This is a genomic window from Lysinibacillus fusiformis (genome assembly GCF_003049525.1).
Classification (GTDB): domain Bacteria; phylum Bacillota; class Bacilli; order Bacillales_A; family Planococcaceae; genus Lysinibacillus; species Lysinibacillus fusiformis.
Map to the genome: position 1 here is coordinate 57672 of NZ_PYWL01000003.1, position 57671 is coordinate 115342.

The following is a 57671-nucleotide window of genomic DNA, read 5'->3' on the forward strand; positions in this document are numbered from 1 at the left end:
GTGTTCAAAGTGTAGAATCTGTAGTAGAAACGGGTTCGCCAAAGGGGATCTTGACACAGCTTACGAATGTTGATTTGATCGTATGTGGGGCAACCGGGTTAAATCGAATGGAAAAAATGATGCTAGGGTCTGTAGCAGAAAAAGTAGTACGTCATGCTCATTGTGATGTATTAATCGTTCGATAATTTTACGGAAATCTTCGTCATATTTATATGGATAAAGACAAAACAAACCTGCTTGTAGATAGATGACAAGCAGGTTTGTTTATTATTCGATTGTTTGTGCGTTATCTACAATGCTTTGAGGAATATCAATTGTTTTAAGATGATTGAAATCAGTATAAGTAACGACTGATTTTGTATTCATTAACAATTCATCGCCTTCTACTGCCATTTTTAAATCAAAATTCATATCCATTTTTTTCGTATCGAAAGTCTCTTTATCAATGTGTAGCACATAGTTGATTTTTTCGATTGTTAATTGATCCATAGGGTTTTCTTCTAATCCCATGTCCTCTATTGATTTATTAATCTCAGAATCAATTAGCTCTTTAAATTTATCACCTTTTGCTTCTAATGTAAGGACATATTCTTTATCGGTTTGTTCAAATGTAAAATCATTAATAAACTTTTTAAGTTGTTCTAACTGTTCTTTAGCGTCAGCAGAAGCAGCCGTTTGATCTAAAATAGCATCAAAGTTCTCATCAGGAAGCTTTAACCAGCTGTCTGTAGTCACATCTTTCATGAAAAGGCCAGCGTCTTTTTTCATATACATTTCAATAGGCATGTCCGTTGTTTCTTGGCCTTCACTCATCATATCTGGCATCGACATAGAGCCTGATAAATGCATTGCTAGTGGGTCGACGATAATGTCCATTTCCATTTTAGAGTTAATAGAGAACTCCATCGCCTCTTCACCAGATCCAACCTTCGTTACCTGTGTCATATCCATATTGGCACTAGCACTTTTAATGTCAGACTGACGATCCACTGCCTTGTCATACACTTGTTCTAAAGTGAGGTTGCTAGTTTTAGTTGTGTCTTTCGTAGGTGTGGCACTTGAATTACAAGCAGCAAGCGTCAATGCTAGTGTTCCAACTGCTAGTACTTTAAAAATCTTCTTCATTACTTTCATCTCCTATTCTTGGTAAAAAACACTATCTACTAATATACGCCCAAGAAAAGGAAAAGTTTCGTTATTCTATAAAATGTATCTAAATACTTAGTAAAAAAACAATAATCTTGCAATAATGACCAGAAAGAAGCATGAAAATTAATAAAAAAGCTGTCACCAACCAATCGTTTAATACGAAAGTAGGTGACAGCTTTTTGAGGAGCTTTTCAATAAGCTCGAAAATATCTACATGTAATTGCTTAGTAACCCCAGATCATGGCGAACAATGTACCAATGATTGTTACAACACCTACGAATACTGAATATAAAATCGTTGTATATAACGTTTTCTTATCTTCAGATTCACCGATGTGCATGAATAACACTAACTGTACGGTTGCTTGTGCAAGGGCAGTGACAAGTAAAATAGCAAATGCCACTTTATAACTCATATCAAAGGTTACAACGGCTAAAGCGACAAGTGTCAGTAATAGTGAGAAGCCGAAGCCCATGACATGTTGTTTTGGGAATAATTCCTTCATCAGCTAATCAGTCCTTTCAAATAGACGAAGCTGAAGATGAAAATCCAAACAACGTCTAGGAAATGCCAGTACAATGAGAAGATAAACGCTTTGTTCGCTGTTTGTGGATTTAAACCACGTTTAGCTACTTGGATAATGATAGCTAGGCCCCAGAAGAAACCAAATGTTACGTGGGCACCGTGTGTTCCAAGTAATGTCATTAATGATGACAGGAATGCGCTTGTTTGAATTGTCGCACCTTCATGTACATAAGTGATGAACTCATCAATCTCAATAGCTAAGAAACCTAAGCCGAGTAAAAGGGTAATGATGAAGAAAGTCATCATTGCCTTTTTACGACCAATACGCATTGCATGAACACCCAGACCAATTGTGAAACTACTTGATAATAATAAGAATGTTTCCCATAAAACTGGTGTTAACTCAAAGATTTCAGCACCATTCGGGCCACTACCTGTCCGTGTGTGAAGTGTGAAATACACAGTAAACAATGTGGCAAATAACACGATCTCGGCGCCAAGGAAAATCCAGAAACCAAAGATTTTTAGGCGATTTTCCTCTGTACTATATTCTAATGGAAGTGAAGAATCGATTTTCATATTATTTATCACCTCTCAAGCTTTTCTCAGTTGCCATGACTTCCTCAACTGAAATATAACGACCATGGTCTTTTTCGAAAGAACGATGGATCATGAAGCCAAATACACCAAGCATACTAATGATGGCTGGCACCCATAGATTGAATACAGCGAAGAATGCTGCAAGGAAGAAGAATCCACTCATCCAGAAAGGTGTGCCTGTATTATTTGGCATGTGAATTTTTTCAATTTTACCTGCTGTAATATCGCGACCTTCTTTTTTCGCGAACCAGAACTCATCTAAGCGAGTAACAGTTGGAACAACTGCAAAGTTGTATTCTGGTACTGGAGAATGAGTAGCCCATTCAAGTGTACGACCTTCCCATACATCTGCCTTTTCATCACGAGGCATATGTTTCCAGCTGTAGTAGATATTGTAAACGATCAGCGCAAAGCCGACTGCAAGTCCTAAAGCACCAACGAATGATAACATGTTCAATGGTCCATAGCCTGTTGATTCTGAGTAAGTGTACATACGACGAGCATAACCATCTAAACCTAAAATGAATAGTGGGAAGAATGTTACGTTGAAGCTGATTGCAATGAACCAGAACGCAGTTTTCCCTAATTTTTCATTTAAACGGAAACCGAACATTTTTGGCCACCAGTAGTGGTAACCTGCAAGTACACCGAATACTGTACCTGGAATTAAAACGTAGTGGAAGTGGGCAACTAAGAACATCGTATTATGATATTGATAGTCAGCACTTGCCATCGCTAGCATTACCCCTGTAACCCCACCAATTGTGAAGATTGGAATAAAGCCAAGAGCATAAAGCATCGGTGTTGTAAATTGAATTTTCCCGTTCCTCATCGTCAGTAGCCAGTTAAATATTTTAACACCGGTTGGAACGGCGATTGCCATTGTTGTAATAGAGAATACGCTGTTTACCATTACCCCGTGACCCATTGTATAGAAGTGGTGGGCCCAAACTACGAATGATAGTAAAGAAATGACAACCATACTCATAACCATTGATTTATAGCCGTACAAGTTTTTACGCGCAAATGTTGCAATGATTTCTGAGAAAATACCGAAAGCAGGTAGAATAACGATATAAACTTCAGGATGTCCCCAAACCCAGAATAGGTTGGCCCAAAGCATATCCATACCGCCGTCTTGCATTGCAAAGAATTTAGTACCGAATTGACGGTCTAACATCATAAGAGCAAGCGCTACAGTTAATACTGGGAATGCGAATACAATAATTACGTTTGTAATTAAAATCGACCAAGTAAACATTGGCATTTTCATTAATTTCATACCAGGTGCACGCATTTTAATAATAGTCGTGATGAAGTTAACACCTGTCATTAATGTACCAATACCTGATAATTGAAGTGCTAAAGAATAATAGTTATTCCCTACAGTCGGACTGAAATCCGTACTGGCAAGAGGGAAGTAGGCTGTCCAACCAGCGTCTGGTGAACCACCGATAATGAATGATAAGTTTAATAAACCAGCACCTGCTGCGAATAGCCAAAAACTGACAGCATTTAAACGTGGGAAAGCAACGTCACGTGCACCAATTTGAAGTGGGATGACAATGTTCATTAAACCAATAACAAATGGCATCGCCATAAATAAAATCATTAATAAACCGTGTGTTGTGAAAATTTCATTATAATGTTGTGCATCAAGAAGCCCGTTATCCGGAACAGCTGTTTGTGCACGCATTAATAGTGCATCGATACCACCGCGGAATAGCATTAATAATGCTACAGCGATATACATAATCCCGATTTTTTTATGGTCAACAGTTGATAGCCAGTTTTTGTAGAAATAGCCCCATTTTTTGAAATAAGTAAGGCCAGCTACGATAACGACTGCTCCAACTACGATACTAATAGCTGCCGCTAAAATCATCGGTTCTTGCATTGGATGGAATAATTCTTCCATACTCATTGGATGCGCTCCTTTCAAAATTAAAAATTAATATTCTACTCGTTCAAAGTTAAATGTAAATTAATGACCTGAATGTTCATTATTCATATCTTCTTCAGACATGTCACCATGGTCCATGTCACCCATTTTCATGTTTTTACCATGTTCCATTGGGGCAGGGCTGAATTCTAAGTGTGTAGATGAGAAGCTTTGGCGACCAACATGCTCAGCCTTTAATAGCTCATCAAATTTTTCTTCTGTTAATGGTTTTTCTTTTGCTTTAACATCAGCAACCCATTTATCGAAGTCTTCTTGTGTCATAGATTGTGCTTCAAATTCCATTTCTGCAAATCCACGTCCATTGAAGTTAGAGTTACGTCCCATGAATGAACCCACTTCATCTGCTGCAAGGTGGATAGTTGTTAACATATCACTCATGGCATATTTTTGACCTGCTAATTGAGGAATCCAGAAACTTGTAATCGGACCGAATGAGTATAATTTAAACTCAATTGGACGATCCACTGGAAGATTGACATAGTTAACTGTTTCAACACCTTCTTCAGGGTAACTAAAATGCCATTTCCAGTTTGATGATGATGCATAAATTACTAAAGGTTCTTTATCGTCATATCCTGCTGGCTGAGCCTCTACAGTAGATGTTGTTCTTACAGTTACAACAGCCAAGAATGCAACAATAATAATAGGAATTACTGTCCATGTGATTTCTAGAAGATGGCTACCCTCTTCATGAGGTGGCTCATAATCTGCAGATGCTTTTGACGCACGATATTTAGTTAGCATAAAGGCTAAAAGCACATACACGACTAGTAATATAAAGGCCATTGTAATAATGGATAAAATAATTGTGTTTGATAATGTTTCTGCATTTGGTCCTTTAGGATTGAACACTGTTAATGGCTCACATCCAGCAAGTAGTGCAAGGGCACCCAATGCTACAAACATTAAACTTAATTTTTTCTTCATGTTTGACTCCTTTCTATAGAACGGCTATTCATAAAATTCATGTGTTTTTTGTCAGTTCACATTTATAAATAGTGGATACTGAGGTCACCTCTTTTATCTTGGCGTACCAATCAACAACTTAAGAATTTACAATGGCATGGTTCAATATGAAACATAAATCTTGAAGTTGATTGGTCTAATGCAAGCGTTAGCAAAATCAATGATTTGTGCAATCGTTTCACATACGTACATGTCTATAACGATTGTCACAGCTTGTCGTTGTTTGCACATTGGATTATACGCCCTGTTTTTAAGAAAAAACATAATTTTGTTATGAAAATGATAGTAAAGATACATTGAATTTGAACATTTTTTGAACAAAAAACGTTATTTTAGTATTGGTATTTTAAGGTTTTGTTTATTAAACACTGTGGAAACGTTGAAAATACTGCATTCTTCATGTTTACCTAAGTAAATAGTTTTTTTTATGAAAAATTGCATTTCACATTTTGGACGCTGTTTTGTAATAAAATCCGTATCCCATCGGACATAATAATATATTTCATTTGCCTTTTTTCTATAAAAGGAGTAGAAGAAGACTCATTGTGTGGAAACATTAGGATGAACTATCAATGAAAGGAATGATTGAAAAGGGAATAAATGGGGAGTGTTATTAATTATGTTAATATAACAAATAGTTTTCTTGATTATACATAAATTTACATATTTATATTCTATTTGAAAAACAAAAAGCAAACTAAGTAAATTCTTAGTTTGCTAAAATGGTAGAAATTTTTTATGTTTGTGAGAAAGATACGTAACGAATCAGCATTTTTTAGTCAGTCACCAAGCTTGAGCCATTTGGCTACTTGCCCATAGATTGTATTTTGTAGTTTGGGGGCTTTATTATTCATTTTTAAAGAAAAATATAATGTCTTCATGAAGTTTAATGTACAAGTGCGCCCACTAAAAAAGCTATCATTATAACCGTGCGTCATTAAATGCATTTCAAACTTATCAAAGGCTTGTTCAACAAATTCGATCAAAGCTTCCTCCGAGTAGTTTTGTTGTAATAAAGCATCTACTATGTTGATTAATCGCTCTTCTTCATCATTGACATAGACAGTGCCTTTCCACGTGACAAGCTTAAGTGCATGTAAAATGGATGGAGCATATTGCAAATCGAATTTTGGGTGTTTAATAGTCATGGAGGCTAAATCAGCCCCATGTGAAATGCTATGAGCCCATCCTTTATCCTTTACGTAACCTCTTGTATCTTGTTCTAATAATAGATAACGTCCAATTTTTTTAAAGAACGGCTGCAACTCCTCATCTTTTAAAACAAGCATCTCGGCATCCTTTGCAAGTATACCTGCAATAAGCAGTGCAGAGAATGATCTAGTAAAGACACTGTCTGTTGGTGCTTCTCCGATATGTACATATAAAAATTCCTCACTTGTTGCTGTCTCAAATAATAATTGTAATTGTTGTGTGCTTAATAAATTATCACTCAGTAAATCAACAAACGTACGATAAATTAAATGATCACGCAATTCAGCATCAGTTGAGCCAATGTGCGTTAACATCTCCTGTAAGAGCCATTCTCCGTTGTCCTTCATCACTGACTGACGTTCATGCATTGTCATAGTAGAAAAAGATTGTAGTGTTTCTTTTACATTCATATTTATGTGCCTCCATCATAAGGTTTGTTCTATTATTATAGCTCCTTTTTCAAGCAAATCGACCAATTTGCAATCCTGATGCAGGACGGAAAGACACTTACTATTTGAATCGACAATACAAACACTTTAATGTTTGTGGCTGTTATAATATTATTTCCAGAAACTATAGAAAGTTGTTATGATAGAAACGCAATAAAATGGAAAGGCTTAAATAAGAGTAACAAAAAAAGACATACGATGAAGTATGTCTATCTCTACCTATATTATGGCTGCAGATTTTATACCGATTGGCCATTCAATCAGTGAATGCTGGTTTGTCTTCAGCTCAACGAGAATATTGGTATTTTTTATAGCATCAATAAGCCATTCGCTGTAATGACGATTCGGCTCAGGATGTTGTAAAATTTGATGCATATCTTTTTTGTCCACATGTAACAGCTTGTCATTACATTCGATGTTTACTTTTTGAGGAATAATGGAAAGAGATTCATTTTGATGCCCAAGTGCAATAGAACCAGGAATTGTTCCAAGAATACGTAAAAGATAAGTGCTAGCTTCTTGCGTATACACATCAATTTTTGTACGTGTTAAAAATTCAAATTCGATCGGATTATCTTGAATAGGTCCGTCCGCTGTAGAAAATGAAATGACTTTAATCGATAATGCCTCGAATGCAGGTGAGATACAATGGTCAAATTCAGTGATTGTATCTAGTAATTGCATGTATTCCACTCCTTATTAAGAACTTGATTTTCTGTATGCAGATAACTAGGAAGAAAGTCTGCAAGTTGTAATAAATTTTAGACTATTCTAATTATAATACAATTTATTACAAAATATGAATGTAAAAGCAATTATTTTTTTGTAAAAAATAAGAAAATTGTGGATTTTTTAGTAAATAATCGAAATGAAAAATAGAACAGAGGAGGTGAGGGAATTGACAAAACGTAAGCGTCATGTTATTAAACATGACAATATTATTGTTTTTCCAGGCGCTGTCCAAACATTAATACGTGAAGGGCATATGTTTGCTGAAAATTATCAATACGAGAAAGCTGTTGCAAGTTTTGAAAAGGCCTTTATATATGAAACGGGTGATGAATTTGCGCTTAGCGCCTATGCCTTTGCTTTATACGAATTAAAGGATTATGACAAGGCAAAAGGAGTTTGTGAACAGCTTTTTACAATGGGGACAACAATGTATGTGGAAGTCATGGAATTGTATATTACAATTTGCATGCAGTTGAAGGAATATCATCAAGTAGAGACGTTGATCACGACCCTCCTAGAGGAAAGTGTACTGCCAAGTGATCAAGTGGAGAAATTTGAACGATTAAAAAGTCTTAATAGAGAAGTATCCAAAAATCTTGAAAAAAAAGAAAATGCGCAACGGTTTATAGAAGAGCAGGAGTATGAGCTTGAAAAATTTAGTGCACTAGTTGCGAATGAGCAATCTATCAAATTACATCGTCTGATGGATACCAATGTAAGACAGTTAAAAACGGCATTGCAAGCAATTATTGAAAGTACAACCGTCCATCCTTTTGTCCAAAGCTTGGCTTTAATCCTATTAGTTGAACAGGAAGTTTCAATTGATATTACGGTTTCAAAATTGGGGCATTCAAAAACGATAAACCCCGCACAACTATCTTTACCTAATCAATTACCACAATATGGTGAAATAAAAAATATAGTTGAAAGTAAGTTGACACAAGACCCAACGACGTTGGAAATGGTACAATACTTAATGGCGAAACATGCCATTGTCACATTTCCCTTTGAATGGCATCCATTTGAGGCGGAAGATGTTGCCTATAGTTATATAGATTTTGTATCATCAATGCTAGGGAATGTGAAAGAAATGGACTATGAAATCGTAGACTTTTTACAAATGTTAGAAAAGCTAACAGAACTACATTAGGTATGAAAAAAGTTGAAACTATACACATCTATGTTATACTAAAATGGTTGTCAAAATCGTAGTTACGAATGAATTGTCTAACATCCTAAACTTGATTATTTATTTGGAGGTATTTATACATGTCAGCAAAATGGGAAAAACAAGAAGGTAATATCGGTACTCTTACAATTGAAGTACCAGCTGCAGAAGTAGATGCAGCAATGGACCAAGCGTTCAAAAAAGTTGTAAAACAAATTAACGTACCAGGTTTCCGTAAAGGTAAAATGCCTCGTAAAATGTTCGAACAACGTTTCGGTATCGAATCTTTATACCAAGATGCATTAGAAATTATCGTTCCTGATTCTTATGCAAAGGCAATCGATGAAGCTAGAATTATGCCAGTTGATTACCCAGAAATCTCTGGTACAGAAAACTTTGTACATGGTCAAGATTTCTCATTCACTGCACAAGTAACAGTTAAACCAGAACCAAAACTTGGTGACTACAAAGGTCTAGAAGTAGCTAAACTTCCAGTTGAAGTAACTGATGAAGAAGTAGACGCTCAAATTCAAGACCAATTAGCTCGTAAAGCTGAACTTGAAATTAAAGAAGACGAAGCAATCGTTGAAGGCGATACAGCAGTAATCGATTTCGAAGGTTTCGTTGGTGAAGAAGCTTTTGAAGGTGGTAAAGGTGAAGACTATCCACTAGAAATCGGTTCTGGTTCTTTCATTCCTGGTTTTGAAGAGCAATTAACAGGTGTGAAAGCTGGCGAATCTAAAGATGTAGTTGTTACATTCCCAGAAGAATACCATGCTGCTGAATTAGCAGGCAAAGAAGCTACTTTCAAAGTAACAGTGAAAGAAGTTAAAACAAAAGTTCTTCCTGAATTAAATGATGAATTCGCAAAAGAATTAGATTCAGAAGTAGAAAGCGTAGAAGCTTTACGCGCTAAAATTAAAGAACAAACAGAAGCACAAAAAGTAGCAGAATCTGATGCATCTCTTCGTGATGAGCTAGTAGAAAAAGCTTCTGAAAATGCTGAGTTTGAAGTACCAGCAGGAATGATTAACTCTGAAACTGATCGTATGTTGCAAGAGTTTGGTCAACGTCTACAAACACAAGGTATGAACTTAGATCTATACTACCAATTCTCTGGCCAATCTGAAGAAGATTTACGTGGTCAAATGAAAGAAGAAGCAGAAAGCCGTGTACGTGTATCTTTAACACTAGAAGCGATTGCTGAAGCTGAAAAAATTGAAGCAACTGAAGCAGATATTGAAGCAGAATTAGAAAAAATGGCTGCTCAATTCAACATGACAAAAGAGCAAATTACAGGTGCTTTAGGTGGTACAGCAGTACTTGAAAACGACATCAAAATCCAAAAAACAGTTGAATTTTTAGTAGAAAACGCTAAAATTACTGAATAAGATTTTGTGTAATTAGATAGCTAAAAAAAACAAGGTACGGCATTAAACCGTGCCTTGTTTTATCACATCAACTAAAAATCAGTCCCCTTAAAGTTTAGTACGACTCACTTTACACTTCACTTATACATAGTATTGTTTTTATTTTTACACGATGCTCATTTTACTTCATTCTGTAAGATCATAATAAAGACATTAACAATCAACATTTCTTCGAATGAAAAAAGCCTTGGTAGATGAATGTAGTAGATTTATAAATAAAAAGCTATGTAGCTGATCAAGATATCAGTAGTTGATGACAGCTTGAATCTTATATGTCAGTAGTGAAGAACCGAGACCTCAGAAACGAAAGGTCGCGCAAATGGGTTCCTGAAAAATATGCTGCAGACGGCGAATGAAGTAAACAACATGATGTTATAATCTACTTGCATGAATGCGAAGGCATAAATGATGCAGACAATTTATTTGATAAAGGTTCAATAATCTTGTAAGATTGTTGCTTGAATAGGGGTGAAACATATTGTTCAAATTTAATGATGAAAAAGGCAATTTAAAATGCTCATTCTGTGGAAAACCACAAGAACAAGTGCGTAAATTAGTAGCAGGTCCTGGTGTGTATATTTGTGATGAGTGTATTGAGCTTTGTTCAGAAATCGTTGTAGAGGAACTAGGTGTAGAAGAGGAAATCGAATTCCAAGATATCCCGAAACCAAAAGAGATTCTAACGATTTTAGATGAGTATGTAATTGGACAAGAGCGTGCTAAAAAAGCATTAGCAGTTGCGGTTTATAATCACTATAAACGCATCAATACAAACAGTAAAATTGATGATGTTGAACTGGCAAAATCGAACATTGTGTTAATCGGCCCGACTGGTAGCGGTAAAACATTATTAGCTCAAACGTTAGCACGTATATTAAATGTTCCATTCGCGATTGCGGATGCTACTTCATTAACTGAAGCAGGATATGTGGGTGAGGACGTTGAAAATATTTTATTAAAGCTAATCCAATCAGCAGATTATGATATCGAACGCGCTGAAAAAGGTATTATCTATATTGATGAAATCGATAAAGTTGCACGTAAGTCAGAAAACCCATCCATTACACGCGATGTTTCTGGCGAAGGTGTTCAGCAGGCACTTCTAAAGATTTTAGAAGGAACTGTTGCAAGTGTTCCACCACAAGGTGGCCGAAAACATCCTCATCAAGAGTTTTTACAAATCGATACAACCAATATTTTATTCATTGTTGGTGGAGCATTTGATGGCATTGAATCCATCATTAAACGTCGCCAAGGTGAAAAAATAATTGGATTTGGTTCAGATCCGAATATAGTGGACGTAGATGAAGGTTCTATCATGTCTAAGCTGATTCCTGAGGATTTACTGAAATTTGGTCTAATTCCAGAGTTCATTGGTCGATTACCAGTACTTGCTAGCCTAGAGCAATTAAATGAAGCTGCACTAGTACAAATTTTGACAGAGCCTAAAAATGCGTTAGCTAAGCAATATCAGAAAATGCTTGAACTAGACGGTGTTGAGCTTGAGTTTGATGAAGGTGCACTTGCGGAAATTGCGAAGGAAGCAATTGAGCGTAAAACAGGTGCACGTGGTCTTCGTTCAATAATTGAGTCAACGATGCTTGATGTAATGTACGAACTGCCTTCACGTGAAGACGTAAAAAAATGTATCATTACTGCAAAAACAATTACGGATAAAGAAAAACCGAAATTGCTTCTTGAAGATGGCACTGAACTCGATGAAGGTAGCGACACAAAAACTTCAGCATAGCGTATAGATTTGGCTGTCTACCGTTATGAGATAAAGAGTAATTAGCTGACTTCGATTGTGCAATGTTCGCACATATCGACAGTCAGCTTTTTATTCATTCTTACATATTGGCCAACTGACTTGTAGAAATTTTTGGCTCGTTTCAATAACTAGTGTGAATCAGTTTTTTAAACACATACTAGTAGCGCGGGAATTGAACATGAAAATTTTGACGGAGGTGAATACCCGCATGGTAACTATACAAAAAACAACAAATGTACCATTATTACCTTTACGTGGACTTTTAGTATTCCCATCGATGGTGTTACATATTGATGTGGGTAGAAATCGTTCTGTAGCAGCGCTAGAACAGGCAATGTTAGAGGACCAGATGATTTTATTGGTAACACAAAAGGAAATGCACGATGAACAGCCAGAAGAACAAGATTTATACGCGATTGGTACAATGGCTTATGTCAAACAAATGTTAAAATTACCAAATGGCACATTGCGAATTTTAGTTGAGGGAGTCGCGCGTGCATCTTGGAAAAACTATCGTGCCTTAGAAAATTTTACATTTGTTGATATCGACGTAAAAGAGGATTTGTTAGGTAAGGATGTAGAAACGCAAGCTTTAATGCGTACACTATTAACGTATTTTGAAAAATATGCTAAATCCTCTAATAAAATAACAGCCGAGACCATCAACACTGTAGCAGATATTGAGGAACCAGGACGATTAGCAGACATTATTGCATCACATTTACCATTTAAAATTGCAGATAAGCAAGAAGTGTTGGAAATGCTGAATGTGAAGAAACGACTAGATCACTTAATTATTCGTTTGCACGATGAACAAGAAGTACTCGATCTGGAAAAGAAGATCAATTCAAAAGTGAAGCAATCGATGGAGCGTACGCAAAAAGAATATTATTTACGTGAACAGATGAAGGCTATCCAAACCGAGCTTGGGGACCGTGAAGGAAAAACGGGTGAAGTAGCAGAGTTACGTAAATCAATTGATGCGTCAGGGATGCCTGAGTCAACAAAAGAAGTGGCACTGAAGGAATTAGATAGGTATGAAAAAATTCCAGGTGCTAGTGCTGAAAGTGGCGTTATCCGAAATTACATCGATTGGCTCATTTCATTACCTTGGACAAAAGCAACTGAGGATCGCATGAATATTGATCATGCTGAGAACATTTTGAATCGGGATCATGATGGATTAGAAAAAGTTAAAGAACGGGTTCTTGAATATTTAGCTGTCCGTCAGCTGAAAAATTCACTTCGTGGACCGATACTTTGCTTAGCGGGACCTCCAGGTGTGGGGAAAACATCATTAGCTCGCTCTATCGCGGAAAGCTTAGACCGCAAATTTATTCGTATTTCATTAGGTGGGGTTCGTGATGAATCTGAAATTCGTGGGCACCGTCGTACGTATGTAGGAGCTATGCCAGGTCGTATTATCCAAGGAATGAAAAAGGCTGGTACCATTAATCCGGTATTTTTATTAGATGAAATTGATAAAATGTCTAATGACTTTAGAGGAGATCCTGCTGCAGCGATGCTAGAAGTTTTAGATCCTGCGCAAAACAATACATTTAGTGATCACTATATTGAGGAAACATATGATTTATCAAATGTCCTATTTATTGCCACTGCCAATGATTTGAGTAGCATCCCAGGACCATTGTTAGACCGTATGGAAGTAATTTCTATAGCAGGCTATACAGAAATTGAAAAAGCGCAGATTACGAATAATCATTTAATTCCGAAGCAATTGAAAGAACATGGTTTGAAAAAGTCACAAGTTATTATTAAGGATGAAGCCGTAATTGATATTATCCGTTATTATACACGTGAGGCTGGAGTACGTGGTTTAGAACGTCAAATTGCTACGCTTTGTCGTAAAATTGCCAAGATAATTGTCTCGGGTGAGAAAAAACGGGTAACGGTTAACTCGAAATCAATCCAAGAATTGCTTGGTAAACATCGTTTCCGTTACGGACAGGCTGAAAAGGAAAATCAAGTAGGTGTTGCAACTGGTCTTGCTTACACAACAGTTGGTGGCGACACATTACAAATTGAAGTATCCTTAACACCTGGAAAAGGGAAATTGCAACTAACAGGTAAGCTGGGAGATGTCATGAAAGAATCAGCTCAAACAGCCTTATCCTATGTTCGAACAAAAATGGAGAAACTTCAAGTAGATCCAGAATATTTTGATACACATGATATCCATATTCACGTTCCAGAAGGTGCTGTCCCTAAAGACGGGCCATCTGCAGGTATTACAATGGCGACAGCTATTGTCTCTGCAATTCTAAACCGACCGATTCGCAGAGAAGTGGGGATGACAGGTGAGATCACATTACGTGGTCGAGTACTACCAATTGGTGGTTTGAAAGAAAAAACATTAAGTGCTCACCGTGCAGGATTAACAACTATTATTTGTCCACAGGATAATGAACGCGATATAGAAGATATTCCTGACAGTGTCCGTGAGCAACTTACATTTAAACTAGTGTCATCGGCAGATGAAGTATTAGCCTATGCACTGGACGGAGGTATTTAGAAAAATGAAAGTCCATAATGTCGAAATGGTCATTAGTGCGGTAAGACCAGACCAATATCCAGAAGATGGACTGCCAGAATTTGCATTAGCTGGTCGTTCAAATGTAGGGAAATCTTCCTTCATTAATCGAATGATCGGACGTAAAGCTTTAGCGCGTATTTCGTCTAAACCTGGTAAAACACAAACCCTGAACTTTTATAAAATTGAAGAACAATTATTTTTTGTAGATGTTCCGGGCTATGGTTATGCAAAGGTTTCGAAATCAGAGCGTGAAGCGTGGGGAAAAATGATTGAGCGTTACTTTACAGGGCGTCAAGAATTAAAAGCAGTTGTACAAATTATTGATTTGCGTCATCCTCCAACAGCGGATGATCGCATGATGTATGATTTTTTAAAGCATTATAATATTCCTTGCATTGTGATTGCAACGAAGGCAGATAAAATTCCAAAAGGTAAATGGGATAAGCATAAAAAAATTGTCAAAGAGACATTGGAGATGGAAAAAAATGATCCACTTATTGTCTTTTCTTCAGAAACAGGCCTTGGTTTTGAAGAGGCTTGGCGTACTATCGAAAATAGAATGTAAAAAAAAGCATCTATTGGTTCTAATGAATTAGGACTGTAGATGCTTTTTATTTTTACTAATGAAGTATGGAGAAACTTGGAGAATATGCTTGAGAAATAAAAAAATTTGCCGATAAGGTAGATAGGAGGTGGACTGTATGGATATAGCGGCTTTATCGATAGCAATGAATCAAGCGACACTTATGCAAAACGTATCCTTGGCTGTAACAAAACAAGCGATGGATATGCAGCAGCAAAACACAGAACAATTAGTTGAAATGTTAGATGCTCCACATCCGACAGCTGGACATACAATTGATGTTCAGGTCTGAGCAGGCAAGGTAGCTTTAATTGAAAGCTACCTTTACTTTTAAAGTTATCGGTTAAGATAGAAATTGTAACTTTTTGAATGAGAAAAACTACCAATAATACGATATACTATTCATGACTAAAATTTAGCAAGGAGGCAGAATTTTTGAAAAAGATATCATACATACTATCGATTATGTTACTGATGGTTCTAGTTTTTTCCTTTAACCAAACAGCTAAGGCTGCCCAATTAGTAACTGGTACCTTTGTTGATGTAACATATTCAGAATATACCAAGCCAGATGGCACGATAGAAAAGCAACTGAGTAAAGTGACATTGCAAAATGATCGAGGCCGTTCTGTAACCTACAATATTAGTAAGAACACACGCTTATTTATTAATAATACGTCCACAACTATAGAAGGTTTTAAAATGGGCATGGAAGTGGAAGCTGACATTTCTTTAAGAAGTGTTGTGGAACTACGAGGTAAATCTAATTTACCAACAGAAACGAATGTTCCATCAACTGGAGGCAACAGTACCACAATTGCTGGTGTCGTAACAAGTATCGATCCTAATGGATTATTTATTATGGTTAAGCCAGATGTTGGTGCAGAGACTACTTACTATATTAATAAAGAAACCGTTTATCAAAAAAGCTCATCTGCAACGGATATCAGTGCACTATATGTTGGAGATCGAATTAAATTGAGCTTGAAAAATAAAAATACTTCTATTGTTACAAAAATAGCAATAAGTGAAACGGGTACGCTTGTAGAAAACCTATATAAAGGGGAAATACAAGCAGTTAATCCTAATGCCAATAAATTAACTGTCAAAAACCAGCATGCTTTTGTTAACTGGCAATTTGGCTCTCAAATAACTGCAGACCTTTCAACAATGCCTTTTACTTCCAAGGTACCGATATATGTGGGAAATACTAAGGTAGAGAAAGGTCAACTGAAAAATTATATTGGTAGTGAAGCTTACTACGCGACTGTAAAACAATTTGGGAAAGAAGTTATTGAGAAAATTGTAGTATTGAAAAATAATGAACGAACTTATTATGAACCAATGCTATCTGTTGATACAGATTACAAACTGTTAAAACTTAAAACAGCAGGCTCAATGTATTTCCATAATGGAACTATTTTAATTCGTAATGGGCGTTTAATTGAACCGACGGGGCTTATGGCTTATGGTACAGCATTTGTAATTACAGATGGTGCTGCTCGTGATCACTATGCACAAGTAGTGCAAGTGACGAGTGATAGCTTTATGTCTCCAAACTTAGCTGGTCATGAATTATATTATGGACGATTATCTCAAGCTGATGGATACCTTATTGAAATTGACGATGCTATGAAAATAGAATCCAATGTTTTCAAGAAAACAGATCGTACAGTTCTGTCGGTTAGTAATTCAACAAAGGCAAAGGTAGATGACGGAAGTAGAACATATAATGTCATGCCTGATATTGAACTTTATTTATCTGAAGGGGATTATGGTTACTTCTATGTGAAGGATGGTCATGTACAGGCCCTTCATATGTTAGATAATGCCAAACCCGTTGCACCATTAATGCTTACAGGGAAGTTACAATCTGTGAAATCTACGTATCCTGCTGTTATAAACGTCAAGAGTGTTAGTCAATGGCAAAATGGCCATTGGTATGAAGCAGGTGAGATGATTAATATGAATATTGATCAAGCGACACTGATAAAAGCAGGTAAAGTGATTCAGGCATCTGATTTACAGCCATCGGATCGTTTAGTTGTACTATCGGATCGATTTGTAAAGGGACATTTTATTTTAGTAGATTAATGTCAATAACATACTAAAATCTGCGAGTCTAATGCGAATAGTATTAGCAAAAAGGCGATGTATTCATAATCTAAAAAAGGAATCTTCGCTTCGGCTTATGGGCTAAATTGTCAATACTTTCGAAAGATAAGCAGATTTTTGCTTTAGAAATTTTTAAAGCTAGCATCATGATTCACTTTATGTACAGTGAAAGAGAGGATAAGCGCATGCCAAAAAATTGGTCAAAATTAGTGTTAGTCATTCTGGCTATTTTTGTAATTAATTCGATTACACCATTCCATGCATCAGCTGCTTCATTAGAAACAACAGGTGCCGTGAAAAATGAATATACATATGAGGAAGCGGTATTTCTTTCAGGATCACCCGTCATTTTCAAAGGAACAAGTAAAGATATTAAAATTACACAAAAAGAATCGAAGGGCAAATTAACTGAAATGTATAGTATGAAGTTAACTGGCAACAATGGCGCAACATTAACAAGAAACATTGCCTACGAGTCAGATGTTGTGGATTATGCAAGTATTGGTCAAAAAACTTCTAATGGAGAGGTTAAGAAATATACTGAAAAAATTACAATCGGATCGATTACTTATTCTTTAGTCGATTATCAATTTTCCCAAGGAACTGTTACAGATAATCGGGCAGCTTCTGATTATTACTCGGGAAATGTAATTTCAAGAAAGACCTATGCCTATGAAACTGGCAAAGGGAAAAATGCGGTTCAAAACACCATAACGATTGAAACTGATAGCAGACATGCAGGCTATGAAAACTTTTGGGGAGCAACTGAAACACAAATCACAGAGTCTGTATATTCATTCAGTGATGGTAAGACAAGCCATGTAAAAAATCGCGTATCTACTAGTAAATCACGTATCCTGAATTACGAGGAGAACCTAGGTACTTTAGGTAGCTTCGAAGGTGGCTATGCCGTTGTCAGTGAAAAGGACGTTATATCGGAGTACACTTATAATTTAGCTTCTGGACAAAAAGGTACACTGGATTTAGATACAGAATATATGCCAACTATTGAACGTCTTATTATTCCTAAATTTCGGGACTTAACAAATCATTATGCGAAAGAAGCAATTGAGAAACTGTATTCTCTAGGTATTTATTCAGATTCAAGTAATTTCTTCTCTCCTAAAACACCAATGAAACGCATTGATTTTACTACAGCCATTGGTAAAGCGGTTGACCTACGCGTGTTTGAAGAAAAGAAATCAAGAAAAGCTCCTACTACAAGTGTCTTTAAGGATTTAAAACGATCTACTAAAGACTATTTCTATATTGAATCAGCTTTAAATAAAGGGATCATTAAAGGGGTTTCAGCGGATTACTTCATGCCTGATGGTGCTATCACAAGAGCACAGGCGGCAACTATCTTTGTTCGTGCCTTAGGCCTGGAAAATAGAGCGCCGAATCCTGGCTTTTTAACGAAATTTACGGATGACAACCAAATTCCAAACTTTGCAAGAGATGGTATCTATATTGCCAATGAGCTTGGATTGATGATTGGCGATTCTGCTGGACGTTTTAATCCAAATAAACCACTGTCTCGAGCAGAAGCTTCCGTTGTTCTAGAACGTTTCTTGAAATATTTAGAAGATGACTTGAAACAAAATTATCGTGATGACATATTGTTCTTTAACTAAAGAAAGGACTGAACAACCATGACATATGTAAAAAAAGCATTGCTTACTATGCTGTGCTTCATGCTGCTTTTGATGACAGCAACACCTGTTGTTACGCAAGCAGCTACAACAATTAGAGATGTTCCGACGAATAGTAGTAATTACAAAGCCATTTCTTGGGCGGTTGACAATGAATTGATGTCTTTGAACAATGCCAATAACTTTTTACCGAGTGAGCAAGTGACAGATCGAGAGCTTGTCCTCATGTTTGCGAAGCTAGATCGTAACTATCCATTATCTTATATTGATAGTGTGGCTTATAACTTTTATAGTGATTTTTATTTACCGTTTAATGGAACACATGTAAATGCCAATCGATCAAAAGCGATTACTCGTGGTCAATTTGCACAAATTTATGCCGCTTTTAAAGGATTGGATTTAGATGAACCACAAGCTGTTCAATATTTATATTCAAACAATTTATCGACAAGTAGTTCAGGTAAAAAAACATTTGCAAGCTTTAATCCATCAACAAAATTAACGCGTGGTGATGTAGCGACATTCTTATATAGAGCAGTCCAAAATGGTAACTTTGCCGTACAAGGATTAACGCGAAGTGCAGCTGGTCGTGATAATGATAGTATTACATTACCTCCAGGATTCATGGGCTCCAATAGTGCGGATTTTGAAGAACCAAAGGATAACTCCAATGATTTTACTGGACCTGATTATGTAAATAATGCATTGCAAAGCATTGTAGTGGAAAAACCAGATTTAATTGCGAATGAAGTGGATTCAACACTTGTGACTGTATCTTTAAAGGCTTGTAATGGAGACCCTATTGCGGATGATAAATCTTATACATTCCGTGTGACGTCAACTTACGGTACGATTATCGATACTTCCGGCGAAGCGGTTAGAACCGTCCAATCTGATGGTTCGACTGTATCAGCTATTGTTGTAGCGCCAAAATTAACAAAATCTGCTCGTGATACCATTTCCTTTGAATTGGTTAATAACACAGATCCAGCAATGAAGTGTCTTGTGGGGCAAAAATTAAAAGCAGAGGTGCGTTATTCACCACAACCTGAATTGCGTATAGATTACCAAGTCTATGATCCTACTAATACAGATGATGATAATGGGAATGTGACACCACCGTATATTCCATATGAGAAGTTGCCAGAGTTCTTCACACAAAACATAATTGATGTGTATTCACCAATTCCATTGAAGTATGATGGGGATAAAAAGCTATTTAGTATTGGGCAGCAAACTAATGTAACAGACTCCTTGGGCAATGTTCAAAATGTTTATTTACGTTACGGAGGCTCAGACCCTAGATATCCAGCACTAGGGTATGAAAATGCTATTTTACAATTTGAAAACTACAATATTTCTGTTTACCTTTTTGAGGAACTGTTAAATCGTCGTTTAGATAATTCTGTCACATCGCCAGCTAAAACTGAAATTATGTATATGATTTCTGAAGATGGCCGTCCGATTTATCGTGTTCAAGGGATTGATGATGAAATCGCCTCTCAGGTAGAAAACATTAATCCAGTTGGAGCTATCATCCAGCTTATGAACCATATGCCAGAAGAAAAAAAATTGACACTTGAACATTATGATAGTGTCATGAAAATTTATTCTATTTTTACAAACTTAAGTAACTATGATCGTACGGTGTTATTAAAATATCAAGGCGGGAAGCTACTTGGACAAGTAGAGGCTTATAAAAAACGAGTAGAGGCATTGAAAGAAAGTGCTGATGCTGCCTCTAGACCATCAGGCAAGGATCGCTATACAAAAGTCATGGTGACGTTAGTTCGTCCTGGTGGAGAACCAGTTACGGATTATCAAGGAACAGTCAAAATCAAGTATGATGGAGTGGAAAAAACAGCTTCATTTATTACGAATACTTCAGATCCATTAAACAATACAGGCAGTCCAGGTACAGCTGTTGCATACTTTGACTCTATCATCTATGGAAAATCCAAAGTAGAAGCAACCCTTGTCAATCCGATAGACCCTCGTTATGCAACGATTTTGAAGGGTTTAAAAGATAAAACAGTAAGCAAAGATATTTTTACTAATCCGTACTTCAGTAAAAATTCATGCTCATTAGCAACAGAAGTTGCTTATGTAGTGGATTATTCTTCTTCTATGAAGGCTGTTGATCCAACTAATTATCGTGGCAAGAAAATGATTGAATTTATCAATCAATTGAAGGCGAAAAATAACATCGTCATCGAAACAAACACAAAGGCAACAATTCTTGGTGAGGGTACAACAGATGCTGTATTGAAGAAAGACCTTTATAAAGCGTCTAAAGAGAAAGGTGCTACGGATATTTTTGCAGGTATTGATATTGCATTAACGAAATTCTCAAACGATACAAAAACGGCTAAAGCTATTGTGGTTGTATCTGATGGGAAAACAAGTAAATCAAAAATGACAAAAGTGATCAATGAAGCGAAAAAGCAAGGTGTGAAAATATACACAGTAAGTATGGGCAAGAAATCACAAATAAATGATGCTACTTTAATGCAAGTGTCTACAGAAACTGGCGGAGCTTATTATCACGCGCTTGATAATTTACAATTGCATCAGGTGTTCCAAAAGTTAATTGATGCGATTTTATGTAAAACTCCGGCATCAAGCTGTATCAACCCGGATGATTTATTTGAAGATGCAAATGTATCATTACGAAAAGGCTATCTTACAATGAGTGCTCGTATTGATGGTAATTGTCCAAACGTTGCGAAGATTAATGTACGTTATAAATCGATTAGTGGTGATGTACAATTCGAGTTGCTAAAACGTAGTGATCATGTGTTTATGTTAACGAAAACAGTACAAACTATGCAGGACTTTAAAGTTAATAATGAAATTGATTTGATCGCATATGATAAAGATGGAAATATTATTTCAATGAAAACTATTTCTATAACAAATTAATGATGAAAACTGCCTCCTATTGCGGGGCAGTTTTTTAATTTGAAACAAAACGTATAATTTGTTACACTTAGTTTATAATAATTCTAATGTAGATGACGAAATGCAGTTCTTCATGACATGTTCACAAATTATAGATGAACTATTGTCGAACTGTGCTATAATGAAATTTGTGAATTAGAACGTGTGAGGTGTTATTCATGCATACCATCGTAGTAGGCTTGAATTATAAAACAGCGCCTGTTGAAATAAGAGAGAAGTTATCATTCATTGAGAGTGAACTACCTCAGGCAATGGAAGCGCTGCAAAAGCAGAAAAGTATTTTAGAAAACGTTATTGTTTCGACATGTAACCGTACAGAAATTTATGCTGTTGTGGATCAATTGCATACTGGACGTCATTTTGTGAAACAATTTTTAGCTGATTGGTTTGACTTGCCTATGGAGACATTTTCTTCGTATTTAACAATTCGTGAAGAGGATGAGGCAGTCGAACATTTATTTAAAGTGACAGCTGGGATCGATTCAATGGTTCTAGGTGAAACGCAAATTTTAGGGCAAGTAAAAAAAAGCTTTTTAAGTGGACAAGAGATTGGCACGACAGGAACGGTTTACAATCAACTATTTAAACAAGCGGTAACATTTGCAAAGCGAGCACATAATGAAACAGCTATCGGCGAGAATGCGGTATCAGTTTCTTATGCAGCAGTAGAATTAGCAAAGAAAATTTTTGGCTCTTTACAACGCAAGCATGTAGCTATTCTAGGTGCAGGGAAAATGGGGGAGCTTGCGATTGAAAACCTCTACGGCAGTGGAGTAGGAAAAGTAACAGTAATTAACCGTACGTTTGAAAAGGCGGAAAGTCTAGCTGCAAAATTCCATGGTCAAGCTAAATCAATGAAGGAATTACAGTGCTCCTTATTAGAAGCAGATATTTTAATTACATCGACTGGTGCAACTGATTATGTCATTGATTATGAGCTCATGCAATTCGTGGAACGTTTACGTAAAGGGAAACCATTATTTATGGTAGATATCGCTGTTCCTCGTGATATCGATCCACGTGTTGGCGATTTACCAAATGTTTTCTTATATGATATTGATGATTTACAAGGTATTGTCGAAGCCAATTTAGCGGAACGCGAACGTGCTGCTGCTGATATTACGGATATGATTGGGCATGAAGTGCTCCAATTTAAAGATTGGGTGTCTACGCTTGGTGTCGTACCTGTGATTTCTGCATTACGGAAAAAAGCAAATCGTATTCAAGAAGAGACCATGACTAGTATCGAGAATAAAATGCCAGATTTAACGGAACGTGAACGTAAAATTTTAAGTAAACATACAAAATCAATTATTAATCAATTGTTAAAAGAGCCAATCTTACAAGCTAAAGAAATGGCTAATTCACCAAAAGCAAATGAACAGTTACGTTTATTCCAACAAATTTTTGGTATAGAAGAAGCTGTGGAAGCTGAAGTTCAAGAGATGACGAAGCAAGAGCTTGAGCGTAAAGAACGCGCACAGGCAACTCAAACTTCTGCTGAACCAAAGTATTCTTTCTAAATAATCTAATGCGTTTTGTACACTGAAGTTGTACGAAGTGGTGTTGCGCTATTGGATTCTCTACTGATATTACATGAGGCGTTTTCGTATCTGTATGGTAAACTTAGGATACGAAAACGTTTTTTGTTTTCTTATTTATAGCTTTACAATTTCACTACAAAGAAGGGATGTCTATTGGCTGATTTGACCATGACAAGGCTATATGAGGTGATGATCGTCTTGTATGCGATCAGTCTAGTTTTTTACTTTACTGATTATTTTTATAAGCAAGTACGAGCAAGGCGCATTGCTTTCTGGCTTGTTTCATTTGTATGGATGATTCAAAGTGCCATTATTATTTTAACGTTTGTGGAAACAAAACGCTTTCCGATCTTATCATTGTCAGAGGGGATTCTATTTTACTCCTGGTTACTTGTGACGTTATCCATTATCCTGCATTGCATTGCAAGAGTAGACTTACCGGTATTTATTATAAATATATTAGGATTTTTGTTTGCTAGTATATTTACATTTATGCCTAAACGTCCTACGGGAACTGTCGGAGATACATTAATTTCGGAAATGCTTTTTATTCATATATCATTTGCGATATTGTCATATGCAGCATTCACATTAACATTTGTGTTTGCCATTTTATATCTAGTTTTATATCGATTACTGAAGAAGAAAAAGTGGTCGCATCTTTGGACAAGACTGCCATCTTTACAGCAAACGAGCAACTGGATGAATGTATCATTCTTTATTGGAATCCCAATGCTATTTATAAGTTTAATATTAGGGTTTGAATGGGCATTATTAACATTAGAGAGTCTTTCGATTTTCGATGCGAAGATCATAGGATCCTTCATTATTTTAATTTTGTATTGCTTTATCTTATATGTGAATCGCAAAAGCAAGCTGATAGGTACAACTTATGCATGGGTACATATTTATGCCTATCTATTAGTTGTTGTGAACTTCTTCTTAGGAAGTAGTTTATCGCGATTCCATTTATGGTATTAGAGGAAAGGTTGGAGACTGTTGAGAAAAATTATTGTAGGTTCTAGGAGAAGTAAGCTAGCACTAACGCAAACAAATTGGTTCATTAATGAATTAAAGGCTGCTGGTGCTCCATTTGAATTTGAAGTAAAAGAAATCGTGACAAAAGGTGATCAAATTTTAGATGTACAGCTTTCAAAGGTAGGGGGAAAAGGATTGTTCGTTAAAGAAATTGAACAAGCCCTTTACGATAAAGAGATTGATTTTGCTGTCCATTCTATGAAAGATATGCCTGCTGTATTGCCGGAAGGTTTAGTAATTGGCTGTATTCCTCCACGTGAAGATGCACGTGACGCTTTTATTTCGAAGGGACATGTTAAATTTGCTGATCTTCCTGCAGGAGCTGTAGTCGGGACAAGTTCTTTACGTCGTAGTGCACAGCTACTAACAGTACGTCCGGATCTTGAAATTAAATGGATTAGAGGAAACGTTGATACACGTTTAGCTAAGCTTGAGACCGAAGAATACGACGCGATTATTTTAGCAGCAGCCGGTTTAAAACGACTTGGTTGGAGTGAAGATGTTGTCACTGAATTTTTATCAGTAGAAGATTGTTTGCCAGCCGTAGCACAAGGTTCTCTTGGTATTGAATGCCGTGGAGATGATACTGAGCTATTAGCCGAGTTAGCTAAATTAACAGACCAATTAACATGGCAAGAGGCACATGCTGAACGAGCATTCTTGGCGGCCATGGATGGCGGGTGCCAAGTACCAATCGCTGGCTATGCTACATCAAATGGGGATGAAATTACTTTAACTGGTCTTGTTGCTGCACCTGATGCATCAGTTGTATATAAAGAAACAGTAGTTGGTTCAGACGCACAAAAAATAGGGGAAGAGCTGGCTACTATTTTAACGAAACAAGGAGCTTTCGATTTAATTCAACGTGTGAAGGCAGAGCAAGATGCAAAATGATTTACCTTTAAGAGGTAAAACGGTACTTTTAACAGGTACATCTAAAACAACAGCTATTGTAGATGATATTGCAGCTTTAGGTGGCCATGCAGTAATTGCCCCATTAATTGAAACATGCGAACGTATGGACAACGATGATGCAAAACTGTTGAATAGTGCGCTTCAATTTGACTGGGTTATCTTTACGAGTCAAAATGCTGTAGATGCATTTGCTAATAAGATGGAGCGGCATCAATTAAGTGCCAAAAATTTTCAAGCGAAAATTGCTTCCATTGGGACAAAAACAACTACAGCGTTAGAAAATCTAGGATTTCAAGTGAGCTTTATGCCTTCCGTATTTAGTGCTGATATTTTCGTCAAGGAATTTCCAAGTATAGCTGGCGACCATCCAAGTTGTCTGTTTATTCGTGGAGAAAAGGCGAAAAGTACATTGAAGGATGGACTGCCCTTTAATTTGAAAGAATGGACAGTTTATGAAACGGTAGAACGACATGATCAAATATCAGCTATTATTAATTGCATCCATCACAATGAGGACGTCACAGTGATTTTTGCTAGTCCTTCAGCTGTTGATGTATATGCAAAAAGTGTAGCAGTACATGTTGGATGGCAAGCAACTAGGGTTGCAGCCATCGGCCATATTACGGAAGCAGCTCTTGAACAATACGGTGCAACTGTGGATATTATGCCAAGTGTATATACAATGCAAGCAGTCATCGAAGAATTAATGAAAGTAGGGGACAAATCATGACAAAACTACAATTTCAAAGACATCGTCGTTTGCGTGCCAATGCAACGATGCGATCAATGGTAAAAGAAACATACTTACATAAAGAGGACCTGATTTATCCTATTTTTGTAATAGAGGGCGAAAATATTAAAAATGAAGTACTATCTATGCCTGGTGTTTTTCAATTTTCATTAGATAAGCTAGAAGCAGAAATTGATGAGGTTGTTGCATTAGGAATCCCAGCTGTAATTTTATTTGGTTTACCGGCTGAAAAAGATGCTGTTGGAACTGGTGCATTCCATGATCATGGTATTGTCCAAGAGGCGACTCGCTTAATTAAAACGCGTCATCCTGAGCTTTTAGTCATTGCGGATACATGCTTATGTGAGTTTACGGATCATGGTCATTGTGGCTTAATTGAAGGCGATCAAATTTTAAATGACCCTTCCTTAGATGTTTTAGCTCGTACAGCAGTATCACAAGCAAAGGCAGGCGCAGATATAATTGCTCCATCTAATATGATGGATGGTTTTGTTGCAGCCATTCGTGCTGGTCTTGATGAAGCGGGCTTTGAGCATATTCCAATCATGTCATATGCTGTGAAATATGCGTCAAGTTACTATGGCCCATTCCGTGACGCGGCAGATGGTGCTCCACAATTTGGTGATCGTAAATCCTATCAAATGGACCCATCAAACCGTTTAGAGGCATTCCGTGAGGCAGAATCTGATATCGAAGAGGGTGCGGATTTCTTAATTGTTAAGCCAGCCCTAAGTTATTTAGATATTATTCGAGATATGAAAAATAATTATCCATTACCACTTGTTGCGTATAATGTCTCAGGGGAGTATGCGATGATTAAAGCAGCTGCTATTAATGGGTGGATTGAAGAGAAAAAAGTTGTGCTTGAAACATTATTAGGCATGAAACGTGCAGGTTCTGATTTAATTATTACGTATCATGCAAAAGATGTTGCACGTTGGTTGGAGGAGAAATAAATGACACGTTCTTACGAAAAATCAAAGCAAGCCTATGCTGAAGCTGTTCAGTTAATGCCAGGTGGTGTCAACAGCCCCGTTCGTGCATTCAAATCAGTAAATATGGACCCAATTTTCATGGAATCAGGCCATGGGGCTATCATTAAAGATATTGATGGTAATGAATATATAGATTATGTATTATCTTGGGGCCCACTCATTTTAGGACATACACATCCAGAGGTTGTCAAAGCAATTGCTGAAACTGCAGCAAAAGGCTCTTCCTTTGGTGCACCAAGCTATACAGAAACTCGTTTAGCTCAATTAGTGTTAGATCGTCTTCCAGGCATGGAAATGATTCGCTTCGTTTCTTCGGGAACAGAAGCTACTATGTCTGCATTACGTGTAGCACGCGGTGTTACAGGTCGTGATAAGATTTTAAAATTTGAAGGCTCTTATCATGGCCATGGTGATTCATTATTAATTAAAGCAGGATCTGGAGTTGCTACATTGGGTCTTCCTGATAGCCCTGGCGTACCTGCAGATATCGCTCGTAATACGTTAACTGTAGCCTATAATGATTTAGAAGGCGCTAAAGCTGTTTTCGAAAAATTTGGAGCAGAGTTAGCAGCAGTTATTGTAGAGCCAGTTGCAGGGAATATGGGTGTTGTACCACCACAATCAGGTTTCTTAGAGGGCTTACGCGAATTAACAACTTCACATGGTGCGTTATTAATCTTTGATGAGGTTATGACGGGCTTCCGTGTTGATTATGGTTGTGCACAAGGTTACTTCGGAGTTACACCTGATATTACGACGTTAGGGAAAGTAATTGGCGGAGGCCTTCCAGTGGGTGCGTTTGCTGGTACTAAAAAAATTATGGAGCAAGTAGCACCAGCTGGACCAATTTATCAAGCAGGTACACTTTCAGGGAATCCATTAGCTATGACAGCGGGCTATGAAACGCTATCACGTTTAGATCACAGTACTTATGAATACTTTAAACAACTAGGCGATCAGCTAGAGGCTGGTTTCCGTGAAGCGGCGACGAAGTACAAAATTCCTCACACTGTTAATCGTGCAGGTTCTATGATTGGCTTCTTCTTTACGAATGAAGAGGTCATTGATTTTGCAACTGCTAAATCATCGGATTTAGCCTTATTTGCTGAATACTTCCGTTTGATGGCTGAGGAAGGAATTTTCCTACCACCGTCTCAGTTTGAAGGGTTGTTTATCTCTACTGCACATACAGAGGAGCATATCGCAAAAACGGTTGATGCCTTCCATAAAGTATTTGCACAATTAGCTAAGTAATTGATAGGGCATGCTAGAAAAAAATCTAGCATGCCCTTTTGTATACATAAGTTAGAAGTCATTGTAGTACTTGAGCAATAAAAGAACAAAAGAGAAAATATAGCATATATTAACTAGTAAGGACAATCATCTATACTGGATGAAGGACCTGCTTTTGTCAAAATTATATCTTTCAGCATAGCCAAAATGTGGACGATATCGTTTATAATATAGCTATTCATAAAAGAAAGTAGTGAATTGATATGGCAACAGGCACACATACGGTCGAAGTACCCGTAGGAATTGAACATGTATGGGATTTCGTCAGTGATATGGAGAAATGGGCAAAGCTAGTCCCAGGTTATAACGCACATGAAATGATTGATGACAAACATTCAACATGGACTTTTAAAGGAAATGTGGGAGTTCTGAAAAAAACAGTTGAAGTAGAAATTATTATTTTAGAGTGGGTATCCCCGTCCAAAGTGACATTTGAACTTAAAGGTCTTTCGGATAATTTCACAGGAAATGGCTATTTCCTTGCAGAAAGCATGGATGCTGAAAACACAAAAATGACAGGCTTCTTAGAGGTTATTGCTGGTGGATTAGCTGGACCTGTTTTAAACCCAATTTTCAAACCGATTGTACCAAAGGCAACGCAAATGTTAACAGATCGTGTAGCAAATAAAATCAAATTAGTACATGTTTAATTGATGTAAGTACATTCATAAAAATGGCATGCTAGAAGTAATGTTCTAGCATGCCATTTTTATATGAATTTCCTCTTTTTTTATACGGTTGAATAGGAAGCTTTCTAGCATACTATCCCCTCATAAGTCATATGATGCAAAGGGAGGGATTATTATCGAACACAAAACTTGGAATATGAGTGAAACATTTTGTTTTCCTGGGTACGGCTGCCCAACAGAAATAGCAGCTGTGCAAATTAAGCCACAGTGGCAGGCAATGCAGTTAGAGGATTCACTTCGACTAGTAGGCATCTATCATATCACCGCACATGTACGCTTCGATTTTCAAAATATGCAAGCTTTTACAGGCGATGAAGAATTAATTTCAATTGATGCCCTAGATGTCCAAGGAGATACAGGTTATTTTGAGTATGCCGTGCCATTACATGTCGATTTACCAAAGGAATCAAACCTTAAGGATATAATGGTCAAAGATATTCGCCCAAGCTTGACGAATCAGAAATGTCAGCTTGAATGGACAGTCACAAGCATCTTTAACGAATACGAGCCAGTTGTTGAAAATGACCATGTATTAGAAGAAGATCAGTCCTTTACTGCCAGTGCCTATGAACATGAAGAGATACTTACTGTGCCAGAAGAAAGCATGCAAGTGAAAAAACAAACTACCGCAGTAGTAGCAGCTTCACACCAAGTGAAGACTCCAACAGTTGACCAAAAAACAAGTTTGAGAGAATCCTCAAGTCATATTGTTGTACGTGAGTCCAGCACTTGGCATGAAGTGCCTTCCATGATTTGGGATCTAACTGAAGAATATACACCGCTTAAAGTTCGTGTATCAAATGATGTCTTTCAAAAGTAAATAGCTGAGAAGTAGCAAGAGTAATAAGAAAATTAAATCACCGGATGTTGGAACAATAATGACACGGATAAATTGAAAACCACAAATCGGCACGATAATCGTTCTACAGTAAAAACGAACTTGCCTTATCCAAGGTGGTAAAAGCCAGGGGTTATACTTGCGTCGACGCATTTGAATATTCACTTCCTTTTCTATTTACTTTACTCTTATTAAAAGATGACTAAATCACTTGAAAAATTACACGTTTCTGCGGTACAATAAGGAAAATCAAATACAGATGCTATGATAGGGAAGAGTAAATTATGTTACATTTTCAGAGAGGAAACGGTAGCTGAGAAGTTTCTATTTGTACTTAATTGAAGGTAGCCCTTGAGCAGCTTTAGTGAACTAACAGTAGTTAAAGCCGGTTAAACACCGTTACCGAATTAAGAGCCAGTAGATAAGGCTGAGAAATGTATTCGATGATCATTTCCTTAACCGCTGCTGGAATTAAAGGTGGTACCGCGAACTAAAACTCCTTCGTCCTTTTAGACGAGAGGAGTTTTTTTTATTTGGTGAAGTGATTGCTTTATCAATAGTCTTCAAATATTAGGAGGAGTCAATATGACAGAAAACATTTCAATGCCAACTAAATATGACCCACAGTCCATTGAAGCCGGTCGCTACGAATGGTGGTTGCAAGGGAAATTTTTTGAGGCACAGCCAGAAAGTGGGAAAGAACCTTATTCAATCGTTATTCCACCACCGAACGTAACAGGTAAATTGCACCTTGGTCATGCATGGGATACAACTTTACAAGATATCCTCATTCGTATGAAACGTATGCAAGGATATGATGCACTTTGGTTACCAGGTATGGACCATGCAGGTATTGCTACACAGGCAAAAGTAGAAGCAAAGCTACGTGAGGATAATATTACACGTTATGATTTAGGACGTGAAAAATTCCTCGAGAAAACATGGGAATGGAAAGAAGAATATGCTGGGCATATCCGTGATCAATGGGCAAAGCTTGGCCTTGGATTAGACTACACACGTGAGCGTTTCACACTTGATAAAGGTCTTTCGGAGGCAGTTAATACAGTTTTTGTTCAATTATATGAAAAAGGCCTAATCTATCGTGGTGAACGCATTATTAACTGGGATCCAGCTGCTAAAACAGCATTGTCTGATATCGAGGTTATTTACCAAGATGTGCAAGGTGCCTTCTATCATATGAAATATCCTTTAGCTGATGGCTCAGGATATGTAGAAGTTGCGACAACACGTCCTGAAACGATGCTTGGTGACTCTGGCGTAGCTGTTCACCCGAAAGATGAACGTTATCAGCATTTAATTGGTAAAACGGTTATTTTACCGATTGTAGGTCGCGAAATTCCGATTGTAGCAGATGACTATGTTGATATGGAATTTGGAACAGGGGTTGTAAAAATGACACCTGCCCATGATCCAAATGACTTTGAAGTTGGTAATCGTCACAATCTTGAGCGTATCCTCGTGATGAATGAAGATGGCACAATGAACGAACTTGCTGGCAAATACAACGGTATGGATCGTTTTGAATGTCGTAAGCAAATTGTTGCTGATTTACAAGAAGCGGGTGTGTTAATACGCATTGAAGAACATATGCATTCAGTAGGGCATTCTGAACGTTCTGGTGCTGTTGTAGAGCCATATCTTTCAGCACAATGGTTCGTTAAAATGCAACCACTTGCAGATTCTTCATTAGAGCTTCAAAAAGACCAAGAAGGTAAAGTGAACTTTGTTCCGGCTCGTTTTGAAAATACTTATTCTCGCTGGATGGAGAATATTCGTGATTGGTGTATTTCTCGCCAATTATGGTGGGGCCATCAAATCCCGGCTTGGTACCATAATGAAACAGGTGAAATTTACGTAGGAAAAGAAGCACCGGCTGATGCAGACAATTGGACACAAGATGAGGATGTACTAGATACATGGTTCTCTTCAGCGCTATGGCCGTTTTCTACAATGGGCTGGCCAGACGAGGCAAATGAAGAATATAAACGTTACTACCCAACAAATACACTCGTAACAGGCTATGATATTATTTTCTTCTGGGTATCTCGAATGATTTTCCAAGGTCTTGAATTTACAGAGCAACGTCCATTCAAAGATGTGTTAATTCATGGTTTAGTTCGTGATGGTGAAGGGCGTAAAATGAGTAAGTCACTTGGCAATGGTGTAGATCCAATGGATGTTATTGAGCAATACGGTGCAGACTCATTACGCTACTTCTTAGCAACAGGTTCATCACCTGGTCAAGATTTACGTTATACTACTGAGAAGGTAGAGGCTGTATGGAATTTCTCTAATAAGATTTGGAATGCATCCCGTTTTGCCCTTATGAATATGGATGGAATGACATATGATGAAATCGACTTAACAGGTGAAAAATCGGTTGCTGACAAATGGATTTTAACACGCTTAAATGAGACGATTGAACGTGTAACATCTTTGGCAGAGCGCTATGAATTTGGTGAAGTTGGTCGCGAACTTTATAATTTCATTTGGGATGATTTCTGTTCTTGGTATATTGAAATGGCAAAATTACCATTATACGGTGAGGATGAAACTGCTAAAAAGACAACTCGTTCTATTTTAGCGTACGTACTCGATCAAACGATGCGTCTATTGCATCCATTTATGCCATTCATTACAGAGGAAATCTGGCAACACTTACCTCATGATGGTGAATCGATTACAGTGGCTGCATGGCCAACAGTACGCACGGATCTTCATTTTGCTGACGAAGCAGATAATATGAAGCTCCTAATGGATATTATACGTTCAGTACGTAATATTCGTGCGGAAGTAAACACGCCAATGAGCAAAAAAGTACCGTTATTTATCTCTGCGAAAGATGCTGCAACAGTGGCAGTACTTGAAGCGAATAAAGCCTATTTAGAGAAATTCTGTAACCCAGATACGTTAACAATTGGTGAAGGCTTAGAGGCACCTGGTCAATCGATGACAGCAGTTATTACAGGTGCTCAAGTTTTCCTACCGCTTGTTGGGCTTATTAACTTAGAGGAAGAAATCGCTCGTCTTGAAAAAGAGTTAGAGAAATGGGCAAAAGAAGTGAAGTTAGTGACAGGTAAGCTTTCAAATGAAAAGTTCGTATCGAAAGCACCTGAGGCATTAGTAAATGTAGAACGTGAAAAATTAGCGGATTATGAAAATAAGCACGCGGTTGTATTAAAACGTTTAGAGGAATTAAAAAATATGTAATAGTAGAGCAATGGATGACGATAAAGTCATCCATTGCTTTTTTTATGTAGAGAAAAAGTTATGCATTGAAATGGGTAAATATATGTAGTACCATTTAGAATAATTAGTCTAATAGGTTAGGTGAATTATTATTATAGTAGGAAACAAAACCTAACACAATATTATGTTGACGGAAAAGAAATGGTCTTTAATGGAATCGCTATACCAAAGCAATGGCTTTTTTTCGGGTTTATGGTATGAATGGAGATGTGAAATGACAGGTAATATGACAACGTATATTACGAAAGTCAATAAAGCATGTGATGACTTAGATTTTGTTAGTGCAAGGGTATTGATTGAAACAAATCTATTGAAATTATCAGATGCGAAATATTATCGTTTATTAAACACAAGTGCGCGTGTGCTTATTAAACATGTATTAGCAAATAGGCAAACTCAACAGGAATGTACAAAACTCTCACGGGCAGATATGTTAACCATCAATAAAATAAATGAGTATTGCTCAAATTTTGATATTTCAATGTTGAAAAGAACATTAAAAAACTCCTTTGAATTAGTACAACGTTCAGATGTTATGCCTTTATTAAACAATGATGCAAAAATCATTTTGGACAATATGGGTGCATTGCTAGGGGCTCACCAAGTACATAACAAAAATACTTATCAAACACGCAGTGGCTAGCTGTGTGTTTTTTCTATTGTTTTGTAATTAATCTATGTTATTAAACGTTACTTGTACTAAAATAGAGATATTGCAGTAAGAGGGAGTGTTTCTTTTGTTTAACACAATGAACGAATGTACGGAATTTATTTTTACACTAAAAGCCGTTGATCATAAACGTGCACCGCTTGTACTAATGAAAGAAGTACTAGCACATTTAGAGAATCCTCACAATAAACTACGCGTAATTCATGTGGCTGGTTCAAATGGGAAAGGTTCTACAGTGAATGCCCTTAGAGAAATGCTACAGCACACTGGGCACCAAGTAGGGGCATTTACTTCCCCACATTTAGAGCGAGTCAATGAACGAATGACTATTAATGGTGAGCCGATTACGGATGAACAATTTTTATACTATTTCAATAAACTAGCTAAGATTATAGAAGAACAATATAATGGTGATTTTCCAAGCTTTTTTGAAGTAGTCACACTCATAATGTTTCAGTTTTTTGCCGATCAGGAAATTGATATTGCGCTTATTGAAACGGGGCTTGGAGGGCGTTTAGATGCGACCAATGTCGTGACGCCACTACTTGCCATTATTACAACCATTTCACTTGAGCATACGGCCTTTTTAGGTGATACATTTGCCAAGATTGCCTCTGAAAAGGCAGGCATCATAAAAAGGGGTGTTCCAGTTGTTATAGGGGTTAGCAATGAAGAAGCATTAGCTGTTATTAAAGAAACGGCGGATGCACAGCAGGCACCATGCTTCATTTTAGGACAAGATTTTACTGTTTCAGATATATTACAAGGTACAGACGTTCAGCAATTCACCTATGAAAAAGGAAATATTGTGATGACTGATATAGCTTTAAAAATGGCAGGTCCCCATCAAATCAACAATGCAAGTCTGGCCATTACAGCAATCCTTGCATTACGTGAAGGGGCAGCTATTACTATATCAGACTCATCCATTCGGTATGGACTTCGATATGCACATTGGGCTGGCCGCTTCGAACAATGGCCTCAAAAAATTGTTTTAGATGGCGCCCATAATTCTGAAGGGACGGCTGCACTTATCCAAACACTCAAAAATGTATTTCCAAAAAGCCATTATCGTTTTGTGTATGCAGCATTAGCAGATAAGGATCATGCCAATAGCATTGCACTAATGGATGATGTTGCAACGTCGATTGCTTTTACACAAATCAATCTGCCTAATGCAATGCCTGCTGAAGACTTAGTCGTGTTATCAACAAATGCCGATAAATCGTACTATGAGGATTGGCTGGAATCGGTACAAACTGTACTACGTGAAAGAGCTGAAGAGGATATTGTGGTGATTACAGGCTCTTTATACTTCATTGCGGGTGTTCGCCAGTGGCTACAGGAGGAAGGACGATGATACCAGGATTTGATCATTATAAAAAGAAGTGGGCTGTCCACAGTGATGATGTCATAAAACCTGGTCTTGTGGCGATGGAGGAGGCTTTGCTATTAGCTGGAAACCCTCAGCAAGCCCTACATGTCGTACACTTGGCTGGCACAAATGGGAAGGGCTCCACATTAACCTTCCTTGAGGCTATCGCCAAAGAGCATGAATTACGTGTGGGCAAATTTATGTCACCCTGTATAGTCGATGTGCACGACCAAATTCAAATAGATGGTCAACCTATTACCGAGGCTGATATGGATGCTGTTTTTCGTCAAATGCATGCGGCTGGATTAAGCGGGAAACTAACTGATTTTGAACTTTTGACTGTAGTAGCATTTTTATATTTTGTGAATAAAGAAGTTGATATTTCTTTAATTGAAGCGGGTATGGGAGGATTATTGGATAGTACAAATGTAGTAACACCCATCGTATCCATTATCCCAAGCATCGCTCTAGAGCATACAAAATTTCTAGGCGATACAATCGACAGTATTGCGCGTCATAAAGCAGGTATTATTAAACAAAATCGTCCTGTCATTATCGGTAATTTGCCAGAAGATGCGAAACGTGTTGTTTATGAAGAGGCATCTCATAAAAAAGCTGCAGTTTTAGAAATAGGTAATCATTTTTCATTACACTCATTTGCTGAAGGAGACTGTTATAGAAATGACGAACAACATGTCCAATTCTCTCATCTAACCCGTTCAATGAAAGGGGCTCATCAGGGCGATAACATGGCACTTGCTATTACAGCATTCCTAGAAGTAGCAGCATTTCTTAATGTGTCTGTGAATCCAACTGCAATTCAGAAAGCTGTGAAACAAGCCGCCATTTTAGGTCGTTTTGAAGAAATCATACCATTTGTGATTGTCGATGGGGCGCATAACCCGGCAAGTGCTGAAAAATTAGTAGAAACGATTAAGGGTGAGTTTCCTGGGGAACGAATCACATTTGTTGTGGGTATATTAGCAGACAAAGACGTTCAACAAATTCTTCGACTGTTAGAGCAAGTTAGTGATGAATTTTATTTCGTTGATTTTGATAATCCACGAGCGATGGCTGCGCAAAATTTGCTGGAGCTTTCCAAAGCGACATCTAAAAATATCTTAGTGGATTATGCACAATTTTTACAGGTGCAATCAGACAACAAACAAAGAACGATCGTATCGGGCTCATTATATTTATTAACAGCAGTAAGAAATAGCTTGAAAATATGAAATGACTAGGACTCCTATTTGGAAGTCCTAGTTTTTTTATGAATGTATGCCGTTTTTGTTATGAATCAAATCTCAATAAATTCGCATTTACACTTCTAATTCTACATATACTTTTATATATTGAAATCTCGTTTTTATTGAAACGTGTACGGATAGGTGGAAGGATGAGGTGATAGATGGATGAAAATTGTAAGTCATGTAATGAAAAAACAAATATTTCGGGCAATGATTATTGGTGGATTTGTAGGTTTGTTAGGTGTTGCCATTTTTTTAGGTGTTTTACAAGCCAGTACCCAGTTACCGATAAAGAATAATGGCAGTGATGTGGCCACTAATCAATCACAATCAGAAACCATTCCTACTGCCGGTGAGAACACTAGTACATCAAATGCACCTATGTTTTATGCTAGTCAAGCAGGCGTGTATTCAAACTATGAGAGTGCAAGTGCATTTGTTGCCGAATACCCTGCATTAAAAGAGAGCGCAATTGTTGAGGTTGATGGCAAGTTTTATGTTTGGACAAGCATGGAGATTGAAGAAAGTCAGCTTAAATTTTTACAGGAACCCGCAACCTTTAAAAAAGCATTTAGTGTCAGTGGTGATAGCTGTAAGGAGCCAACCCTTGCGGAGGTGACAACTGCATTAGCAGACAAAAATGCTACAAAATTAAATTTTAAGGAGAAAGGGAAGGATTCAACTTTACCTGAGGATTGGCAGACAATTGGAGCAGCTGCTTCTACTATTTCCAACGATGTCAGCGTCATCCGTTTGCAAGTTTTTGCTCATTATCAGGCTAAAAATACATGTCTTCAAGTGAAATTTTAAAAGTAAAAGATAGTAAAATCATTATTATCTTGATTTTTAGAAAATTTTCAAATTGAACATTCTTCGGTATCATGAGGATAAGGAAGGATGGTCGGATCATATCATGTTAAAAACAAACCATAAACTTATACTTGCCTCTGCTTCACCAAGACGAAAGGAATTGCTGGGTATGCTAGCACTTCCGTTTGAGGTTCTGGCAAGTGAAGTTGAAGAAACAAGTGTACAAGCCAGTTCAATGCAGGAATATGTAAAAGGAGTAGCTCTCTTAAAAACACGGGATGTAGCGAAAAAAGCAACCAATGCAACAATCATTGGTGCTGATACAATCGTAGTCGACAATGATGAGCTGCTACATAAACCAAAATCTCGGGAGGAAGCTATTGCCCATTTATTACGGTTATCTAATCGCGAACATGTTGTGATGACAGCGGTCGCTATTATTGAACCTAGTGGGAAAGAAAACATCTTTGTGGAAGAAACCACGGTTGTTTTTCATTCTCTATCCAAGGAATTGATAGAAGCCTATGTCGATTCTGGAGACCCTTTCGACAAAGCAGGAGGTTATGGTATCCAGACGATAGGCACACTTTTAGTGAAACGAATTGAAGGAGATTACAACAATGTTGTAGGCTTACCACTTGCAGCGTTGTTTTCGCAATTGGTAAACCTACAAATTGTCCAATTTGCGAAGGAGTGAGCATTTTTGCTAGATAAGGCTTTGCCTACGTTGATGTTACGTGATGTTCATTTGGAAGATCGCCCTCGTGAAAGACTGATACGACAAGGGGCGGAAAGTCTATCCAATCAAGAGCTACTTGCTATTTTATTGAGGACAGGCACAAAAGAAGAATCGGTTCTTGTCCTCGCGAATCGAGTATTAACTGTTTTTGAACGTCTCCATCATTTAAAACACGCAACCATTGAAGAAATGGTCGCTATTAAAGGGATCGGTGAGGTGAAGGCTATTCAAATATTAGCCGCCATTGAACTTGGCCGACGATTGGCTCAAAAGCAGAATGATGAGAAATTTACTATTCGTTCTCCACAAGATGCTGCTGCTTATTTAATGCCTGATATGACTTCACTTAATCAGGAACATTTTGTTGTTCTTTTTTTAAATATTAAAAACCAAATTATTCACAGACAAACGATTTTCATAGGTAGTTTAAATGCCTCCATCGTGCACCCTAGGGAAATTTTTCGAGAGGCCGTGAAGCGATCTGCTGCATCAATTATTTGTGCACACAATCATCCTAGTGGAGTACCAACTCCTAGTGCGGAGGACATTGATGTCACAAAGCGAATTGAAGAGGCTGGTTATATTATGGGGATTGAATTAATTGATCATGTAATTATCGGCGATCATCAATTTATCAGTTTGAAGGAAAAAGGATATTTTTAACTCTGCAAGAAATTTGCAGAGTTTTTTTATCTTGAGCAGATGTCTTAGAGAAGCATTACGAACAAACTCGAAATATTTTAGCGCTATGACATTAGTGGCATATTCCTAAAATTTTTGTATTTTTTTGTGGTTTAATGGCGAACCTTTTTCGATTCAAATCGTTAATGTATTCTAGAAACTGATATTATCTTCACAAAAATTGGTAGCCTGATACACATTGTCTTATGTGAATAAAAATTATATGCTAATCTATACGTACTATTTTTAGTTTAAGAGGGAATTAAAATAGTATCTTTTCTGTGAGATAAAGTATGTGACACTACAAATTCTTGCGCTTTTCCGTTATAATGAACGGTATGAATTTTATCTTGATTCAGGAAAGACTCCCATCGAAATTGGTGGTGAGCTAAATAAGTGTGTATTTTTTTCAAGGTGTGAAACACTAACTGATGAAGATAAAAACTTTGACGGAGTGCTATGGGTTTTGAGGAGGAGTCAATTGTATTTTTATACAATTCAATTTCCTGTACATGACTGTCAAAGATAATGGATGTCAACGAAAGTATGGCTTAAATAGAAAGGGAGTACACAATTTGTTTGGACTAGGAAGCAAAGATGTCGGGATTGACCTCGGCACAGCGAATACATTAGTGTTTATTAAAGGAAAGGGAATCGTTTTACGCGAACCTTCAGTAGTAGCAAAAAATACGAAAACAGGAGATATCGTTGCCGTTGGTAATGATGCTAAAAATATGATTGGTCGTACACCTGGCTCAATCGTAGCAATTCGCCCAATGAAAGATGGCGTTATCGCTGATTTCGATATTACAACAGCAATGATTCAGTACTATTTAAGAGAAGCCTCTAAAAATAGTGGCGGCAATTGGAAAAAACCGAATGTTATGATTTGCGTGCCTTATGGTATTACTTCAGTGGAACAACGTGCGGTTATTGATGCTGCTCGACAAGCGGGCGCAAAAGAGGCTTTCACAATCGAAGAGCCATTTGCAGCGGCGATCGGATCAAATTTACCAGTTTGGGATCCAACAGGGTCAATGGTAGTTGACATCGGTGGTGGTACAACAGAAGTAGCTGTTATTTCTCTAGGCGGTATTGTAACAAGTGAGTCCGTACGTGTTGGTGGGGATGCTATGGATCAATCTATCATTTCATATATCCGTAAAACGTATAATTTAACAATCGGTGAACGTACTGCAGAAGCAGTAAAAATGGAAATTGGTACGGCATTAGCTGAAGGACCAGAAGAAAAGATGGAAATTAGAGGTCGTGACCTTCTAACAGGTTTACCAAAAACAATTGAAATCTCTTCACAAGAAATTTCTGAGTCATTACGCGAAGCAGTTTCATCAATTATTGATGGCGTTCGAAAAACATTAGAACAGACACCTCCCGAATTATCTGCGGACGTTATGGAGCGCGGTATCGTATTAACTGGCGGTGGCGCACTATTAACGAACTTAGATAAAGTGATTAGTAAAGAAACAAATATGCCAGTATTTATCGCAGAAGATCCTTTAGACTGTGTTGCAATTGGTACGGGTAAAGCTTTAGATCATATGGACTTAATTCGTCAACAACAGGTTAAAGGGTAAGGAGGTTTAGGCAATGCCACATTTTTTTTTCAATAAGAAAGTAATTTTGCTGCTCGTAGGCATGGTTTTTCTTGTGGCATTGATTAGCTTCTCATTACGTGATCGGACGAATGCTACTTTACCAGAGCAAATTATTAAAGATACTGTCGGCGTCGCACAATCGCTTGTTGCGAAGCCGGCGAATTATGTTAATGGTATTTTTAATAGTATTGACTCCCTCTTAAACACGTACGAAGAAAATAAACGTTTAAAAGCACGCCTAGAAGATTTTGCAGTTGTACAAGCTGAGGCTACGGATTTAAAATCAGAGAATGCAAAGCTTCGTGAGCTTTTGGATAAAGCTGAAAGCTTAAAGGCATATAATCCTATTCAAGCAACAGTGATTGCTAGAAATCCTGACCAATGGGAAGAGAAAATCATTTTAGACAAAGGATCTTCTCATGGAGTTCAAAAAAACATGGCAGTTATGACGGCGAAGGGGCTAGTTGGGAAAATTACACTAGTTACGCCTTTCACTTCTGAGGTAGAGCTTTTAAATACAAATAATCCTAACTATCGTGTTTCTGCAATGGTGTTAGGTGAAAAAGAAGCATACGGTTTAATCGAGGGCTTTGATGAAGAACGTAATGAACTCATTATGAAGCGAATCGATTCTAGTTTGAAGGTTAAAGAAGGCGAGCAGGTAGTTTCTTCAGGACTCGGAGGTATTTTCCCTAAAGGTGTCCCTATCGGAGAAATTACAGAGGTTAGTACAGATGATCATGGCTTAACAAAAATGGCGTATGTCAGACCATCTGCTGATTTTTCGATTTTAGAGCATGTTGTTATTGCCAAACGTACATCTACAGTCATTGATGGTTCAGATGGCAGCTCAACGAACGAAGATTTAACAAACCCGCAAGATACGAATGAAGAGGAGGCGGAATGATGGTTCGTTTTCTCATTCCTTCTGTGGCGGTTTTACTATTCTTACTAGAACCAGAGTTTGCGATGCTTTCTCCAATTGAAATTAAGGGAGAAGTGTATTTTCTAGTACCGCGTTTTTTAATCTTATATCTCATTTTTATCTCCATCTATTACAGCCGTCAACGCGCGGTAATGTATGGACTTTTTTTTGGTGTCTTGTATGATGTGTTTTACATTGATATTATTGGATTATATTCAGTTCTATATCCACTTATATGTTTTTTAGCAGGGTCTATCGTGAAAGTTATACATCAGCACTTAGTCGTAACAACAACTATTTCAGTTGTGTTAGTAGCCATTTTAGAATTTATACTCTATCAATTTTTCTTCTTGATCGATTTCACAGCAATACCTTTAGCGGATTTCTTACGTTCACGACTATTGCCAACAATCATTGCAAATGCTTTATTTTTAATGATTCTTGGTTGGGCCTTCAAGTATCTAATTAATGCGCGTGTCTTACAGAGAGCACGTGAGGTTTCTTAACAAAGAACAACGTGAGGTGAGGCATTCATGAAAAAACAATTAGTTAATATGAAGGGAACGAAGGACGGATTTGTACTGCGTCTTGACGACCAATGTGCTTATAGCGATTTGGTAGAAGAATTAAAGAAAAAAGTGTTAGAAGGCGGTATCGATGGTAAAGTAGATGTACAATTATACTTAGGCTATCGATACTGTACTGATGAACAGATCGATGAACTTATTCATATTGTGCAGGAAACAGAGCAACTCATTGTAGCGAATGTACAAAGCGAAGTACTGACTGTCCATGAAAGCAACCAGAAAATGATTGAAAGTCAACAGGATACATATTTAGGTGTGGTCAGATCAGGGCAGATTCTACGTTCATCAGGGGACATTATCATTGTAGGAAATGTCAATCCAAACGGTCGGGTTGAGGCTGGTGGTAATGTGTATGTCTTAGGTAAACTAAAAGGGATAGTACATGCTGGTGTGCAGGGCAATAAAGAGGCTATCATTGCCGCCTCTCGATTTGAGGCTACACATATTATGATTGCTGATCAGGTGGAAGCAATGTCAGATGAGCATGTGAAAGAAATCGATCAAGCAGAAATGACTTGTGCATTTATTGGTTACGATGGACGCATTACGTACGATCAAATTCACGCCTTAAAAAATATTCGACCATTGTTAAATGTGTCTAAGGGAGGAAGCTAGTGTGGGAGAAGCGATCGTCATAACTTCGGGTAAAGGTGGTGTCGGAAAAACAACGACATCGGCTAACCTTGGGACTGCATTGGCTCTACAAGGTAAAAAAGTATGTTTAGTTGATACAGATATTGGCCTGCGTAATTTAGATGTTATTTTGGGCCTAGAAAATCGTATTATTTATGATCTAGTCGATGTAGTGGAAGGGCGCTGTAAAATACATCAGGCATTGATTAAAGATAAGCGCGTGGATGATAAACTATTTTTATTACCTGCTGCTCAAACGACAGATAAAAATGCTGTTACCCCTGAGCAAATGAAGAGCTTAATAGAGGAATTAAAAAGAGACTATGATTATGTATTAATAGATTGTCCTGCAGGTATTGAACAAGGCTATAGAAATGCCGTTGCAGGTGCAGATCATGCGATTGTTGTCACAACACCTGAAATTTCTGCTGTTCGAGATGCAGATCGAATTATTGGTTTATTAGAACAGGAAGACATAACTGCTCCGAAGCTCATCATCAACCGTATTCGACAACATATGATGAAGAGCGGCGACACTTTGGATGTGAATGAAATTACAACTCATTTGTCTATTGATCTATTAGGAATTATTGTTGATAGTGAAGGTGTTATTTCATCCTCCAATAAAGGAGAACCAATCGTTATGGACCCTTCTAATAAAGCATCTTTGGGCTATCGAAATATTGCTCGTCGTATTTTGGGTGAGTCGGTTCCATTAATGGCTATTCAAGATGAGCAAAGAGGTATGTTTTCAAAACTTAAATCATTATTTTCAAGATAATTTAAAACCTTTTCGTGCATTTGTGCGAGAAGGCTTTTTTGTGCATGTTTGGACATGCAATCACATATAGTGTGGAAAAAAGGATGAGGGCTTGTTTAAAAAATGGAAATGGTTTTTCACAATACTACTTGTGGCAGCAACTATGCTTGTAATTCGTTTAGAAGATCAGGGTGTAGTTGATACGCCTGTTCGAAAGATGGTCACAACTTCGGCAGATTTAACGTACTTAAGTGAGCTGGGGCAAAGTTGGTTTGATAAAGAAAATGAGACCATTACAGTTTCTAGTGATGTGGGGCAAGCAGACCTTTTAACTTTTGCTAATGCCCAGGTTTTTAAAGAGGGATATTTATTGCAGTATGATGTTGGCTTACCAGTTTATGCTGGACAGAACGGTTTAGTCGTGTTCACGGGCCATACAAAATATACTGGTAAGACCATGACCATTAGCTATGATGATGGTACAACTGTCTCCTATGGCATGCTAGATAGTTTAGCGCAGCTACCTTATACATCCATACAGGCAAATGATTTGATTGGTATGAAAGAAGCTGGGCAACTTTATCTTTCCATTGAAAAGGGAGATGCTCATTACGATTTAGAGCAAATTGTACAATGGTTGGAAACGATGGAGACCCATGAAGATTAAATTACATCTTCTCTGTATTCCTCTCGTATTTGTCATGATTTTTAGTGGACAACTTGCTTATTACGCTATTATTTTTTTCTCGCTAATGTGGCATGAAGCAGGTCACTTATTAGCAGCCCTACTGTGCGGCGTAAGAGTGAAATCATGTGTTATTGCACCTTACGGGGGGGAAATTCAATTTGAAAATCCAGCGGTTGTGCAAGCATCGTCACTCCTGTGGATTGCATTAGGAGGACCAATCGCTACTATTTTAGGGATTGGCCTCACTTTTTTTATGCCCGAACTAATCGCAGGTAAGCTAATAAGCGTTCAACTTGTGCTATTATTTGTGAATATGATCCCTATCCTACCATTAGATGGTGGCAGGATATTGTTAGCGTGGTTATTTTTATATAATCCAAAAGCTCGAGTGGTGGAATTGTATTATTGGCTGTCGTTCATGGTTGCCACGACGTTATTTCTGATAACTTTAAATTTCTTACCCCAATCTATTTTTTTAGCAATCATTTGTTTATTCATTTGGCTTCAAGTTTTAAAAGAATGGCGTTATCGAAAATATCGTATAGCTTTTGAAAAATATGTTATGAATAGATTGACTTAAATAAAGCCATGTGGTAATATTTTAATGTTATTGTTTGTAGCACCCGTGCTACTACAACCGCTCTGAGAAGGTATAAGTATCTTGCTATAAGATCACCTTTATAAACAGGCGAGTCTGAGTCTAAGAGGAGGTGCAGTAAAATGTACGCAATTATTGAAACTGGTGGTAAACAAATCAAAGTAGAAGCTGGTCAAGAAATCTACATTGAAAAATTAGGCGTAGAAGCTGACGAGGTTGTAACTTTTGATAAAGTTTTATTCGTAGGTGGCGAAAACGTTAAAGTTGGTGCTCCATTCGTAGATGGTGCTACTGTAACAGCGAAAGTTGTTAAAGAAGGCCGTGCGAAAAAAATCGTTGTTTTCAAATTGAAAGCTAAAAAGAACTACCGTCGTAAACAAGGTCACCGTCAACCTTACACAAAATTAGTTGTTGAAGCAATCAACGCTTAATAGTGAGGTGTAGCGAATGATACAAGTTACGATTCATCACGATGAAAATAGACATGTGTCAGCATTCGAATTTTCAGGACATGCTGGGTACGATGAATCTGGGAAAGATTTAGTATGTGCGGGAGCATCTACCATTGCCATTGGTACGGTAAATGCTATTTATGCATTACTACAAATCCAGCCAGAAGTCGAACAAGCTGCTGAAGGTGGAGGCTATCTTAAGGTAGATATACCATCAGATATAGAGCCTGAAGTAGATGCAAAACTACAGTTAATTGTTCAAGTAATGACTGCCCAAGTGTATTCTATGGTGCAGAATTACGGACAATACATCCAAATCAACTACAACCAAGTAGGAGGTGGAACTCGATGAAATTATTATTAGCATTAGACCTTCAACTTTTCGCATCGAAAAAGGGTGTAGGTTCTACTAAAAACGGACGTGACTCTGAGTCTAAACGACTTGGTGCAAAACGTGCTGATGGCCAATTCGTAACTGGTGGTTCAATTCTTTACCGTCAACGCGGTACAAAAATTTACCCAGGTACAAACGTAGGTCGTGGTGGTGACGATACACTATTTGCTAAAGTGGACGGCGTTGTTAAATTCGAACGTTTAGGTCGCGATCGCAAACAAGTATCTGTATACCCAGCACCACAAGAAGCTTAATCTTTTAAAAGATATCATAAAGCGGAGGACTGCATTTATTGCAGTCCTTTTTTTGGCTAAATTTCAGCCACTTTCAACAGATGGCTTTAAATCAAACCTGTAGCAACAGCAGGTACGTGATGAAATATAGGCGGTTTTCATTTGTTTAGTAGCGTCAAAAGCCACTGAAATAAAGAAATTCTGACTATGGTCGCCATGTCCTGTAGCAACGACTAACCAACTTCTCGTTGGCCCAAAATAGAGCGATTTCAGACGCAATTATGCCTGGGCATAATTGAATAAAGAATTAAGGGAAAAATACAGCAAAACTTGTTATACTAGTAAAGATAACTTTATTGGAGTGAATGGGATGAACAATCAATCACTAACCATTAGTGAAGTATTACGTTTTGCAAATCATGATTTTGTGAATCAATTGCAATTGATTCGCATGAATTTAGATTTAGGTAGAGTTGATGAATCAAAGGAACTTATTCAGCATTTTTCAGAACAGTTAAGAGTGTTTTCTATCCTCAATCGACTACAATTACCACAAACAATCGAATGGCTCCAAACAGCAGGATGGCGTTTCCCTTCCTTAGCTTGGAAAATAAACGGCGACATAAAAAAGCCCGTGACCAATAAGATTGATCAGGAAATTGTAGATTACTTAAACAAAACAGTTATGCATGTTTATGATACATTAGATCCATTTACAGAGCAGATCCTCACGCTTGATGTACGTGTTGACGATCATACATTTGCCGTGACATTCACGCTAAATGGGCTATGGAGTGCTGATGCATTCACCGAAAAAGGTTTGAAACAATTCGACATTCAAACAATTGAGCAGACAAATACACGCTGGCAATATGTCTTGAGTGCAAATAGGGAGTGAACTAAATGTTTGTCGATCACGTAAAGATTTATGTTAAAGGTGGCGACGGCGGAGATGGCATGGTTGCCTTTCGTCGAGAAAAATATGTACCGAACGGTGGTCCAGCTGGTGGAGATGGTGGACATGGCGGTAATGTCGTATTTGAAGTAGAGGAAGGCTTACGTACGTTAATGGATTTCCGCTATAAACGCCATTTTAAAGCACCGCGTGGCGAGCATGGTATGAGTAAAGGCATGCACGGTAAAAATGCGGAAGATTTAATTGTTAAAGTTCCACCAGGTACAGTGGTTATGAATGAAGAAACAAATGCCGTTATTGCTGACTTAGTCGAGCATGGGCAAAGAGCCGTTATTGCGAAAGCAGGACGTGGTGGACGTGGGAATTCTCGCTTTGCTACACCTGCCAACCCAGCGCCAGAACTTTCTGAAAAAGGTGAGCCAGGACAAGAATTAAATGTTATATTAGAGTTAAAAGTTTTAGCAGATGTAGGGTTAGTTGGTTTCCCAAGTGTTGGTAAATCAACACTTTTATCGGTTGTTTCTGCTGCTAAGCCAAAAATTGGTGCTTATCATTTCACGACAATTGTACCGAATTTAGGCATGATTGAAACGGATGATCACCGAAGCTTTGCAATGGCAGATTTACCAGGGCTAATTGAAGGAGCTCATGAAGGGGTAGGATTAGGCCACCAATTTTTACGACATATTGAACGTACACGCGTTATCGTCCATGTGATTGATATGTCAGGAATGGAAGGTCGCGATCCTTATGAAGATTATTTAACAATTAATGATGAGCTAAAACAATATAATCTTCGTTTAACAGAGCGTCCACAAATTATTGTGGCCAATAAAATGGATATGCCTGATGCAGAGGAAAACTTAACAGCATTCCGCCAAAAGGTAGGAGAAGACGTTCAAATTTTCCCAATTTCTGCTGTTTCACGTCAAGGGTTAAAAGAGCTGTTGTTTGCTATTGCGGATCTATTAGAAGTAACGCCTGAATTCCCACTGTATGATGAAGTAGAGGAACAATCAGACGCAACGGTTATGTACAAGCATGAGGCAAAAGGTGAAGATTTCGAAATCACTCGTGACGATGACGGTACATTTATTATTAGTGGCTATGCTATTGAGCGCTTATTTAAAATGACGGACTTTAGCCGAGAAGATGGTATACGTCGTTTTGCTCGTCAATTGCGTGCAATGGGTGTGGACGAGGCTCTACGTGAACGTGGAGCACAGGATGGCGATACAGTTCGCCTACAAGAGTTTGAATTTGAATTTGTCGATTAAGACATGAGTTTTAGGGGGAAGCGTATGAAGAATGTTGCGAATCAGCGATATTATTTAGTTCGTGAGGATGTTTTAACGGATGCAATGCAAAAAACTTTGGAGGCGAAACACTTATTATCAAGTGGTTCAGTATCTTCCATATGGGATGCGGTAAAGCAGGTGGATTTATCGCGAAGTGCGTTTTACAAATATCGTGATGCGGTTTTTCCTTTTCATTCAATCGTGCAGGAACGCATTTTAACAGTCTTTTTACAGCTTCAAGATAGAAAAGGAACACTTGCTAAGCTTCTAGAAACTGTGACAATTACACATTGTAACGTATTGACGATTCATCAAACAATCCCTATTCAGGGGCGTGCCAATGTTACATTATCACTAGATGTAACAAGTATGACATGTGATCTTGATGACCTAATTCAGCAATTAAAACGGTTAGATTTTGTTGAGTCAGCGGAAGTCATTAGTTCTGGTGCTTTATAATCATAGTAAGGTGTTCGATCCTTTAATTTTTGACAAAAATGACAATTATCGTGTTTAATAATCCATATGCTCTTGAAGCACTGGAGTAATAATACGATACCAAAGCTCAAATAAGGAGCTGTCCCTCAGTGATACATCAATCGCTAGGGACTGCTCCTTATTCCATAAAGGAGGTTTTTGCAATGACAAAGCAACAATGGGAAAATCGAATCGCATATTTAGGACCGGAAGCATCATTTACATACTTAGCAACAAAGGCTACTTTTCCAAATGAGTGGCTTGTACCTTGTGCAACGATTCCTGAATGTATTGAGGCAGTAGCAGAGGGAAAGGTAGATTTAGCCGTTGTACCATTAGAAAATGCCTTAGAAGGTTCAGTTACGCTTACACTTGATTACTTATTCCATGAAGCATCACTATATGTAACAGGTGAATTATTACTGAAAATACAGCAGCATTTAATGGTCAATAAAGCGCAAATGGATAATTGGCAGTCTATCGAAGGGGTCTATTCCCATCCACATGCTCTAGCGCAATGCCATAAATATTTATTTTATCGTTTCAGTCATGTGCCCCTTCAACAAACAACTTCAACAGCAGCTGCCGCTAAATATGTATCCGAAAACCCAGAGCAATGTATAGCAGCGGTTGGAAATGCAGCTGCCGCAGAAAAATATGGCCTTGAAATAGTAGAGTCCGATATCCATGATTTCCATTTTAACCATACTCGTTTCTTTGTTCTGTCTAAGAAAAATCAACGTTTGCCACAAGAATTATCCGAGGGGCAAGCGAAAACAACTTTAATGATTACATTGCCAACTGACCGTTCAGGGGCATTACATCAAGTGCTTTCTGTCTTTGCATGGCGTCAACTGAATTTAAGTAAAATCGAATCGCGTCCATTAAAGACAGGACTAGGTGATTATTTCTTCATGATAGATGTGCTAGCGGATGAAAAAGTACCAATGATGCGCGGTGCAATGGAAGAACTTGCTGCACTAGGTTGCAAAGTAAAGTCATTAGGTACATACTTTACGTATCTTACATCTGACGAAGCATAATAGCTCTAAGGGGGAAATATAATGCGTGGGATCATTTTATTTGATGGTATCTGTAACTTTTGTGATAGCACCGTTCAATTTATTATCAAACATGATCAAGCAGGTTATTTTCAATTTGCGTCATTACAAAGTGATGTCGGTCAAGCATTACTCCGACAGTTTAATATATCCGAAAAAATAGATAGTGTGATCCTCATTGAAGATGGGAAAGTATATGTTGAGTCGACGGCAGCTTTAAAAATAGCCAAAAATTTGGAGAAGGTTTGGCCTTGCTATTATCTGTTCATTCTGGTACCCCCAATTATTCGCAATTTGTTATATAGACGGTTTGCGAAGCACCGCTATCGTTTATTTGGCACCAAAAAGGAATGCCTTTTACCTACCCCCTCACAAAGACAACGATTTCTCTCCTAATAGATTGGGGGAGTGTAACGAGTCATCATCGAATGAAATAATAAAGCACAGTATGAGAAGATACTGTGCTTTTTTTATTGGTCTGTCACCAAATAGCCCTTTTTGTGTAAGGCTTGTTCAATTAATGTTAATACTTCCACAGAGGGGGCTGTAATGACATGAAGATGAATGCCTCCTGTTAGTGCAGATAAATAATTAGCCTGAGTGGCATTAACTCGTTCAATAAATTGTTTTACCTCATGACGGTTTGACACCATGATAGAGGCCGTTAGTTCGCCATAAATAGGATGTTCAACCATAACATTTTTGACGGTTCCCCCACAATCTACAATCGTCATTAGCTCATCTTCTGTTTGCTCAGATGTGTGTATGCATGGTAATGTGCGTTCAACAGTTTGCTGTAATTGCTCCTGATGCATATAAAGATAACCCTGACTCGTAGCGATAATAGGTTCGTTTCTCGCCTTCAATAAAGTCATATCATTGACAATAACTTGCCTAGAAACATTGGCGAATTTAGCTAAGTCTGTCCCTGTTATAGGTGCTTTACTTTTTTGTAATTGCGCTAATAGCTGCAGTCGGCGTTCCTCGCCTAACATTTTTTTCATAAGAGATCACCTCTGCCCGTAATAATGGAAACAGTATTCCCTATAGGTTAGTGTACCATGAAGCATTTCTAACTTGTTGAAATTTTTGTATCCAAATGGAACATTGAACATATGATACGTAGAGAGGAAGGGAGGAAAAAATTGCGTATTCATATTGTTCAAAAGGGAGACACATTGTGGAAGATTGCGAAAGAGTACGGCATTTCGTTTGAAGATTTGAAGCGGCTCAATGTCCATCTTGCCAACCCAGATTATATTGTCCCGGGCATGGAAATTATTTTGCCTGAAAAAATAAACAAAGAGCCACATAGAGAGTCACATAAAGAAATGCCAAAAAAGGAATCACAAATGCATAAGGAGACACCTAAGGAAGTTCCGAAAAAAGAGGTACAGAGGCCAATGCCTCCACCACCACCAATTGTACCGCCAGCTCCAATGCCAATGCCAGAGCCACAAATGATTCCAATACCTATACCAATGCCTATGCCAATGCAGATGCCACAACAACCGATGTGGGTTCCACAGCCTGTAGAAATGAATTGGCACCAACAATTAGTCATGCCACAAATAGAGCAAACAGTCACAACACCACCACCAGTACAAATACAACCAGCGCCACCACCGCCACCACCACCTGTAGCGAAGCCAATGCCACATCCAATGCCACAACCAGCACCACCGCCAATGCATATCATGCCACATATGCCTGCTGTACCACATTGCTCAAGCTGCCATCAACCAATTTATCATCATCAAATGTGGTGGCCAATGCCAATGCAGCCACAGGCCGAGCAGTATATGATGCCGCAGCAGCCGATGTCCTTTGAGATGCCAGAAAATAAAGTGGGCGGGATGGAAGACTTCTTGGAGTCCACATCACCATTTTTCCACACGCCTAATCAACAAATGCAGCCACAATTTAATATGATGCCTGAAATGAGCATGGGCAAATCATGTGGCTGTGATGCACAACCTTGTGGCTGTCAATCACAACCGATGCCGATGCCAATGCCTGCATGGCAAATGGATCCATGTCATTGTCCACCACCACCATGCCCAACGCATTGTCCACCGCCGTGCCCGTCATCAGTAGGACCTTGGATGTCACCGCATTATTTCCCAGGCGGGATGACGCCTTATCGATGGTGAAAAAGCGTATATTGTCGAAGAGGTAAAATCAAATATTTGGAAATATAGATATCGATCGAATACTTATTTTGTCAAACGAGCAAAACAACTAGAGATTGCAGAGAAGGTAAGAACAATTCATCGCCAGCTAGGTCGAATTGAACCTAACTTTATCCTACCATTAGTCCGGAGTGATGATGAGCAGCTCATAGTGCAAGAATGGCAAGAAGGAAGCCATGGTGCCAATTTTGCTCATAAAAAGGATCGGAAGGAATCTCTTCAACTACTAATAGCTTTACATGACACATATAAAAAAATCGCTTGGCAACGCTTGCCTGGCTTGCATACCTATTCACAACTTTTAAAATGGCAAATGCGTCATATGCGTTTTAAAAGCAGAAGAAATGAGTTTCGGGCTTTCTTAACGAAAGAAGAAATCGACCAAATTTTGCATTATAGTGATAAATCGCTGCAGTTAATTGCCCTAGAGGATGTAGCTGAAAAAGAAATTACACTATTGCACGGGGATGTTGTACATCATAATTTTTTATGGTGCACGGACGGACAATTGCGTTTAATTGATTTTGATTTGGCGCATCTTGGAGAAGCCGATGACGAATATATTTTATGGTTGCATCGGGTACTACCTGCAGTCGATTATGATTTAGCTAAAGTCTTTGCGGAGTTACCAGAGCTGAAACGACTTGATAAAAGAAAGCTTCATCGTTTAAAATATCCGAATGAACTGTTGCGAGAATGGCTTTTTGCTGTGGATTTGCCACTTGATCAGCAACTAGTATTTTTAGATTATTTAGTACCATTTACTAAACGAGCCCTCACCTATTGGCCAAAACTGTGGTACGATATTGATAGATTTGTGAAGAAATGACCGTCATTTGGCGGTCATTTTTGTCTTGAACAGCGTTTTGGATACTACTTTCTGTCGAGCATTCGTTCGCTATATGCTATAATCGAAGACGATGATTGTGAGGGAATATAGATGTATGATTATTTAAAAGGACTAATTACTCGTATTACACCAGAATATATTGTGCTAGAACAACAGGGGATTGGCTGGCAATTGAATACACCCAATCCGTTTGCATTTCGAACATCAGCGCTTGAACAACAAATTTATGTTCATTTACATGTACGAGAGGACGCACAAATGCTTTACGGTTTCCCGAATCTAGATCAACGTGAGCTGTTTCGTAAGTTAATTTTAGTATCTGGAATAGGTCCAAAGGGGGCACTAGCTATTTTAGCGACTGGCAACCCACAGCAGGTTATCAGTGCGATTGAACGGGAAGATGAAGCGTTTTTAGTGAAGTTCCCTGGAGTAGGTAAAAAAACCGCGCGTCAGATGATATTAGATTTAAAAGGGAAGCTAGGCTCTTTATTAGAGACAATTGAACTGCCGAGTACAGAAGATGAACTGCCATTGTTTGGCGTTAATGCTTATAAACACGAATTAGAAGAAGCGATACTTGCTTTAATGGCACTTGGTTATTCTGAAAAGGAGCTCGAAAAAATTCGCCCGCAGCTTGAGGATAATGACAAGCTTGAAACGACAGATGCCTTTATGAAACAAGCGTTACAACTATTATTAAAATTAAAATAAGGAAAGGAGGGAAGAGGCATGTCTGAACGTATGATGGCTAGTGAGGCAAGTGGCTATGATGAACAGTTTGAATTATCTTTACGCCCACAAAGGTTAGCCCAATACATAGGGCAGCATAAAGTAAAGGAAAATTTACAAATTTTCATTGAGGCAGCAAAACTTCGGCAGGAAAGTTTAGATCATGTGTTGTTATATGGACCACCAGGGCTTGGTAAAACGACATTGGCTGCTGTTATAGCAAATGAGATGAGTGTCAATGTGCGCATGACAAGTGGTCCTGCAATTGAACGTCCAGGAGATTTAGCTGCGATTTTAAGCTCACTAGAGCCTGGCGATGTTTTATTTATTGATGAGATTCATCGACTACCTCGTGCCATTGAAGAAGTGTTATATCCAGCAATGGAGGACTTCTGTTTAGATATTGTGGTGGGAAAAGGTCCTGAAGCACGTTCTGTACGACTTGACTTACCTCCCTTTACCCTTGTAGGTGCTACCACAAGAGCTGGCGCCTTATCAGCCCCTCTGAGAGATCGCTTTGGTGTATTATTACGCTTAGAGTACTATGATGATATTTCTCTTGCTGAAATTGTTGCTCGCAGTGCCCATTTATTTGAGGTAGAAATTGAGCAAATAGCAGCAATGGAGATGGCGAGACGTTCTCGTGGTACACCTCGAATTGCCAATCGCCTATTGAAACGAGTACGTGATTATGCACAGGTGCTTGGAGATGGTATGATAACGGAGGGTCTTGCAAAGCAAGCTTTAGAGCTGTTACAAGTGGATCCAAGAGGGCTTGATCATATTGACCATAAACTTGTCACGAACATGATTGAGCGCTTTCGAGGAGGTCCTGTAGGCTTAGATACGCTTGCGGCATCAATTGGTGAGGAACGGGTGACGATAGAAGATGTATATGAACCCTATCTCATGCAAATTGGGCTTATTCAACGCACACCACGAGGAAGAGTGGCGACACATTTAGCCTACGAACATTTTGGATATGAGTATCCCCAACAAACATAAAGAAGGAAGTTTTTTTCATGCGTGTAGAAGATTTTGATTTTGAATTACCAGAGGAGCTTATTGCCCAAACACCATTAGTAGATCGTACAGCTAGTCGATTAATGGTTGTGACACCTGGCTCAATTGAAGTTGAGCATCACCATTTTGCACATGTCTTAGATGAGCTACGTGCGGGAGATTGTCTTGTGTTAAATGATACAAGGGTCTTACCGGCTCGCTTAATGGGTGTAAAAGAGGAGACAGGCGCCCATATTGAGGTATTATTACTGAAGCAATTGGCAGGTTCAGACGAGTGGGAAACCCTTGTAAAACCAGCAAAACGCGTAAAAGTAGGGACAGTTATCACATTTGGAGATGGGTTGCTAACAGCTACTTGTACAGGTGAGCTTGACCATGGTGGACGAACATTTGAATTTCATTACGATGGAATCTTTTATGAAATATTAGAGCAGCTTGGTGAAATGCCATTACCGCCTTATATTCGAGAAAAATTAGAAGACAAAGATCGCTATCAAACGGTCTATGCGAAAGAACGTGGCTCAGCTGCTGCTCCAACGGCGGGTCTACATTTTACAGAAGAATTATTAGAACAAGTAAAGGCAAAAGGGGTAGAGGTTGTCTTTATTACTCTTCATGTCGGACTTGGTACATTCCGTCCTGTTAGTGTGGATTCCATTGAAAACCATGAAATGCATGCCGAATTTTATAGTGTGACGGACGAAGCGGCAGACACGATTAATCGTGTAAAGCGTAATGGCGGTAAGGTAATAGCTGTTGGGACAACCTCCACACGTACATTAGAGACAATTGGCTCTAAATATGGTGGTGAGGTACGACCAGAGCAAGGTTGGACATCTATTTTCATCTATCCAGGCTATACGTTTTCTGTGGTGGATGGTTTAATTACAAACTTCCATTTGCCAAAGTCAACACTTGTTATGCTAGTGAGTACGCTAGCCACTAGAGAAACTATTTTAAGTGCCTATCAGCAAGCTGTAGAAGAAAAATATCGCTTCTTTAGTTTTGGTGATGCTATGTTTATTCGACCAAAAGAATAAAAAAGAAATAATCGGAGTACTGTTTTTACTTCAGATCAGAGAGGGTTTTTATTTTTATGACACAACCAGCAATTCGCTATGAATTACTTCATACATGTAAACAAACAGGAGCACGTCTTGGTATCGTGCATACACCACATGGCTCTTTTGAAACGCCAGCATTTATGCCAGTTGGGACACAAGCAACGGTAAAAACAATGTCTCCTGAGGAATTAAAAGAAATGAATGCCGGTATTATCTTATCTAACACGTATCATTTATGGCTTCGTCCAGGCAATGATATCGTCAAGGAAGCAGGCGGACTGCATAAATTTATGAACTGGGATCGACCAATTTTAACAGATTCAGGCGGTTTCCAAGTATTCTCGCTAAGTCAGTTCCGTAAAATTGAAGAGGAAGGCGTTCATTTCCGTAATCATCTTAATGGGGATAAATTATTCCTAAGTCCAGAAAAAGCGATGGAAATTCAAAATGACTTAGGCTCGGATATCATGATGGCCTTCGATGAATGTCCACCGTATCCTGCAACACATGAATATATGCTGCAATCAGTAGATCGTACAACACGTTGGGCAAAAAGATGCAAAGAAGCTCATAATCGTCCGGAAGAACAAGGGTTATTCGGAATTATTCAAGGCGGTGAATACGAGGATCTACGCCGTCGTTCTGCAGAAGCATTAGTCGAGTTAGATTTCCCAGGCTACGCTATAGGCGGATTATCTGTTGGAGAACCGAAAGATATTATGAACCGTGTTCTTGAGTTCACAACACCGTTAATGCCAGCAAATAAACCTCGATATTTAATGGGAGTGGGTTCACCAGATTCATTAATCGATGGTGCCATTCGTGGTGTTGATATGTTTGACTGTGTTCTGCCAACACGTATTGCGCGTAATGGTACACTGATGACATCAGAAGGTCGTTTAGTCGTTAAGAATGCAAAATATGCTCGTGATTTTGGGCCAATTGATCCGAACTGTGATTGCTATACATGTAAAAACTATTCACGTGCTTATATTCGTCACTTGATTCGCACAGAAGAGACATTCGGTATTCGTTTAACGTCTTATCATAATTTACATTTCCTATTAAAGCTAATGGAACAAGTACGTGAGGCAATTCGTCAAGATCGTCTTGGTGATTTCCGAGAAGAGTTTTTCGAGAAATATGGCTTTAATGGACCAGATGCGAAAAACTTTTAACCAATTACTTTTGTAAGGATAATAAAGTGGACGAGTTTTTCATAAAAAAGGGCATTAGAAATCCTCTAATGTCCTAAATGAATAGCCATAGTATGGCAATATCATTCAAAACTTTGTAAAAAGTGAATATTTCTAGCAAAATATTGTCAATCATAGAAAAAATATTAGTAAATGAGAAAATTTTTGGGCTTGTCCATCGCTTTTTAATGGTGGAATAGTCTATACTAAAAAAGTGAGATTTGGAAAGGGGGCAAGAAGTATTATGGATCAATTATTAGGCTTAGCACCAATATTATTAATGTTCGTTGCTATGTGGTTTATCTTAATCCGTCCAGCTAAAAAAAGACAGCAGGAAACACAAAATATGCAAGGTAGTTTGCAACGTGGAGATAAAGTCATTACAATCGGTGGCATGCATGGTGTCATTGATGCAATTGAGGACACTTCAGTAACATTAAAGATCGCTGATAATGTACGTGTGAAATTTGACCGACAAGCAATCGGCCGAGTTGAGAAGGACATGTAATCATTAAAAGGAAAAAGGCTTACAATAGGCAATAGCTATATTGTAAGCCTTTTCTTATGATGTTGAAGCAGAATGGATAACTTCCTACTGCTTCTTATTTCAGTGTATTTATTTTGTGAATTAAGTCGGCACCTGAATCATTGCCATTTACAATGATTCTACTCAGTGCAAATAATCCATCACCCTTTTTAACATATTTATTTTGAATGACAAAGCCCATTTTAAAACCAGCCTCCTGTGCTAATTTAATGGTGGCGGCAGATTGAATACCATATGGATAGCTAATGGCGATGGGCTCATAGCCTAATTTTTCTTTAATTATGTTTCTGGAGTGAATAAAATCATCTTTGACCCTTGCTTCGTACTGCTCTTGACTTTCTAATTGTCCATTCAAATAGCTTGGACCGTAAATGGCCCCATTTTGTCTGCCATATTTTGAAGGTAATTTATAATGCGAGTCCCAAGTATGGCTTTGGATCGTTATATAATCTTGCATTTCTTTTAATTGTTCCCAATTCATTTTAGCAATTTCATGTGGATAGGCAATACCCTTACTTGTATCGACTATTCGGCTTGCAATAACAAAGATTTCTGCATGTAGGTCATATTTTTTCAAAATCGGATAAGCCATTTCGTAATTGCTGAGATAGCCATCATCAAAAGTAATCAATACAGGCTTTTCAGGTAATTTGATTTGGCTTGTTAAGTAATCGTGTAATTCTTTGACCGAAATCGCATGATACCCTTCTTCCTTAAGTGCTCTCATCTGTTTATCAAAATTAGTG

The 57671-nt window shown here is 38.0% G+C and carries 56 protein-coding genes and 2 other annotated features (2 of these 58 cut by a window edge); of the genes, 47 read left to right on the plus strand and 9 right to left on the minus strand.

Annotated features, from left to right (window positions below):
• A protein-coding gene (locus C9J29_RS09150) for a universal stress protein (protein WP_090002889.1) crosses the window boundary here: on the plus strand, positions 1 to 185 show its 3' portion. 235 nt of this gene lie to the left of the window's left edge; only the last 185 of its 420 coding nucleotides appear in the window; its start codon lies beyond the left edge, outside the window; its stop codon occupies positions 183 to 185.
• Positions 186 to 267: 82 nt separating this feature from the next.
• Here the strand turns inward: C9J29_RS09150 and C9J29_RS09155 are convergent, their stop codons facing one another.
• The 7 genes from C9J29_RS09155 to C9J29_RS09185 form a co-directional block, all read right to left on the minus strand.
• Complete coding sequence (locus C9J29_RS09155) at positions 268 to 1125, minus strand: DUF6612 family protein (RefSeq protein WP_036119322.1); 858 nt, start codon at positions 1123 to 1125, stop codon at positions 268 to 270.
• Positions 1126 to 1373: 248 nt separating this feature from the next.
• Complete coding sequence (qoxD, locus tag C9J29_RS09160; RefSeq protein ID WP_008180843.1) at positions 1374 to 1655, minus strand: cytochrome aa3 quinol oxidase subunit IV; 282 nt, start codon at positions 1653 to 1655, stop codon at positions 1374 to 1376.
• A complete protein-coding gene (gene qoxC / locus C9J29_RS09165) occupies positions 1655 to 2254 on the minus strand; it encodes a cytochrome aa3 quinol oxidase subunit III (RefSeq protein WP_107922038.1) in 600 nt (199 codons plus the stop codon). Before qoxC ends, qoxD begins: the two co-directional genes overlap by 1 nt.
• A gap of 1 nt (position 2255) precedes the next feature.
• Positions 2256 to 4199: a cytochrome aa3 quinol oxidase subunit I gene (gene qoxB, locus C9J29_RS09170; RefSeq protein ID WP_107922039.1), complete on the minus strand. Its 1944-nt coding sequence runs from the start codon at positions 4197 to 4199 to the stop codon at positions 2256 to 2258.
• Between the two features lie 60 nt (positions 4200 to 4259).
• Positions 4260 to 5165: a cytochrome aa3 quinol oxidase subunit II gene (gene qoxA / locus C9J29_RS09175; protein WP_008180850.1), complete on the minus strand. Its 906-nt coding sequence runs from the start codon at positions 5163 to 5165 to the stop codon at positions 4260 to 4262.
• 818 nt (positions 5166 to 5983) lie between these two features.
• The gene (locus C9J29_RS09180) at positions 5984 to 6826 is read right to left on the minus strand and encodes a DUF2785 domain-containing protein (protein ID WP_090002890.1); all 843 of its coding nucleotides are present in this window, start codon (positions 6824 to 6826) and stop codon (positions 5984 to 5986) included.
• 258 nt (positions 6827 to 7084) lie between these two features.
• Positions 7085 to 7549, minus strand: a complete 465-nt coding sequence (locus tag C9J29_RS09185; RefSeq protein WP_089986695.1) for a hypothetical protein — start codon at positions 7547 to 7549, stop codon at positions 7085 to 7087.
• A gap of 205 nt (positions 7550 to 7754) precedes the next feature.
• Between C9J29_RS09185 and C9J29_RS09190 the strand changes: the two genes are divergently transcribed.
• The 39 genes from C9J29_RS09190 to C9J29_RS09385 all read left to right on the plus strand — a co-directional run bounded on the left by C9J29_RS09190 (position 7755) and on the right by C9J29_RS09385 (position 49720).
• Positions 7755 to 8747 carry a DUF3196 family protein gene (locus C9J29_RS09190; RefSeq protein ID WP_237068812.1) on the plus strand — a complete coding sequence of 331 codons (993 nt, stop codon included), beginning with the start codon at positions 7755 to 7757 and terminating at the stop codon, positions 8745 to 8747.
• 119 nt (positions 8748 to 8866) lie between these two features.
• On the plus strand, positions 8867 to 10156 hold the full coding sequence (tig, locus tag C9J29_RS09195; protein ID WP_107922041.1) for a trigger factor: 1290 nt from the start codon (positions 8867 to 8869) through the stop codon (positions 10154 to 10156).
• A 517-nt stretch (positions 10157 to 10673) separates the two neighbouring features.
• Positions 10674 to 11945, plus strand: coding sequence for an ATP-dependent protease ATP-binding subunit ClpX (gene clpX / locus C9J29_RS09200; protein WP_008180649.1), 1272 nt, complete (start codon positions 10674 to 10676; stop codon positions 11943 to 11945).
• Positions 11946 to 12174: 229 nt separating this feature from the next.
• Positions 12175 to 14499 carry an endopeptidase La gene (gene lon, locus C9J29_RS09205; protein WP_043990746.1) on the plus strand — a complete coding sequence of 775 codons (2325 nt, stop codon included), beginning with the start codon at positions 12175 to 12177 and terminating at the stop codon, positions 14497 to 14499.
• A gap of 4 nt (positions 14500 to 14503) precedes the next feature.
• Positions 14504 to 15085 (plus strand): ribosome biogenesis GTP-binding protein YihA/YsxC, encoded by a 582-nt coding sequence (yihA, locus tag C9J29_RS09210; protein WP_008180654.1) that lies wholly within the window; start codon positions 14504 to 14506, stop codon positions 15083 to 15085.
• A gap of 136 nt (positions 15086 to 15221) precedes the next feature.
• Entirely contained in the window at positions 15222 to 15395 is a 174-nt protein-coding gene (locus tag C9J29_RS09215) for a YjfB family protein (protein ID WP_008180656.1), read from the plus strand.
• Positions 15396 to 15538: 143 nt separating this feature from the next.
• A complete protein-coding gene (locus tag C9J29_RS09220) occupies positions 15539 to 17197 on the plus strand; it encodes a DUF5666 domain-containing protein (protein ID WP_043990747.1) in 1659 nt (552 codons plus the stop codon).
• 206 nt (positions 17198 to 17403) lie between these two features.
• Complete coding sequence (locus tag C9J29_RS09225) at positions 17404 to 18852, plus strand: S-layer homology domain-containing protein (RefSeq protein ID WP_107922042.1); 1449 nt, start codon at positions 17404 to 17406, stop codon at positions 18850 to 18852.
• An 18-nt stretch (positions 18853 to 18870) separates the two neighbouring features.
• Entirely contained in the window at positions 18871 to 21792 is a 2922-nt protein-coding gene (locus C9J29_RS09230) for a VWA domain-containing protein (RefSeq protein ID WP_107922043.1), read from the plus strand.
• Between the two features lie 197 nt (positions 21793 to 21989).
• Positions 21990 to 23354, plus strand: a complete 1365-nt coding sequence (gene hemA / locus C9J29_RS09235) for a glutamyl-tRNA reductase (RefSeq protein WP_107922044.1) — start codon at positions 21990 to 21992, stop codon at positions 23352 to 23354.
• A 174-nt stretch (positions 23355 to 23528) separates the two neighbouring features.
• Positions 23529 to 24356: a cytochrome C assembly family protein gene (locus tag C9J29_RS09240; RefSeq protein WP_036119291.1), complete on the plus strand. Its 828-nt coding sequence runs from the start codon at positions 23529 to 23531 to the stop codon at positions 24354 to 24356.
• Positions 24357 to 24374: 18 nt separating this feature from the next.
• Positions 24375 to 25307, plus strand: a complete 933-nt coding sequence (gene hemC / locus C9J29_RS09245; RefSeq protein WP_008180666.1) for a hydroxymethylbilane synthase — start codon at positions 24375 to 24377, stop codon at positions 25305 to 25307.
• Positions 25297 to 26058: a uroporphyrinogen-III synthase gene (locus tag C9J29_RS09250; RefSeq protein ID WP_008180668.1), complete on the plus strand. Its 762-nt coding sequence runs from the start codon at positions 25297 to 25299 to the stop codon at positions 26056 to 26058. Before hemC ends, C9J29_RS09250 begins: the two co-directional genes overlap by 11 nt.
• Positions 26055 to 27035 (plus strand): porphobilinogen synthase, encoded by a 981-nt coding sequence (hemB, locus tag C9J29_RS09255; RefSeq protein WP_008180670.1) that lies wholly within the window; start codon positions 26055 to 26057, stop codon positions 27033 to 27035. Before C9J29_RS09250 ends, hemB begins: the two co-directional genes overlap by 4 nt.
• Positions 27036 to 28328 carry a glutamate-1-semialdehyde 2,1-aminomutase gene (hemL, locus tag C9J29_RS09260; protein ID WP_107922045.1) on the plus strand — a complete coding sequence of 431 codons (1293 nt, stop codon included), beginning with the start codon at positions 27036 to 27038 and terminating at the stop codon, positions 28326 to 28328.
• 242 nt (positions 28329 to 28570) lie between these two features.
• Positions 28571 to 29017: an SRPBCC family protein gene (locus tag C9J29_RS09265; RefSeq protein WP_008180674.1), complete on the plus strand. Its 447-nt coding sequence runs from the start codon at positions 28571 to 28573 to the stop codon at positions 29015 to 29017.
• 175 nt (positions 29018 to 29192) lie between these two features.
• On the plus strand, positions 29193 to 29876 hold the full coding sequence (locus C9J29_RS09270; protein WP_107922046.1) for a valyl-tRNA synthetase: 684 nt from the start codon (positions 29193 to 29195) through the stop codon (positions 29874 to 29876).
• Between the two features lie 273 nt (positions 29877 to 30149).
• Positions 30150 to 30406: a binding site (T-box leader), on the plus strand.
• Between the two features lie 73 nt (positions 30407 to 30479).
• Positions 30480 to 33125, plus strand: coding sequence for a valine--tRNA ligase (locus C9J29_RS09280; protein ID WP_089986693.1), 2646 nt, complete (start codon positions 30480 to 30482; stop codon positions 33123 to 33125).
• Between the two features lie 253 nt (positions 33126 to 33378).
• Complete coding sequence (locus C9J29_RS09285; RefSeq protein WP_043990749.1) at positions 33379 to 33807, plus strand: hypothetical protein; 429 nt, start codon at positions 33379 to 33381, stop codon at positions 33805 to 33807.
• Positions 33808 to 33913: 106 nt separating this feature from the next.
• A complete protein-coding gene (locus C9J29_RS09290) occupies positions 33914 to 35194 on the plus strand; it encodes a bifunctional folylpolyglutamate synthase/dihydrofolate synthase (protein WP_089986710.1) in 1281 nt (426 codons plus the stop codon).
• Positions 35191 to 36441, plus strand: a complete 1251-nt coding sequence (locus C9J29_RS09295; RefSeq protein WP_089986691.1) for a bifunctional folylpolyglutamate synthase/dihydrofolate synthase — start codon at positions 35191 to 35193, stop codon at positions 36439 to 36441. The genes C9J29_RS09290 and C9J29_RS09295 overlap by 4 nt, the downstream gene beginning before the upstream one ends.
• Before the next feature lie 180 nt (positions 36442 to 36621).
• Positions 36622 to 37266, plus strand: a complete 645-nt coding sequence (locus tag C9J29_RS09300) for a hypothetical protein (protein WP_008180689.1) — start codon at positions 36622 to 36624, stop codon at positions 37264 to 37266.
• A 103-nt stretch (positions 37267 to 37369) separates the two neighbouring features.
• Positions 37370 to 37963 (plus strand): Maf family protein, encoded by a 594-nt coding sequence (locus C9J29_RS09305; protein WP_107922047.1) that lies wholly within the window; start codon positions 37370 to 37372, stop codon positions 37961 to 37963.
• 33 nt (positions 37964 to 37996) lie between these two features.
• Positions 37997 to 38668, plus strand: a complete 672-nt coding sequence (gene radC / locus C9J29_RS09310) for a RadC family protein (RefSeq protein WP_008180693.1) — start codon at positions 37997 to 37999, stop codon at positions 38666 to 38668.
• Between the two features lie 593 nt (positions 38669 to 39261).
• A complete protein-coding gene (locus C9J29_RS09315) occupies positions 39262 to 40281 on the plus strand; it encodes a rod shape-determining protein (protein ID WP_008180696.1) in 1020 nt (339 codons plus the stop codon).
• A 13-nt stretch (positions 40282 to 40294) separates the two neighbouring features.
• Positions 40295 to 41209 carry a rod shape-determining protein MreC gene (gene mreC / locus C9J29_RS09320; protein WP_008180698.1) on the plus strand — a complete coding sequence of 305 codons (915 nt, stop codon included), beginning with the start codon at positions 40295 to 40297 and terminating at the stop codon, positions 41207 to 41209.
• Positions 41209 to 41733, plus strand: coding sequence for a rod shape-determining protein MreD (gene mreD, locus C9J29_RS09325; RefSeq protein ID WP_004226656.1), 525 nt, complete (start codon positions 41209 to 41211; stop codon positions 41731 to 41733). Before mreC ends, mreD begins: the two co-directional genes overlap by 1 nt.
• Positions 41734 to 41760: 27 nt before the next feature.
• Positions 41761 to 42429, plus strand: coding sequence for a septum site-determining protein MinC (minC, locus tag C9J29_RS09330; RefSeq protein WP_008180702.1), 669 nt, complete (start codon positions 41761 to 41763; stop codon positions 42427 to 42429).
• Position 42430: 1 nt separating this feature from the next.
• Positions 42431 to 43228 carry a septum site-determining protein MinD gene (minD, locus tag C9J29_RS09335; RefSeq protein ID WP_008180704.1) on the plus strand — a complete coding sequence of 266 codons (798 nt, stop codon included), beginning with the start codon at positions 42431 to 42433 and terminating at the stop codon, positions 43226 to 43228.
• A 91-nt stretch (positions 43229 to 43319) separates the two neighbouring features.
• Entirely contained in the window at positions 43320 to 43874 is a 555-nt protein-coding gene (locus C9J29_RS09340; protein ID WP_008180705.1) for a M23 family metallopeptidase, read from the plus strand.
• Positions 43864 to 44475, plus strand: a complete 612-nt coding sequence (locus C9J29_RS09345; protein ID WP_008180707.1) for a zinc metalloprotease — start codon at positions 43864 to 43866, stop codon at positions 44473 to 44475. Before C9J29_RS09340 ends, C9J29_RS09345 begins: the two co-directional genes overlap by 11 nt.
• Before the next feature lie 45 nt (positions 44476 to 44520).
• Positions 44521 to 44601, plus strand: a sequence feature (ribosomal protein L21 leader region).
• 14 nt (positions 44602 to 44615) lie between these two features.
• Complete coding sequence (gene rplU / locus C9J29_RS09350; RefSeq protein WP_025114620.1) at positions 44616 to 44924, plus strand: 50S ribosomal protein L21; 309 nt, start codon at positions 44616 to 44618, stop codon at positions 44922 to 44924.
• Positions 44925 to 44940: 16 nt separating this feature from the next.
• Entirely contained in the window at positions 44941 to 45297 is a 357-nt protein-coding gene (locus C9J29_RS09355; protein WP_107922048.1) for a ribosomal-processing cysteine protease Prp, read from the plus strand.
• On the plus strand, positions 45294 to 45593 hold the full coding sequence (rpmA, locus tag C9J29_RS09360; RefSeq protein ID WP_004226673.1) for a 50S ribosomal protein L27: 300 nt from the start codon (positions 45294 to 45296) through the stop codon (positions 45591 to 45593). Before C9J29_RS09355 ends, rpmA begins: the two co-directional genes overlap by 4 nt.
• 349 nt (positions 45594 to 45942) lie before the next feature.
• Complete coding sequence (locus C9J29_RS09365; RefSeq protein ID WP_089986688.1) at positions 45943 to 46470, plus strand: Spo0B domain-containing protein; 528 nt, start codon at positions 45943 to 45945, stop codon at positions 46468 to 46470.
• 5 nt (positions 46471 to 46475) lie between these two features.
• On the plus strand, positions 46476 to 47765 hold the full coding sequence (obgE, locus tag C9J29_RS09370; protein WP_036119237.1) for a GTPase ObgE: 1290 nt from the start codon (positions 46476 to 46478) through the stop codon (positions 47763 to 47765).
• A 24-nt stretch (positions 47766 to 47789) separates the two neighbouring features.
• Positions 47790 to 48245: an ACT domain-containing protein gene (locus C9J29_RS09375; protein ID WP_004226679.1), complete on the plus strand. Its 456-nt coding sequence runs from the start codon at positions 47790 to 47792 to the stop codon at positions 48243 to 48245.
• A 182-nt stretch (positions 48246 to 48427) separates the two neighbouring features.
• The gene (gene pheA / locus C9J29_RS09380) at positions 48428 to 49306 is read left to right on the plus strand and encodes a prephenate dehydratase (RefSeq protein ID WP_089986687.1); all 879 of its coding nucleotides are present in this window, start codon (positions 48428 to 48430) and stop codon (positions 49304 to 49306) included.
• A 21-nt stretch (positions 49307 to 49327) separates the two neighbouring features.
• Entirely contained in the window at positions 49328 to 49720 is a 393-nt protein-coding gene (locus tag C9J29_RS09385) for a thiol-disulfide oxidoreductase DCC family protein (protein ID WP_008181193.1), read from the plus strand.
• A 74-nt stretch (positions 49721 to 49794) separates the two neighbouring features.
• Here the strand turns inward: C9J29_RS09385 and C9J29_RS09390 are convergent, their stop codons facing one another.
• The gene (locus tag C9J29_RS09390; RefSeq protein WP_089986686.1) at positions 49795 to 50328 is read right to left on the minus strand and encodes a transcription repressor NadR; all 534 of its coding nucleotides are present in this window, start codon (positions 50326 to 50328) and stop codon (positions 49795 to 49797) included.
• Between the two features lie 141 nt (positions 50329 to 50469).
• Here C9J29_RS09390 and C9J29_RS24935 point away from each other — a divergent pair, with 141 nt between their 5' ends.
• The 7 genes from C9J29_RS24935 (at position 50470) to yajC (ending at position 56886) form a co-directional block, all read left to right on the plus strand.
• Positions 50470 to 51477, plus strand: a complete 1008-nt coding sequence (locus tag C9J29_RS24935; protein ID WP_089986684.1) for a LysM peptidoglycan-binding domain-containing protein — start codon at positions 50470 to 50472, stop codon at positions 51475 to 51477.
• Positions 51478 to 51511: 34 nt separating this feature from the next.
• Positions 51512 to 52345 carry a phosphotransferase gene (locus C9J29_RS09400; RefSeq protein ID WP_107922049.1) on the plus strand — a complete coding sequence of 278 codons (834 nt, stop codon included), beginning with the start codon at positions 51512 to 51514 and terminating at the stop codon, positions 52343 to 52345.
• A gap of 111 nt (positions 52346 to 52456) precedes the next feature.
• Entirely contained in the window at positions 52457 to 53077 is a 621-nt protein-coding gene (ruvA, locus tag C9J29_RS09405) for a Holliday junction branch migration protein RuvA (protein ID WP_008181187.1), read from the plus strand.
• 18 nt (positions 53078 to 53095) lie between these two features.
• Positions 53096 to 54100 (plus strand): Holliday junction branch migration DNA helicase RuvB, encoded by a 1005-nt coding sequence (gene ruvB, locus C9J29_RS09410; RefSeq protein WP_008181185.1) that lies wholly within the window; start codon positions 53096 to 53098, stop codon positions 54098 to 54100.
• A 17-nt stretch (positions 54101 to 54117) separates the two neighbouring features.
• A complete protein-coding gene (queA, locus tag C9J29_RS09415; protein WP_008181183.1) occupies positions 54118 to 55158 on the plus strand; it encodes a tRNA preQ1(34) S-adenosylmethionine ribosyltransferase-isomerase QueA in 1041 nt (346 codons plus the stop codon).
• 56 nt (positions 55159 to 55214) lie between these two features.
• Positions 55215 to 56360, plus strand: a complete 1146-nt coding sequence (tgt, locus tag C9J29_RS09420; protein WP_008181181.1) for a tRNA guanosine(34) transglycosylase Tgt — start codon at positions 55215 to 55217, stop codon at positions 56358 to 56360.
• Positions 56361 to 56622: 262 nt separating this feature from the next.
• The gene (yajC, locus tag C9J29_RS09425) at positions 56623 to 56886 is read left to right on the plus strand and encodes a preprotein translocase subunit YajC (protein ID WP_008181179.1); all 264 of its coding nucleotides are present in this window, start codon (positions 56623 to 56625) and stop codon (positions 56884 to 56886) included.
• 94 nt (positions 56887 to 56980) lie between these two features.
• Here yajC and C9J29_RS09430 read toward each other — a convergent pair whose 3' ends face one another.
• A protein-coding gene (locus C9J29_RS09430) for a polysaccharide deacetylase family protein (protein WP_089986683.1) crosses the window boundary here: on the minus strand, positions 56981 to 57671 show its 3' portion. The gene runs 149 nt beyond the window's last position; 691 of the gene's 840 nt are visible here — the last part of the coding sequence; its start codon lies beyond the right edge, outside the window; its stop codon occupies positions 56981 to 56983.

Bases quoted from the DNA above. Each gene is read 5' to 3' on its own strand.
- C9J29_RS09280 (WP_089986693.1), top strand. From the start codon at position 30,480: ATGACAGAAAACATTTCAATGCCAACTAAATATGACCCACAGTCCATT.
- C9J29_RS09365 (WP_089986688.1), top strand. From the start codon at position 45,943: ATGAACAATCAATCACTAACCATTAGTGAAGTATTACGTTTTGCAAAT.
- tig (WP_107922041.1), top strand. From the start codon at position 8,867: ATGTCAGCAAAATGGGAAAAACAAGAAGGTAATATCGGTACTCTTACA.
- minC (WP_008180702.1), top strand. From the start codon at position 41,761: ATGAAAAAACAATTAGTTAATATGAAGGGAACGAAGGACGGATTTGTA.
- queA (WP_008181183.1), top strand. From the start codon at position 54,118: ATGCGTGTAGAAGATTTTGATTTTGAATTACCAGAGGAGCTTATTGCC.
- yihA (WP_008180654.1), top strand. From the start codon at position 14,504: ATGAAAGTCCATAATGTCGAAATGGTCATTAGTGCGGTAAGACCAGAC.
- rplU (WP_025114620.1), top strand. From the start codon at position 44,616: ATGTACGCAATTATTGAAACTGGTGGTAAACAAATCAAAGTAGAAGCT.
- radC (WP_008180693.1), top strand. From the start codon at position 37,997: ATGTTACGTGATGTTCATTTGGAAGATCGCCCTCGTGAAAGACTGATA.
- ruvB (WP_008181185.1), top strand. From the start codon at position 53,096: ATGTCTGAACGTATGATGGCTAGTGAGGCAAGTGGCTATGATGAACAG.
- qoxD (WP_008180843.1), bottom strand. From the start codon at position 1,655: ATGAAGGAATTATTCCCAAAACAACATGTCATGGGCTTCGGCTTCTCA.
- C9J29_RS09285 (WP_043990749.1), top strand. From the start codon at position 33,379: ATGACAGGTAATATGACAACGTATATTACGAAAGTCAATAAAGCATGT.
- pheA (WP_089986687.1), top strand. From the start codon at position 48,428: ATGACAAAGCAACAATGGGAAAATCGAATCGCATATTTAGGACCGGAA.
- C9J29_RS09155 (WP_036119322.1), bottom strand. From the start codon at position 1,125: ATGAAGAAGATTTTTAAAGTACTAGCAGTTGGAACACTAGCATTGACG.
- hemL (WP_107922045.1), top strand. From the start codon at position 27,036: ATGACACGTTCTTACGAAAAATCAAAGCAAGCCTATGCTGAAGCTGTT.
- C9J29_RS09225 (WP_107922042.1), top strand. From the start codon at position 17,404: ATGCCAAAAAATTGGTCAAAATTAGTGTTAGTCATTCTGGCTATTTTT.
- C9J29_RS09180 (WP_090002890.1), bottom strand. From the start codon at position 6,826: ATGAATGTAAAAGAAACACTACAATCTTTTTCTACTATGACAATGCAT.
- C9J29_RS09345 (WP_008180707.1), top strand. From the start codon at position 43,864: ATGAAGATTAAATTACATCTTCTCTGTATTCCTCTCGTATTTGTCATG.
- C9J29_RS09290 (WP_089986710.1), top strand. From the start codon at position 33,914: ATGAACGAATGTACGGAATTTATTTTTACACTAAAAGCCGTTGATCAT.
- C9J29_RS09390 (WP_089986686.1), bottom strand. From the start codon at position 50,328: ATGAAAAAAATGTTAGGCGAGGAACGCCGACTGCAGCTATTAGCGCAA.
- C9J29_RS09265 (WP_008180674.1), top strand. From the start codon at position 28,571: ATGGCAACAGGCACACATACGGTCGAAGTACCCGTAGGAATTGAACAT.
- C9J29_RS09185 (WP_089986695.1), bottom strand. From the start codon at position 7,549: ATGCAATTACTAGATACAATCACTGAATTTGACCATTGTATCTCACCT.
- mreC (WP_008180698.1), top strand. From the start codon at position 40,295: ATGCCACATTTTTTTTTCAATAAGAAAGTAATTTTGCTGCTCGTAGGC.
- C9J29_RS09230 (WP_107922043.1), top strand. From the start codon at position 18,871: ATGACATATGTAAAAAAAGCATTGCTTACTATGCTGTGCTTCATGCTG.
- C9J29_RS09295 (WP_089986691.1), top strand. From the start codon at position 35,191: ATGATACCAGGATTTGATCATTATAAAAAGAAGTGGGCTGTCCACAGT.
- C9J29_RS09270 (WP_107922046.1), top strand. From the start codon at position 29,193: ATGAGTGAAACATTTTGTTTTCCTGGGTACGGCTGCCCAACAGAAATA.
- C9J29_RS09215 (WP_008180656.1), top strand. From the start codon at position 15,222: ATGGATATAGCGGCTTTATCGATAGCAATGAATCAAGCGACACTTATG.
- qoxA (WP_008180850.1), bottom strand. From the start codon at position 5,165: ATGAAGAAAAAATTAAGTTTAATGTTTGTAGCATTGGGTGCCCTTGCA.
- ruvA (WP_008181187.1), top strand. From the start codon at position 52,457: ATGTATGATTATTTAAAAGGACTAATTACTCGTATTACACCAGAATAT.
- lon (WP_043990746.1), top strand. From the start codon at position 12,175: ATGGTAACTATACAAAAAACAACAAATGTACCATTATTACCTTTACGT.
- rpmA (WP_004226673.1), top strand. From the start codon at position 45,294: ATGAAATTATTATTAGCATTAGACCTTCAACTTTTCGCATCGAAAAAG.
- obgE (WP_036119237.1), top strand. From the start codon at position 46,476: ATGTTTGTCGATCACGTAAAGATTTATGTTAAAGGTGGCGACGGCGGA.
- qoxC (WP_107922038.1), bottom strand. From the start codon at position 2,254: ATGAAAATCGATTCTTCACTTCCATTAGAATATAGTACAGAGGAAAAT.
- mreD (WP_004226656.1), top strand. From the start codon at position 41,209: ATGGTTCGTTTTCTCATTCCTTCTGTGGCGGTTTTACTATTCTTACTA.
- C9J29_RS09300 (WP_008180689.1), top strand. From the start codon at position 36,622: ATGAAAATTGTAAGTCATGTAATGAAAAAACAAATATTTCGGGCAATG.
- qoxB (WP_107922039.1), bottom strand. From the start codon at position 4,199: ATGAGTATGGAAGAATTATTCCATCCAATGCAAGAACCGATGATTTTA.
- tgt (WP_008181181.1), top strand. From the start codon at position 55,215: ATGACACAACCAGCAATTCGCTATGAATTACTTCATACATGTAAACAA.
- C9J29_RS09385 (WP_008181193.1), top strand. From the start codon at position 49,328: ATGCGTGGGATCATTTTATTTGATGGTATCTGTAACTTTTGTGATAGC.
- hemB (WP_008180670.1), top strand. From the start codon at position 26,055: ATGACAAAACTACAATTTCAAAGACATCGTCGTTTGCGTGCCAATGCA.
- yajC (WP_008181179.1), top strand. From the start codon at position 56,623: ATGGATCAATTATTAGGCTTAGCACCAATATTATTAATGTTCGTTGCT.
- C9J29_RS09250 (WP_008180668.1), top strand. From the start codon at position 25,297: ATGCAAAATGATTTACCTTTAAGAGGTAAAACGGTACTTTTAACAGGT.
- C9J29_RS09305 (WP_107922047.1), top strand. From the start codon at position 37,370: ATGTTAAAAACAAACCATAAACTTATACTTGCCTCTGCTTCACCAAGA.
- hemA (WP_107922044.1), top strand. From the start codon at position 21,990: ATGCATACCATCGTAGTAGGCTTGAATTATAAAACAGCGCCTGTTGAA.
- C9J29_RS09375 (WP_004226679.1), top strand. From the start codon at position 47,790: ATGAAGAATGTTGCGAATCAGCGATATTATTTAGTTCGTGAGGATGTT.
- C9J29_RS09355 (WP_107922048.1), top strand. From the start codon at position 44,941: ATGATACAAGTTACGATTCATCACGATGAAAATAGACATGTGTCAGCA.